Genomic DNA, 53600 nt, shown 5'->3' on the forward strand with positions numbered 1-53600 from the left:
GAATCCGAGGTCACCCGCCTGATCGACGCGGCGAAAGGCCATGGCCGAACCCCCGCCGAGCGCGCCCGCAACGCCTGCCTGATGGAACTGCTCTATGCCACCGGGATGCGGGTCAGCGAACTGGTCGGCCTGCCGGTGGCCGCGGCCCGGGGTGATCCGCGGATGCTGCTGGTGCGCGGCAAGGGTGGCAAGGAACGCCTCGTGCCGCTCTCCGCTCCGGCCCGCGCCGCGCTTGGCGATTGGTTGGAGATGCGCGACGACTTGCAGGACAAGGCGCGCGAAAAGGGCAAACGTCCCTCGGCGTTCCTGTTTCCCTCGACCGGCAAGGACGGCCACCTGACCCGGCATCGCTTCCACGGGCTGATCAAGGCCTTCGCGGTCGCGGCCGGGGTCTCGCCGGACGCGGTCACGCCGCACCGGCTGCGCCACGCCTTCGCCACCCACCTGCTCGCCCATGGTGCCGATCTGCGCGCGATCCAGACCCTGCTCGGCCATGCCGATGTCTCGACCACCGAGATCTACACCCATGTGCTCGACGAGCGCCTCAAGGCGCTGGTTCTGGAGCATCATCCGCTGGCGGAGAAAGACTGAAACGCGGAAGGCTCAGCCCGTCGCGCCGGCCCCGTAGAGCACCTTCGCGCGCGCCTCGAAGGCCCGCACGATGCGATGCATCGCCTCGTTGAACACCACCCCGATGATCTTTTGCAACACCGCGTTGCGGAACTCGAAATCGACGTGGAAATCGACCTCGCATCCACCCTCGATATCGCGAAAGCGCCAGCGGCTGCGCATGTGTTTGAACGGCCCGTCGAGATACTCGATATCAAGCCCGAGCCCCGGCTCGTCGAGCACCACCCGGCTGCCGAACTTCTCGCGGAACACCTTGAAGCTCACCACCAGATCGGCCTCCATCAACTGGGTGCCGTCATGGCGCGGCGTGACCGAGCGGATCCGTGCCGCCGCGATCCAGGGGATGAACTCGGGGTACCGCATCACGTCCGCCACCAGGTCATACATCTGGCGGGCGCTGTAGGGCATCCGGCGGATCTCGGAATGTGTCGGCATGTTGCCCTTCCCTCGCGGCTCTCGGCGCGCTAATCCCATATCCGGGAGCAGGGATGCAAGGGGGCGACCATGCCAACGCGGCCATATGTCATAGACGAGATGATCTCGGCCAAGACCATTGCCGCGCGGGTTGAAGCGCTGGCGCGGGAAATCCACGACACCTTCCAGGGCACCGACAAGCTGGTGGTGGTCGGGCTGTTGCGCGGCTCTTTCGTGTTCATCGCCGACATGGTGCGCGAACTGGACTTGCCGGTGGAGGTCGATTTCATCGAGGCCACGTCCTACGGCGATTCGACCGAGTCGAGCCGGGAGGTCCGTATTCTGAAGGACTTGCGCGGCGAAATTCATGATCGCGACGTGCTGGTCGTGGAGGATATCGTCGATACCGGCTACACCCTCAGGCATGTTGTCGGGCTGCTGCGGGCAAAGGAGCCGAAACGGCTGAAAACCGTCGCCCTGCTCGACAAGCCGACGCGCCGCGAGGTCGATATCAAGGCCGACTGGACCGGCTTCGAGATTCCGGATGAATTCGTCGTCGGCTACGGCATCGACTATGCGCAGCGCAACCGCAACCTGCCCTATATCGGTGCCGTGCGCTTCCTGGCCGAAGAATGAACATCATCCCCCGCCATTTCCTGCGCATGGCGAAATGGGCCCGCCACCCGCCGGGCGCGAAGCGGGTCAAGCTGGTGCTCGCGGTGATTGCCATCGCGCTGGCGATCTGGGGACTGGAGCGGGTGTTCGGCACGCCCGAGTGGATGCGGATCGACAGCACGCCCAAGGGCCGGATCAACCGCTGAGGGCCTCGGCAGCCCGGTGGCGGGGCTTTCACGTTTTGGTGCGCGATCCGCGCGGGGGTGTCATGGCGCGCCGACCGCGCTAGGCTCGCAGCAATGCCAGCGGCGTTCCCGTGCCGCCTGGTCTGCAACAACCCTGGAGTGCCCGATGCGTCGCTGGATTGTCCGCCTTGCCCTCTTCGTCCTTGTCGCCGTGGCCCTCGGGCTCTGGTTCACCCGCCCGCGCGCCGATGGTGCGGAGGCACTTGCAGGGCTGACCGGCGACGCCGCGCGCGGCGAGGTGGTGTTTACCGCCGCGGGCTGCGCCTCGTGCCACATGGCCCCCGAGGCCGAGGGTGACGCAAAGCTGTTGCTTGCGGGCGGCCAGAGCTTTCCCTCGCCCTTCGGCAGCTTCACCGCACCCAATATCAGCGCCGACCCGGACCAGGGTATCGGCGACTGGAGCGCGCTCGATCTGTGGAACGCGCTGCACCACGGCACCTCGCCCGAAGGGCAGCACTACTACCCGGCGTTTCCCTATGCCTCCTACGTGCGGATGACGGCGCAGGACGTGGTCGATCTGCACGCCTACCTGCAGACGCTGCCCGCCGATGCCACCCCGTCGCAGCCCCATGCGGTGCCCTTTCCGTTCAACATCCGCGCCAGCCTCGGCGGCTGGAAGCTGTTGTTCCTGCGGGAGGGCTGGGTGATGGACGGCGATCTCACCGAGGAGGAAACCCGCGGCCGGGTTCTGGTGGAAGCGATGGGGCACTGCGCCGAATGCCACAGCCCGCGCAACGCGCTCGGCGGCACCAAGACCGGGGCAGACTGGCTCACCGGCGCGCCCAATCCTGCCGGGCGCGGCAGCTTCCCCGACCTCACCCCGCCCGAGCTCGACTGGTCGCAGGACGAACTGGTGGAATACTTCAGCTCCGGCTTCACCCCCGACTACGACATGGCCGGCGGCCACATGGCCCTCGTGGTGGAAAACCTCGCGCAACTGCCCGAGCGCGATCGCGAAGCCATCGCCGCCTACCTCGCACGCCTGCCGCTCGACGGATGAAGTCCGGCAACATTGCCTTGGCCACATTGGCCCGGCTCGGATAGCCTCGGTGGATTGAACACCTGTCAGCCAGGGAGGGCGACATGGCGGATTTCGAACTCGTCGATGTGGAAGAGATGCCCTATCTCTATGTCGAACGCACCTGCAAGATGGACCCGAGCGAGATCGGGCCTGCCATGGGCTCCGGTCTCGGCGAGGTCTGGGGTTTCATGGAAAGCCACGGCATAGCGCCCGCCGGTGGCGCTCTGGCGGTCTACCACGCGTATGACCCGGACGTGATGACGTTCCGCTGCGGCTTCATCGTCAACCGCGCCGACATGGACGCGGCGACCGGCGCGGTGAAGGCCGATGTCACCCCGGGCGGGCACGTGGTGCACGGGCGTCACAAGGGCAGCTACAGCGGCATTCGTGGTGCCTACGGCGAAATGCACGGCTTCGTGACCGCCGCGGGCCTCGGGTTTGCCGCACCGACATGGGAAGTCTACCGCAACAGCCCCGACCAGGTGGCAGAGGACGCATTGCTGACCGACCTCTACCAAGCCTTGCAACCCTGAATCACCTCTCATCACGGCCAACCTTGACGCCGGTCAAGGCACCATCGCCACCGGCCGCATAGCGTTCCGGTATCAACCAGAGCGATGGGAGGTCACGATGCCGAAATTCGCACTCATCGAGGTCGGGCAAACCCCGTATCTCTACGTCGAGCGCAGCACCTCGATGGACCCGGGGGAGATTTCAGCGGCGATGGAGACGGCGCTCGGCGAAGTCTGGGCGTTCATGGAACGCCACGGTGTGTCACCCGCTGGCGGCGCGCTGTCGGTCTATCACGACTACAGCGAGGGCCAGATGGCCTTCCGCGCCGGTTTCACCATAGCACAAGACGACATGGCGGCCGCAGACGGCACGGTGAAGGCCGACACCACGCCGGGCGGCAAGGTGCTGCATTTCACCCATCTCGGCAGCTACGCCACGCTGCGCGATGACTACGACGCGATGATGAAGCACATGGAAGCCGAGGGGCTCGCCTTTGCCCCGCCGACCTGGGAAATCTACCTCAACAGCCCGGACGACGTGCACGACGAACAGCTCCTGACCGAGTGCTACCAGGCGCTGGCAGACTGACAGGCCACCGGGCAGGTTTCAGGCGGGGCGCGACTCGGCGCAAGGAGTGTGGTAGGATCGCTCTTTGCGCGGGGTTCCCCGCCCAGGGGAGCGCCCGCATGACAAAGATCGCCGTCGTCCAGCAACCGCCGGTCTATCTAGACCTGGAGAAATCCCTGGAGCGCGCCGCGGAACTCGTCGCCGAGGCCGCCGCGCAAGGGGCGCAGCTTCTCGTCTTTCCCGAAGTCTGGCTGCCCGGCTACCCCACCTTCGTCTGGCGCTTTGCGCCGGGCAAGGACATGGGCAAGACCGACGAGCTGTTCGCGATCTCGCAGGCCAACTCGGTCGATCTCTCGCGTGACGGTCTGGCGCCCCTTCGCGCGGCGGCCCGCGACCACGGCATGGTGGTGGTGATCGGTCACCAGGAGATCGACGGCGCCGTCTCCGGCTCCACGCTGTTCAACAGTTGCGCGATCATCGACGCCGATGGCCGGATCGTGAACAACCACCGCAAGCTGATGCCGACCAACCCGGAACGCATGGTCTGGGGCTTCGGCGACGGCGCCGGGCTCAACGTGGTCGACACCGCCGTGGGCCGGATCGGCAGCCTGATCTGCTGGGAGAACTACATGCCGCTCGCCCGCGCCGCGCTCTACGCCCAGAATATCGACATCTACGTCGCGCCGACCTGGGATTCCGGCGACACCTGGCTCGCGACGATGCAGCACATCGCCCGCGAGGGCGGCTGCTGGGTGATCGGCTGCGCCACCGCGCTGGAAGCGAGCGACATTCCCGAAAACCTGCCGCACCGCGACACGCTGTTTCCCGACCCCGAGGAATGGATCAACCCGGGCGACGCGGTGGTCTACAAACCCTTCGGCAGCACGTTCGCGGGCCCGATGCACCGGGAGAAGGGCCTGCTTTATGCCGAGATCGACCCGGCCGCAGCCCGGGCCTCGCGCCGCAAGTTCGACGCGACGGGCCATTACGCCCGGCCGGACGTGTTCACCCTCGAGGTGAACCGCGCACCGCAGCGGCCCGTGACCTATCGCTGACGGGCCCCGCGCCTAGCCCTGCCCGAGCTTCGCCAGCCGGTTTTCGCGCAGCCGGGAAAAGTCGTTGCCGGCGTGGTAGGAGGACCGGGTCAGCGGCGTGGCCGAGACCATCAGGAAACCCTTTCCCCAGGCCGCCTTCTCGTAGGCCTTGAATTCGTCGGGCGTGACGAAACGATCCACCGCGTGGTGTTTCGGCGTCGGCTGGAGGTATTGCCCGATGGTGAGAAAGTCGATGTCGGCGGCGCGCATGTCGTCCATCACCTGCATCACGCCCTGCCGGTCTTCGCCCAGGCCCACCATGATCCCCGACTTGGTGAACATCGCAGGGTCCAGTTCCTTGACCCGTTGCAACAGCCGCAGCGAGTGGAAATAGCGCGCGCCGGGGCGCACCTCGGGGTAGAGCCCGGGCACGGTTTCGAGGTTGTGGTTGAACACGTCCGGTTTTGCCTCGACCACCACCTCCAGCGCCTCCGGGCCGCAGCGGAGGAAATCGGGGGTGAGGATCTCGATCGTGGTCTCGGGGCTGCGCCTGCGGATCGCGCGGATCGTCATCGCGAAATGCTCTGCCCCGCCATCGTCGAGATCGTCGCGGTCGACGGAGGTGATCACGACATGGTTCAACCCCAGTTTCTGCACCGCGTCGGCCACCCGGCCCGGCTCGAAGGCATCGAGCGTTTGCGGACGGCCCGTCGCGATGTTGCAGAAGGTGCAGCCGCGCGTGCAGATCTCGCCCATGATCATCATCGTGGCGTGGCCGTGATTCCAGCACTCGCCAACGTTGGGGCAGCCCGCCTCCTCGCACACCGTGGCCAGCCCGTGCTCGCGCATGATCTTGTGGGTCTCGGCGTAGCCCGCGCCGCCCGGCGCGCGCACGCGGATCCAGTCGGGCTTTTTCGGCTGGGCATTGTCGGGCCGATGGGCCTTTTCCGGATGCCGGCCTTCGGGCGTTTTCAGATCACGCATGCAAGATACCTCCGTTCGCCCCCATATAACGGCTTGCGCGCGCTTGTCACAGCCAAAGGCACGAATGCGTGATATGCGCGGCGCGCAAGGCTTGCGCCCCGCTCACTCCGGGTTGGCGCGCGACACCAGCGCCGCCCCGGCCTCGGCAAGCACCTCGGCAAGATCGCGAAACCACCCGTCCGGCCCGCCGAGATCACGCCGCACCAACCCGATCACGCGCATCGGCTCGGGTTCGGCAAAGCGCATCACCGCCATCCCCGGCGTGCCCGGTGCCTCGGTGGCATGGGCAATCTCGGGTAGCAATGTCTGGCCAAACCCCGCGCCGACGAGGCCGCAGAGCGTGCGCAGCGAGGACGCGCCGAGATCGACCCGCGTGGCCGGACGCCGGGTGCCACAGATTTCGAGCGCCTGGTCGGCAAGGCAATGGCCCTCGTCAAGAAGCAGGAGCCGCGACGGGTTCAACTCGGTCGGGCGCGGCAGATCGCCCGCGCCGCGCATCTCGGCGACATGGTCGGCGCGCGCGGCAAGCAGGAAGCGATCCTCGAACAGCGGAAGTTCGACCAGCCCCTCACCGCCCGACGGCAGCGCGATCACCGCGGCATCAAGCAACCCATCGGCCAGTTCGTCGAGCAGGACCGCCGTTTGCGCCTCGCGCAGACGCAGATCGAGCGTCACGTCGCGCGCGCGCAGTCCCGGCAGGGCCTCGGGCAGGAGATAGGGCGCGACGGTGGGGATGATGCCGAGCTTGAGGCGTCCGTGCAGCCCGTCGCGCCAGCGCGCGCCCGCCTCCATGCGCTCGATCTCGGCCATGATCCGCCGCGCCGAGGCAAGCACCTCCTGCCCGCCGGGCGTCAGCCGGAAGGCACGGTCGCTGCGATCGACCAGGCTGGTGCCAAGGCGTTCCTCAAGCTCGCGGATCTGGGTCGATAGCGCGGGCTGGGTCACGTGGGCACGTGCGGCGGCACGGCCGAAATGCCGCGTTTCGGCGAGCGCGATGAAATAGGACAACTGCCTCAGGGTGATGTTCATACCGTCAGCCTAGGGCTTGTGCGCCGCGCGGCAAAGACCCGCGCAGGTGCAAAACAAAAAAGGCCGCCCCGGAAGGCGGCCGAATTTGCGCTTTTTCCGCGCCCGGGTCACGCCACGGTTATTCGGCCGCTTCCGGCGCGTCGCTTCGGGCGTTGCCGGTCGATCCGTCCGCCGGGCCGCCATCCGCGTCCGGTGCCGGCTTGGCCTTGGGCTTGCGGCTGCGGCTGGGTTTGCGCGGCTTGGCCTCGGGGGTTTCCACCAGCCCGCTGTCGGTCTGCGACCCGCTGTCGATCACCTCGGCGTCGGAAGCATCGGTATCGGGCTGGGACTTGGCCTCGCTCTCGTCGCGCCCGCGGTCGTCGCGTTCGCGCTGCTTTTGCTGCTGCTGCTGGCGGTCGCGGTTTTGCTGTTCGAGCTGCTGGCGCTTGTCTTCGGCGTCGCGCTGGGCCTCGGAGAGAAGCCGGATGTAGTGCTCGGCGTGCTGCTGGAAGTTCTCCGCTGCCACCCTGTCGTTGCCAAGAAAGGCATCGCGGGATAGCTGGGAATACTTGTCGATGATCTGTTGCGGCGTGCCGCGCACCTTGCCCTCGGGGCCGGAACTGTCGAACACCCGGTTGAGATTATTGGCAGGCGAGCGATTGTTGCTGCGCGCTTTGCCACGCGAACGTGATTTGGATGGTCTCATGAACTCTTGTTTCCAGCCTTTTGTTGGCTCTTGGCGGGACCGGCTGCACTTGGCGCCTCGCTGATGTCCCATCTTTCGGCTTGCCCGTGACAGGCAATCAAACGACTGCGCCCTGCCACTAACCCCGTTTATGCACGCCCGGGCCGCGCTGACAAGGGAAAAACGCAATTTTGGCAAGGCTGCGCCGATCCGTGGTGTCGCAGGGCCACAAAACACCACACGCCGCGCAAGCCTTCACGTGCGGATGGCCCGCATCCCTCTACTTGCGCACGCCCTGCACCTTTTTCAATCGCGTGCGCCTCGCACCATTTTCACTTGCGTGCGCCTCGCACCTTTCTTCACTTGCGTGCGCCCCGCACGACCCGGTCGCGCCCGTCGAGATCCGGCAACACCTCGACGTCAACAAGTCCGGCAGCGCGCAACAGCGCGGCAACCTGCGCGCCTTGCGTCGGACCGATCTCCACCAGCAGCCGCCCCCCCGGCGCGAGCCGCGCGCCGGCTCCGGCGGCAATGGCGCGGTAGGCGTCGAGCCCGTCGCCGCCCGGCGTCAGCGCGATCTCGGGATCGTGCTCGCGCACCTCAGGATCGAGCCCGTCCATCTCCCCCGCGGCAATGTAGGGCGGGTTCGACACGATCAGTTCAAACCGCGCGTCGATCCCGGAGAACCAGTCCGCCTCGATCAGCGTGAGCCGGTCGGCGACGCCGAGATCCTCGGCGTTCGAGCGCGCCACGATCAGCGCCTCGGGCGAAACATCGCTCGCCAGCGCCTCCGCCTGCGCCCATTCCGCCAACAGCGTGATCGCCAGAATCCCCGATCCTGTGCCCAGATCGAGCAGCCGCGCCGGGGCCGGTCCGGCCAGCGCCTCGGCCACCAGGGTTTCGGTTTCTGGCCTTGGATCAAGCACATGCGGGGTGATCCTGAAGTTACGCCCCCAGAACATCCGCCGCCCGATGATGCGGCTCACCGGCTCGTGCTCCAGCCTGCGATGCAACAGCGCCTCGTAGCGCGCCATCTCCTCCTCGCTCACCTCGCGGTCGGCGTGGAGGGTGAGCCGGTCGGCGGGTATGCCGAGCGCATGGGCGAGCAGCGCCCGGCTGTCGCGCCCCGACGTGCCCATGCCGCCGAAACCCAGAAGCCCGGTGCCCTTGCCCAATGCCTGTGTCAGCCTCATGCGTCCATCTCCGCCAGTTGTTGCGCCTGATCGGTCTCGGTCAGCGCGTCGATGATCTCGTCGAGGTCGCCCTGCATCACCTCGCCGAGCTTGTAGAGCGTCAGCCCGATGCGGTGATCGGTGAGCCGACCTTGCGGGAAATTGTAGGTGCGGATGCGCTCGGAGCGGTCGCCCGAGCCAACCTGCGCCTTGCGGTTGGCCGCGCGCGCATCGGCCGCCTTCTGGCGTTCCATGTCGAACAACCGCGACGCCAGAACCTGCATCGCGATCTCGCGGTTGCGGTGCTGGCTTTTCTCCGAACTTGTCACCACGATCCCGGACGGCAGGTGGGTGATCCGCACCGCCGAATCGGTGGTGTTGACGTGTTGCCCGCCCGCACCAGAGGCGCGCATGGTGTCGATCCGAAGGTCGTTCTGGTCGATCGCGATATCCACGTCCTCGGCCTCGGGCAACACTGCCACGGTGGCCGCGGAAGTGTGTATCCGCCCGCCTGATTCGGTCTCCGGCACGCGCTGCACCCGGTGCACCCCGCTTTCATACTTGAGACGGGCGTAGACATTCTCACCCGACACCCGCGCGACCAGTTCCTTCACCCCGCCCAGCTCGGTGAGCTGCTGCTCGATCACCTCGAAGCGCCAGCCCATGCGCTCGGCGTAGCGCTGATACATCCGCATCAGGTCGCCCGCGAACAGCGCCGCCTCCTCGCCGCCGGTGCCGGGCCGGATCTCGACGATCGCCGGGCGGGCATCGGCCTCGTCGCGCGGCAGCAGCGCCAGCCGCATCGCCTGCTCGGCCTCCGGCAGCCGGGCCTTCAGACGGGGCAATTCCTCCTCGGCGAGCGCTTGCATCTCCGGGTCGGCGAGCATCGCCTCGGCCTCGGCGATGTCCGCCAGAAGCTGGCGATAGGCGGCGATCTCGGCCACCACGGGCTTGAGCTGGGCGTATTCGCGCCCGACCCGGGCGTAATCCTCGCCCGAGAGCCCCTCGGCCATGCGCGCTTCGAGGTAGCCGAACCGCTCGGTGATCGCATCAAGTTTATCGAATGGAACCATGGCGATCAGGTGGCCTATCGGCGGGGTTTGGTCAAGTGGCGCGTCTGTAGTATGATTGCGGGATGCGCCTTTTGCCCTGCCTCCTCGCGGGCCTTGTCGCCCTGCCTGCCCTCGCCGATGTCACCACGCCCGGCGGCAAGGTGCTCGATTGCTACTGCACCGACAGCCAGGGCGCGCGGGTCGAGATGGACGCGGAAATCTGCCTCGTGGTTGGCGGCCGGGCCTTCATCGCGCGCTGCGAGATGAGCCTCAACAACCCGATCTGGCGCGACACCGGCCGCCCTTGCGTCAGCTCGTCACTGGCCCCCTTCGAGCCGCTCGAACCAGCGCGCGACCCGGGCGGCGTTCATGCCGAGATCGCTGCGGCCATAGACGAGGTGTGAATGCAGGTGCAGGTTTTCGCCATCCTGCCAGATCACCGCGATATCGGGAAAACCCCAGAGCCGCGAGCGGGTGACGAAGGCGGCAGGTTCCACCCCGGTGCCGACGCGCTCGGTGCGCGCGGTCTCGGCCGCGATGTCCAGCAGCCGGGCGAAGGCCCCCTCGGGCAGTTCGGACAGCGGGCGCACCACCTTGAGCCCGCCGGGCACCGGGTGAACCCCGGGCTCGAAAGGCCCGGGTTGCGCGCTCAGCCGGTGGCGCGGCAGCGGCGTGAACCGGATCGCGGCCTGCGCCAGGCCGATCAGGAGCACCGCGATCAGGATGGATTTGAGCATCGCGTCCTCGCAATTCTTGCTAACGTCTCTATGCAATACCCGCCCCGTGACCGAAAGGATCAATCCGATGCGTGCCGCCCTGTTTGTCCTCGCCATCGCGCCCGGCCTCGCGTTCGCCACACCCTATGACGGGCTTTACCGGCCGAACTACGATTTCGCCGCGACCTGGGATTGCACCGATGTCGGCATGGAAGGCGGCGCGCTGGCGATTGAAGGCGACCGGCTGTTCGGGGTGGAGAACATCTGCGAGCTTGCCGAGCCCGTCGAATTGCGCGGCATGAACGCAGTGCTCTACGATGCCACCTGCGACGGCGAAGGCACGCGCTACGAAGAGCGCGTGATGCTGATGGCGCATGATTTCGGCGTCTACGTCATCCGCGACGGACAGGTGGCCGACTGGCTCTCCTGCGACGCCACACCATGATGCGACATGGCTGTTGATGCCGTAGACTTCCGCCCGGTTCACACCGGAACGGGAGGCCCGCGATGCGCCCCATTTTCACCTTCGCCGCCGTGCTGCTGGCCAGCGGTGCCATCGCCACACCCTACGAGGGCAATTACCTGCCTTTGAACTATTATCCCGGCGCTTCGAGTTGCCGGGACGCGGGCGAACCGCAGGGGATCACCTCGATCAGGGGCGACACCCTGCGGATGATCGAGATGCCTTGCGTGCTCTCCGCCCCCGAGCCGGTGCGCGGCATGGAGGCCACCCTCTACGATGCGCTCTGCACCTATAGTGACGGGGTCAGCCAGACCGAGGGACGGGTGATGCTGATGCAGGCCCCCGGCGAGCTCTGGGTGATCTGGGACGGCTATATCGAGCACTGGATGCGCTGCGACTGAGCGCGCCCGCCCCGCGCCGCCCGCTACCGCCGGGTCCAGCCCCAGAGGCAGAGCAGTTCCACCGCCACATGCGCCGCCGCGACCGCGGTGATCCCGGCGTGATCATAGGGTGGGGAGACCTCCACCACGTCGCCGCCGACGAGGTTGATCCCCGCGATCCCGCGCAAGGTTGCCGCCGCCTGCGCCGTCGTCAGCCCGCCCCAGACCGGCGTGCCGGTGCCGGGGGCGAAGGCCGGGTCGAGCCCGTCGATATCGAATGTGAGATAGGCCGGATGATCGCCCACCACCTCGCGAATGCGGTCGGCCACGAGATCGGGGCCAATCCGGTGCACCTCGGGCGCATCGACCCCGGCGATGCCAAGCCGGTCGTCCACTTCGGTGCGGATGCCGATCTGGATCGAGCGCTCGGGCACGATCAGCCCCTCCTTCACCGCCTTGTAGACGAAGGTGCCGTGATCGACGCGGGCCGGGTCATCATCGGGCCAGCTGTCGGTGTGGGCGTCGAACTGGATCAGCGCCAGCGGGCCGTGCCTGGCGGCATGGGCGCGCAGGATCGGCAGGGTGACCGAGTGATCGCCCCCCAGCGTGATCGCGGCGCAGTCCTGCGCGAGGATGCCCGCGATATGGGCCTCCAGCCGGGCCGGGAAATCGGCGGGGGCAGCGTAGTCGAAGGCCAGATCGCCGTAATCGGCGATGGCGAAGGCGCTCATCACGTCATAGCCCCAGCCGAAGGGCGCATCGGGGCTTTGCAGGGCGCTCGCCTCGCGGATCGCGCGCGGCCCGAGGCGCGCGCCGGGCCGGTTGGTCACCGCCTGGTCGAAGGGCGCGCCGGTGATCGCGATATCGGCAACGCTCAGATCCTTGGTGAAGGTCCGCCGCAGGAAGCTGGGCAGGCCCGAGAAGGTGTTCTCGAAGCTCGGCCCCTTCATGCCTGGCCGGGTGATCGCGGTATCGACCTGTTTTTTCGCGTCTTCCAGTGCCATGTGTTTTCCTCCGGCGACGGCGCGGTCGCGCGCGCCGTCGCTCAGGTCAGGCGGGTTGCAGGGTTTCGACGAGGCGGGCGAAGAAGCTCGCGCCGATCGGGGCGATCTCGTCGTTGAAATCGTATTTCGGGTGGTGCACCGACGGGCCCTCGCCCTGGCCGAGGAACAGGAAGGCGCCGGGGCGGGCGTCGAGCATGTAGGAGAAATCCTCCGCCCCCATCTCGCGCGGCCGGTCGGTTTCGACGGCCTGTGCGCCCACGATCCCGCGCGCCACGGCCGCGGCCTTCTCCACCTCGGCCGCGTGGTTGACCGTGGGCGGATAGCCGCGCTCGTAGTCAAGCACCGCCTCGACTCCGTAAGCCGCCGCGCTGCCCGCCACGATCTCGCCCATCCGCCGCTCCACCATGTCGCGGATTTCCGGATTGAAGGTGCGCACCGTGCCGCCGACGAAAGCCTTCTCGGGGATCACGTTGTCGGCGCTGCCCGATTGCACCATGGTCACCGAGGCCACGAGATCTTCGCGCGGCGGGTTGTTGCGGCTCACGATGGTCTGGCACCCTTGCGCGATCGCCAGCGCCGCCGGGATCGGGTCGACCGCCTCGTGCGGATAGGCGCCGTGGCCGCCCTGCCCCCGGATGTGAATGCGGAAGGTATCGACCGCCGCCATGATCGGCCCCGGGGTGGTGGAAAAACTGCCGAAGGGCAGGCCCGGCTCGTTGTGCAGCGCATAGACCTCGTCGATGCCGAAGCGCTCCATCATCCCCTCTTCCACCATGATCCGGCCGCCGCCGATATCTTCCTCGGCGGGTTGGAAGATCAGCGCGACCCGGCCCGAGAAGGCGCGCGTCTCGGCCAGGTAGCGCGCGGCCCCGAGCAGCATCGTGGTATGGCCGTCATGGCCGCAGGCATGCATCCGCCCGGGCACGGTGGAGGCATGCTCCAGCCCGGTTTCCTCGTCCATCGGCAGCGCGTCCATGTCGGCGCGCAACCCGATGGTGCGCCCCGGCCCCCGCCCCTCGATGATCGCCACCACGCCCGAGCGCGCGATCCCTTCGTGGATCTCGTCGACCCCGAAATCGCGCAGCTTTTCCACCACGAAAGCGGCGGTCTCGTGGCAGTCGAGCTTGAGTTCGGGGTGGGCATGGAGCCACCGCCGCCAGGTTTTCATGTCATCGGCATAGGCCGCGATGCGGTTGATGACGGGCATGGGTTTCGGCCTCTCGCGCGCTTTGCTATGAACGGCCAGATTTCCCCGAAACGAGGGCCGACGCAATGGGCAAAACAGACGCCGACATCGTGCATGATCCCGAGGGCGGCATCGCTCGGCTCGTCGAGATCATGGCCCGCCTGCGCGATCCCGAAACCGGCTGCCCCTGGGACGTCGAGCAGAGCTTTGCCACCATCGCGCCCTACACGATCGAGGAGGCCTACGAGGTGGCCGACGCGATCGAGCGCGAGGCATGGGACGAGCTCAAGGGCGAATTGGGCGATCTGTTGTTCCAGTCGGTGTTTCATGCCCGCATGGCCGAGGAACAGGGGCTGTTCTCCTTCCACGACGTCGCCAACCACATGGCCGACAAGATGGTGGCGCGTCATCCGCATGTTTTCGGCGACCAGGCCGGGATCGACAGCGCCGAGGCCCAGACCGAGAACTGGGAGGCGATGAAGGCGGCCGAGCGCGCGGCCCGTGCCGAACATGGCGTGCTCGACGGGGTGGCGGTGGGCCTGCCCGCCCTGCTGCGCGCCTACAAGCTGCAAAAACGCGCGGCGCGGGTCGGGTTCGACTGGGGCGAGATCGACCCGGTGCTCGACAAGATCGCCGAGGAGGCGCGCGAAGTGGCCGAGGCGCGCGACGATCTCGGCCATGACGCGCTCAGCGAGGAAATCGGCGATCTGCTTTTTGTCGTTGCCAACCTGGCCCGTCATCTCGGCGTCGAGCCCGAGGCGGCGCTGCGCGGTGCCAACGCCAAGTTCATCCGCCGGTTCGAAGCCATCGAGGCCGCGCTGGCCGAGGTGGGCAAGTCGCCCGACACCGCCTCGCTCGAAGAGATGGACGCCTTGTGGAACGCGGCCAAGACCGCCGAGCGCAAGCCGCGCGGCTAGGGCCACGCAAAGACCACGGATCGGTCAGCTTCGCCGGTTGATCAGCATGATCCCGGCCGCCACCAGCACAAGCTGGGCAACCAGCGCGGTCGTGACCGTTTCACCGAGCCAGAGCCAGCCGAGGATCACCCCGAACACCGGCGAAAGGAACGCGAAGGCCGCGATCTGGCTGGTTTTGTAGTGCTGGAGCAACCAGAACCAGGCGAGGAAAACCCCCGAGGCCACAACGACGATCTGGAACAGCATCAGCCACCCCGTCATCACCGAAACATCGCGCAGGAGCGGGCCGAAGAACACCGAGGCGGCGAGCAGGACCGGGACCGAAACCGCGACCTGCCAGAACATCTGCATCTCGAACCCGGTTCGCGACAGACGGCTCAGGCGCGGCATCAGCGACACGCCCATCCATCCGAGCGCGGCCACCAGCGCCGCGAGATCCCCCGCCAGCGACGCCTCGCCGCCAAACCCCGACCGGTCGACGATCGCCCAGGCGACCCCGGCAAAGGCCAGCGTCAACCCGGCAAGGCGGATCGGCGTAAGCCGCTCCCCCGGCAACACGAAATGCGCGGTGAGCGCCATCCAGACCGGCATCGAGTAGAAGATCACGCTGACCCGGGTTACCGTGGTCAGGTCGAGGGCAAGGAACAGCGCGAGGAACTCGACCGAGAAGATCAGCCCGATCAGCACCCCCGGGCCGCGCGTTCCGGCGGAGAAATCGAGCCGCAACCCGCGGAACCGCATCCAGCCCCAGATCACCGCCACCGCCCCGAGCGAGCGCAAACCCGCGGCGAACACCGGCTGCAGCCCCTCGTTGGTCAGCTTGATGACAACCTGGTTGACCGCGAGGATCACCATCAGGAAGATCAGCAGGGCCCCGCCGCCGAGGTCGATGTCGCGCCTGTCTTGCATGCCGCGAAAGGAAGTGCCGCGGCGCGGGAAGTCAAGCCCCTTCGCCCGCGAGGCGTGTGAGCAAGGGAGCCGGGACTCCTTGCGCGCGACCTTGCCGAACCCGACCCGCCAAGCGGGCTTGCGAAACAGGCCGACATGCCTGAAGCTGGCAGGTGCGACAGGATCAACACCCGGCCCCCAGGGGCGCGGGGATTGAGGAGCGATGTGACCGGACTTTCATCCCGCGACAACCCTGCAAGCCCGCAGTGCTTCGGCATGGCGCGCGCGGGCATTGCGCGGTGCCTGAGGTGAATCCCTGGGTTCTTCTGCTCAATCCCGTCGCCGGCACCCCGCAAGGCACGCTCGCACCGACCGCCCTTCGCGGCTTGCTCAAGGGGCTGGGATTGCGGCAGGTCACCACCGCGCCGCCAACCGGTGACGCGGTGTTCTGCGGCGTGATCGACGGACGCACCTTCGGCGGCCACCTGAGCGACATGATCAAGACCGGTTTCGGGGTTCACCGCCGTGCCCTCATGCTGTCGGGTGACAGTTTCGCCGAGATCGCAAGCGGCTGGCCCTGGCCCGGGGTGCCGAACAACCCGGGTGCCGGGCATATCTGGTTTCTGGATCACCCGAGCCGCGCAAGCTCTGCCAACTTGCGCGCGGCGGCCGCGCCGGGCGACCACCTCGCCCTTACCCCGCAGGCGCTCTACCACCATGCCCCCGCGGGCCTTGCACATTCGCCCCACACCGCGCGGATCGAGCGCCTTCTCGGTGTGCCCGTCCACCGGCGCGACCTCGGCGGCATTGCCGGACTGACCGCGCTGCTTGCCCGGCTTCGCGACGATTGACCAGCCGCGCCGCTCGGTATGCAAAACCGCTTGCGCCCGATCCTCGCCTCGGGCAGCAAGCGGAAGGCAACAGCGAACCGGGAGACCTTGAGAATGGATGTGCGCGTGAAATGGGTGGAAGACCGCACCTTCGTGGGCGAAGCGGAAAGCGGACACAAGATCGTGTTCGGTGCCGCCTCCGAGGCGGGGCCGAAACCGGGGCCGAGCCCGATGGAACTGGTGCTGATCGGCACCGGCGGCTGCGCCGCCTATGACGTGGTGCATATCCTCGAAAAAGGCCGCGAGCCGGTGGAAAGCGTCGAGGTCGAACTCGACGCCGACCGCGCCGAGACCGACCCCAAGGTGTTCACCCGCATTCACATGCGCTTCATCGTCAAGGGCCGGGGCCTCACCGCCGCCAAGGCCGAGCGCGCGGTGGCCCTCTCGGTCGAGAAATACTGCTCGGCCTCGGCGATGATGGCCAAGAGCGCCGCGCTGAGCCACGACGTCGAGGTGATCGACACCGGCGACGAGGCGACGTCGACCCGCTGACGCGGGCCGACCCGTCCCGGGGCTCTGTCCCGCAGGCCGCAGGCACGCCTGCGGCGTGCGACCCCGCAGCATTTCACCCAGCAAGAAGGCGCGGCCGCGATGCCGCCCGCAACCGGAGCCCTGCCATGGACAATCTGCGCGGCGCGTTACTCATGGTTCTCGCGATGGCGGGCTTTGCCATCGAGGACGCTTTCATCAAGACGGTGACGGCGCGGGTGCCGATGGGCCAGGTGCTGATCTACCTCGGGGCGGGCGGCGGGCTGGCCTTTGCGATCCTCGCCACGCGTGCCGGCTATTGCTGGCGGTCGCGCATGTTCTTTCACCCGATGGTGATCCTGCGCAACGCCGGCGAGATCGTCGGCACTGCCGCCTTTGTCACCGCACTCACCCTGATCCCGCTTTCGCTCGCCTCGGCGCTGCTGCAGGCGATGCCGCTGTTCGTGATGCTGGGGGCGATCGTGTTCATGCGGGTGCAGGTAGGCTGGCGGCGCTGGGCGGCGCTGTCGGTCGGGCTTGCGGGCGTGCTGATCATCCTGCGCCCCGGGTTCGAGGGATTTCGCCCCGAAGCTCTGTTCGGCCTGCTCGCAGCCGTCGGGCTGGCGACGCGTGATCTCGCCACCCGCGCCTGCCCGCGCGAGGTTCATCCGCTCCAGCTTTCGACCTGGGGGTTTTTCATGCTGGTGCCGGTGGGGGCCGGGCTGCTCGCGCTGTCGGGCGGGGCGATCCGCCCCGGGGCCGCCGATGGCGGGCTGATCTTCGGCGCGCTCGCGCTCGGCATGGTCGGCTACTACGCGCTGACCCGGGCGATGCAGACCGGCGAGATAGCCTTCGTGACGCCGTTTCGCTACACCCGGCTCGTCTTTGGCCTCGTGATCGGCTGGACCCTGTTCGGCGAATCCCTCGATGCGCCGATGCTGATCGGGGCTGCCATCGTGGTGGGTGCCGGTCTCTACAGCCTGATCCGCGAACGCAGGCTGATGAAACGACCCGTGGTCGCGCCGCCGCCGAGTGCAATCTGACGCCGGTTTCGCCGCACCGCGGCGCGCGCCCCCTTCCCTCGCAGGCCCACGCGCGGTATGACCGCGATGAACCGCACCCCAGACAGGACCAGCGCCATGAGCACCATCATCGACCTTTTCGCCCGCGAAATTCTCGACAGCCGCGGCAACCCCACGGTGGAAGTCGACGTGATCCTCGAAGACGGCACCGAGGGCCGTGCCGCGGTGCCTTCCGGCGCCTCCACCGGCGTGCACGAAGCGCATGAAAAGCGCGACGGCGACAAGAGCCGGTATGGCGGCAAGGGCGTGCTCGAAGCCATCGCCTCGGTCAATGGCGAGATTGCCGAGGCGCTGGTGGGCATCGACGCCACCGAGCAGGAAGCGATCGACGCGGCAATGATCGAGCTCGACGGCACCGCCAACAAGGCCCGCCTCGGCGCCAATGCCATCCTCGGCGTGAGCCTTGCGGTGGCCAAGGCGGCGGCGGAGTTTTCCTCGTTGCCGCTCTACCGCTACGTCGGCGGTTCCTCGGCGCGGGTTCTGCCGGTGCCGATGATGAACATCATCAACGGCGGCGAACACGCCGACAACCCGATCGACATCCAGGAATTCATGATCATGCCGGTGAGCGCCGGCAATATCCGCGACGCGGTGCGGATGGGCGCGGAAGTGTTCCACACGCTGAAGAAAGAACTCTCGGCGGCGGGCTACAACACCGGCATCGGCGACGAAGGCGGCTTTGCGCCCAACCTCAGCTCGGCCCGTGAAGCGCTCGATTTCATCCTCAAGAGCATCGAGAAAGCGGGCTACAAGCCCGGCGAGGACATCTTCCTCGCGCTCGATGCGGCCTCGACGGAGTATTACCGTGACGGCAAATACGAGATGAAGGGCGAAGGCCTGTCGCTGTCATCCGACGAGAACGTCGCCTACCTGCAGGCGCTGGTGAACGACTACCCGATCTTCTCGATCGAAGACGGCATGGCCGAGGACGACTGGGACGGCTGGGCCACCCTCACCGAGGTTCTCGGCGACCAGGTGCAACTGGTGGGCGACGATCTTTTCGTCACCAACCCCGAGCGGCTGGCGCGCGGGATCGAGGCGGGCGTGGCCAACTCGATGCTGGTGAAGGTCAACCAGATCGGCACGCTTTCGGAAACCTTGCGCGCCGTGGATATGGCCCACCGCGCGCGCTACACCAACGTGATGAGCCACCGCTCTGGCGAGACCGAGGACGCCACCATCGCCGATCTCGCGGTGGCGACGAACTGCGGCCAGATCAAGACCGGCTCGCTTTCCCGCTCGGACCGGCTGGCGAAATACAACCAGCTCATCCGCATCGAGGAAATGCTCGGCGAGACCGCGCTCTATGCCGGGCATTCGATCCTGAAATAGGGCGGCCGCGCCTGCGGCGGGCGGGCAAAGGGGGGCTGTCTGCCCCCCTCTTGGCCGGACGGCCAATTCACCCCCCGAAGGTATTTTCGGACCCAAGAAGCATGCGGGGCGCGCGCGGATCGTCCCCGCCCACCCGCCGTTTTTCGCGCCCCGACCCCGCCGCTGCGCGTGAGCGGTTGCGCCGGGCGGGGCGCGGGCCTAAAACCCTCGCCATGACCAATGTTCTCGACCGGATCAAGGCCTACAAGCTCGAAGACGTGGCCGCGCGCAAAGCCGCCCGGCCCCTGAGTGCGGTCGAGGCCGATGCCCGCGCCGCGAGTCCGGTGCGCGGCTTCGCCCGCGCGCTGGAGGCGGCCACGAAAACCGGCTACGGCCTGATTGCCGAGATCAAGAAGGCGAGCCCCTCGAAGGGGCTGATCCGCCCCGATTTCGACCCGCCGGCGCTGGCGCGCGCCTACGCGGCGGGGGGGGCCACCTGCCTTTCCGTGCTCACCGACACGCCCAGCTTCCAGGGCACCGACGCCTATCTCGTCGCCGCCCGCGACGCGACCGCGCTGCCGGCCCTGCGCAAGGATTTTCTCTACGATCCATGGCAGGTGGCGGAGAGCCGCAGCCTCGGCGCGGATTGCATCCTGATCATCATGGCCAGCGTTTCCGACGCCCAGGCCGCCGAGCTTGAGGATGCGGCCTTCGGCTGGGGCATGGACGTGCTCGTGGAGGTGCATGACGCGGCGGAACTCGAGCGCGCCACCCGGCTGCGCTCGCCGCTTCTCGGCATCAACAACCGCAACCTCAAGACCTTCGAGGTGAGCCTCGACACCACCCGCGACCTCGCCGCACGCGCGCCGAGCGACCGGCTGCTGGTGTGCGAATCGGGGCTTTTCGCCCCCGCCGACCTCGCCGACATGGCCGCCGTCGGCGCGCGCGCCTTCCTGATCGGCGAAAGCCTGATGCGGCAGGACGACGTCGAGGCCGCCACCCGCGCGATCCTTGCCGACCCGGTGCTGACATGACCGACAAGCTCACCCATTTCGACGCCGCCGGGCAGGCGCACATGGTCGATGTCTCGCAAAAGCCGGTGACCGCGCGCGAGGCCGTGGCCGAGGGCCTGGTGATCATGACGCCAGAGACGCTGGCGCTGGTCGAGGCGGGCAGCGCAAAGAAGGGCGACGTGCTCGGCGTGGCCCGGCTCGCGGGCATCATGGGTGCGAAGAAGACCGCCGATCTGATCCCGCTGTGCCACCCGCTGCCGATCACCCGGGTCGCGCTCGATCTCGAACCCGACGCCGCCCTCCCCGGCGTGCGGATCACCGCCACGGTCAGCACTGCGGGCCAGACCGGCGTCGAGATGGAGGCGCTCACCGCCGTCACCACCGCCGCGCTCACCGTCTACGACATGCTCAAGGCGGCCGAGAAGGGCATGCGCATCGAGGGCGTGCGGCTGCTGGCGAAATCCGGCGGCAAATCGGGAGAGTTTCGCGCCGAATGATCACCGTTTCCGAAGCCCTCGACCATCTCTTTGCGCTGGCGGCCCCGCTTGGCACCGAGCGCGTGGCGCTGGCGGACGCGGCGGGCCGGGTGCTGGCCGAGCCGGTGGTTGCGGCGCGCAACCAGCCGCCCTTTGCCGCCTCGGCGATGGACGGCTACGCCCTGAAAGGCGTCGAGGCCGATCCCGAAGCGATGTTCAAGGTGATCGGCGAGAGCCGCGCGGGCGTGCGCTTCGAGGGCAGTGTCGGCCCCGGTCAGGCGGTGCGGATCTTCACCGGCGCGCCGGTGCCGGTGGGCGCCGACCGGGTAATCATCCAGGAAGACGTGACCCGCGACGGCAATCTGATCACCCTCGCGCGCAAGCTCGACCGGGGCCCCTACGTGCGCCCCGCGGGCACCGATTTCACCATTGGCGACCGGGTCGAGGCCCCGCGCGTGCTCGGTCCGCGCGACCTCGCGCTGATCGCGGCGATGAACGCGGGCGCGGTCACCGTGACGCGCCAGCCGAGCGTCGCCCTGATCGCCACTGGCGACGAACTGGTGATGCCCGGCGAGGAGCCGGGGCCGGACCAGATCATCGCCTCCAACGCCTTCGGGCTGAAGGCGATGTTCGAAGCCGCCGGCGCGCGGGCCAGGCTCTTGCCGATCGCGCGCGACACTGCCGAGAGCCTGCGCGCGGCCTTCGAACTGGCGCAAGGTGCCGACCTCGTGGTGACCATCGGCGGCGCCTCGGTGGGCGATCATGATATCGTCGGGCCGGTGGCCGCCGAGCTTGGCATGGAACAGAGTTTCTACAAGGTTGCGATGCGCCCCGGCAAGCCGTTGATGGCCGGCCGGATGGGCGATGCCACCTTGATCGGCCTGCCCGGAAATCCAGTTTCTTCCTTGGTTTGCGGCGTGATCTTCATCCTTCCGATGATCCGCGCCATGCTTGGTCTCGGCGCCGCGCCCGCGCCGCGCCTGAGCGCCCTGCTCGCCGAAGACCTGCCGGAGAACGGCCCGCGAGAACACTACATGCGCGCGGCACTCGACGCGGGCACGATCCGCCCGCTGCCCCGGCAGGACAGCTCGCTGCTCACCATCCTGCACCGGGCCGACGCGCTGCTTGTGCGGCCTGCGAACGATGGCCCCCGCAAGACCGGCGAAAGCGTGGACTTCGTCGAGATCTGATCCAAGCCGTTGACACGAAACGGGAACGTGGGTAGAACATTACCTGAACCGTTCCACCGTGGAGCGATATCCCGCAAAGCGGCCAGGGCGCACCGTCACAGGCAGACCCCGGGCCGCAACAGCAAAGAGGCGAGCACATGCTGACGCGCAAGCAACTGGATCTTCTCGATTTCATCAACAAGCGGCTGTCGCGCGACGGCGTGCCGCCCTCCTTCGACGAGATGAAGGAGGCGCTCGATCTGCGCTCGAAATCGGGCATCCACCGGCTGATCACGGCACTGGAGGAACGCGGGTTCATCCGCCGCCTGCCGCACCGCGCCCGCGCGATCGAGATCGTGAAATTGCCCGATGCGCTCGATCCCTCCGGCAAGGCCGGGTTCGAGCCGCGGGTGATTGCCGGGGACCGGCCGAGCCGCACCCCGGCCGGCGCGATGCCCCTGGGCGAAGCGCAGGCGATGGAACTGCCGCTTCTGGGCCGGATCGCCGCGGGCACACCGATCGAGGCGATCACCGATGGTGCCGAGCATGTGGCGGTGCCGGGCGCGATGGTGGCAGGCGCGGGCAAGCACTACGCGCTTGAGGTCAAGGGCGAGTCGATGATCGACGCCGGGATCAACTCCGGCGACGTGGTGATCATCCGCGAAACCTCGGTGGCCGAGAACGGCGATATCGTGGTGGCGCAGGTCGAGGGCTACGAGGCCACGCTGAAACGCTACCGCAAGTCGGGCGACATGGTGATGCTGGAAGCCGCCAACCCGGCGTTCGAGACGCGCCTGCTCAGGTCCGACCAGGTCGAGGTGCAGGGCAAGCTGGTGGGGCTGATCCGCACCTATTGAGGCGCGGCGATTGCGGAACGGGGCGGGGTTCGCCGCCTCGCTCATCGCCCGGTCCATGACCGCGCCCCGCTGCGCTCGGTAGCGCTCACCACGCGAAATCCTGTCCCGTCCGGATAAAGCGCCAGCGCCCCGGTTGCCTCCAGCGCGGCTTCGTCGAAAAGGCGGCAGCCTGTCGGCACCGCGTCCGCCGTCATCGACAGCACTACCAGATCGGCGTGCAGGCAGGCCCCGGCAACACGCTCACGCGCGCCGCGGCCGGTCAGATGGACAACCCGCAGACCACCTATCTCGATCTCCCGCGCCCCGGCCTCGCCGCGGAACCCGCGCCGTGCATGGGCCACATCCTGCGCGACCGGGTCGCCATCGTTCTCGAGCCAGACCCGGGCGGCGAAGCCATCGCCGCGCGGCTTCGACAGCACCCGCCCCTCCGGGGTCAACACCCCGACCAGACCGCCGCCCGGGCTGATCAGCGCCGCCGGACGCTCGGCCCCGGCCCAGAGCCCCAGCGCCAGCACCACCGGGGCGATCCCGGCAAGCCGCCAGCGCCCGGCGAGCAGCACCAGCGCCAGCCCCCCGATCGTGATCAGTGGCAGCGCCTCGGGCCCGGGGCTCGGCACGTGGCCGACCGCACCATCGAGCCCGGTCACGAAGCGCGCCACCGTCAGGATCCACAGGATCGGGTATTGCATGAACTCGAGCGCGAGCCAGCCCAGCCCCAGCGGTGCCAGCACCGCCGCCAGCACCGCGAGCGGCATCACCAGCGTGCCCATCACCGGCACCGCGGCGAGGTTGGCGAGCAACCCGTAATGCGAGACGATGTTGAAATGCGCCGCCGCGAAGGGCGCGGTGGCGATCCCCGCGACGCTGGAGGCGATCACGAGCGAGACCGGACCGCGCAGGATGCGCGGCGGGTTCCAGGCCGGCCAGTCGCGCAAATACCCGAACACCGCCACCAGCGCCGTGGTCGCGGCGAACGACATCTGGAACCCCGGCGAAGTCAGCGATTCCGGCTGCACCAGCAGGATCGCCAGCGCCGCCAGCGCCACCGCCCGCAGGGTGAGCGCGCGCCGGTCCATCAGCACCGCGCCGAACATCACCGCGACCATGATGAAGGCGCGTTCGGTGGCGACGTTGCCGCCCGAGAGCGCGAGGTAGAACGCCCCCGCCTGCAGCGCCACCACCGCAGCGACCTTGCGGATCGCGAGGCGGTCGGCCAGCCCGGGCACCAGCGCCAGCGCATAGCGCAGGGCAGTGAAGACGAAGCCGGTGAGCAACCCCATGTGCAGCCCGGAGATCGCCAGCAGATGCGCGAGGTTCGATCCCCTGAGCGCCTCGACCGTCTCGCGGTTCATCGCCGAGCGGTCGCCGGTGGTGATCGCGGTCGCAAAGGTGCCCGCCTCGTTTGGCAGCACCTCCAGAACCCAGGCCGAGATCCGCGCCCGCAGCCGCGAGACCAGCACCTCGCCGCGCCCCTCGGGGGGCGCGAGCAGCAAGGCCGGGGCGCGGGTGTAGCCGACCGCGCCGATCCGCTCGAACCACGCCATGCGGCGAAAATCGAAGCCGCCGGGTTCCACCGGGCCTTCGGGGCCGGAGAGAAAGGCCGTCATCGCCACCCGCTGACCCGGCTCGGGGTCCAGGTAGCCCTGCACCCCGTGCAGCGAGACCCGCACCCGTTCGGGAATGCGCCGGGGCGCGACGCGGTCGAGCCGGACCCGGTCGAGGGTGAGGCGGACGGCCTCGGAGGCGGAACGGTCGATCTTCACCACCCGGCCCTCGACCGGGCCGTAGTAGCGGAATTCGAGCACCGGGGCGCGCACGGTCTCGTTGCGCAGCCCGGCCACCAGCAGCCCCGCGAGCACCACCGCCGCACCCGCGGCAAGGAACGAAAGCCCGGCGAAGCGGCTGCGCCGGAAGTGCCAGGCGAGCGCCGCGAGACCGGCGGCGGCGAGGGTGATGAGCGTCCAGGCCAGCGGGCCCGGCTCTTCGGGCAGGCTGAAGTAGCTGCCGACCCCCGCCCCGAGGCAGACGGGCGCAAACAGCAGGAGCCGCCCCGAAAGCCGCTCCAGCCGCCCGGACAGGCGGGCCAGCGGGGTCACCCTTGTTCTCTCCCTCGTGAGCGATTAGACCTCGCCAAGCTAGCTCAAACATGGTTTCCAAAAGGTTAACGCGCGCATGGCCGATACCCCAGTCGTCACCCGGTTTGCTCCGTCGCCCACCGGCTATCTTCACATCGGCGGCGCGCGCACCGCGCTGTTCAACTGGCTCTATGCCCGCGGCCGGGGCGGAAGGTTCCTGCTGCGCATCGAGGATACCGACCTTGCGCGCTCCACCCCGGAGGCGACCGCGGCGATCCTGCGCGGGTTGGAATGGCTCGGACTCGACCACGATGGCCCCGCCGTCAGCCAGGCCGAACGCGCCGAACGCCATGCCGAGGTGGCCCGCGAGATGCTAGCCAAAGGCCATGCCTACAAGTGTTTCGCCACGCAAGGCGAGATCGCCGCCTTCCGCGACGAGGCGAAGGCCGCCGGGCGCTCGACGCTCTATGCAAGCCCCTGGCGCGATGCCGATCCGGCAAGCCACCCCGACGCGCCCTTCGTGATCCGCCTCAAGGCACCGGATGCGGGCGAAACCGTGATCGACGACAAGGTGCAGGGCCGGGTGACGTTCCGCAACGACCAACTCGACGACATGGTGCTGTTACGTTCCGACGCTACGCCGACCTACATGCTGGCGGTGGTGGTGGACGATCACGACATGGGGGTGACGCATATCATCCGTGGCGACGACCACCTCAACAACGCCGCGCGCCAGATGCAGATCTACACCGCGATGGGCTGGGACGCGCCGGTTTTCGCCCATATTCCGCTGATCCATGGCCCCGACGGCAAGAAGCTCTCCAAGCGCCACGGCGCGCTCGGGGTGGAGGAGTACCGAGCGATGGGCTACCCCGCGAGCGCGATGCGCAATTATCTCGCCCGGCTCGGCTGGAGCCACGGCGACGACGAGGTGTTCACCGACGCCCAGGCGATCGCCTGGTTCGATCTCGGCGGCATCGGCAAGGGCGCGGCCCGGTTCGACTTCAAGAAGCTCGATCACATCTCGGGCCAGCACATCGCCATGACGCCACCCGCGGAGCTGGTTTCGCAACTGCAGGATTACCTCGACGCGGTGGGCGGGCGGCCACTCTCAGCGCCGGAGGCACGGGCGCTTGTCAGGGCCATGCCCATGCTCAGCCAGGGCGCGAAGACCTTGCCGCAAATTCTTGAAAAGGCGCGATTTATGCTCACGTCGCGCCCCATCGAACGGGACGAGAAGGCAGCGGCGGCGCTGGATGATGTATCCCGTAGTATACTGAAGCAATTGACGCCGCAGTTGCAAACTGCTAGCTGGGAACGCGACACGCTGGAAACCGTTCTGAACGGCTTTGCCGAGGCGCATGGCACCAAATTCGGCAAGCTCGCCGCACCGCTGCGCGCTGCCCTCGCTGGTCGGGCCGTCACTCCCAGCGTCTTCGACATGATGCTGCTTCTCGGCCGCGATGAATCCATCGCCCGGCTGGAGGAAGCCGCCGAATAATCTGCCTGCCAATCGGGACGGGCTCAAGAGAAAGGGACGCGCATGCCAGACCAGACGGGAACCGCGAAGCTCAGTTTCGCCGGCAAGGAGCTTGAACTGCCGATGTATTCGCCCAGCGTCGGCCCCGACGTGATCGACATCGGCAAACTCTACGCCCAGGCCGGGGTTTTCACCCATGATCCGGGCTTTACCTCCACCTCGTCCTGCGAAAGCGCGATCACCTTCATCGACGGCGAGGAAGGCGAACTGCTCTATCGCGGCTACCCGATCGAGCAACTGGCGGAAAAGTCGCATTACCTCGAGGTCTGCTTCCTGCTGCTCTACGGCCACCTGCCGACGGCCGAGGAAGCCGAGGCCTTCGAGTTTCGCGTAACCCGTCACACCATGGTGCACGAACAACTGTTGAAGTTCTTCTCGGGCTACCGGCGTGACGCCCACCCGATGGCGACGATGGTCGGCGTGGTCGGCGCGCTTTCGGCTTTCTACCATGACTCGCTCGACATCAACGACCCCTGGCAGCGCGAAGTCGCCGCGATCCGGATGATCGCCAAGGTGCCGACGATCACCGCGATGGCTTACAAGTATTCCATCGGCCAGCCCTTCGTTTACCCCAAGAACAGCCTCGATTACGCGGCCAACTTCCTGCACATGTGCTTTGCGGTGCCGGCCGAGGATTACGAGGTCAACCCGATCCTCGCCCGGGCGATGGACCGGATCTTCACCCTCCACGCCGATCACGAGCAGAATGCCTCGACCTCGACGGTGCGCCTTGCCGGCTCCTCGGGGGCCAACCCCTTTGCCTGCGTTGCCGCCGGGATCGCCTGCCTCTGGGGTCCGGCACATGGCGGCGCCAACCAGGCCTGCCTCGAAATGCTCAAGGAGATCGGCACCGTCGACCGCATCCCCGAATTCATCGCCCGCGCCAAGGACAAGGACGATCCGTTCCGGCTGATGGGCTTCGGCCACCGGGTCTACAAGAACTTCGACCCGCGCGCCAAGGTGATGAAGGAATCGGCCGACGAGGTGCTCGGCCTGCTCGGCATCGAGAACAACCCGACGCTCCAGGTTGCCAAGGAGCTTGAGCGGATCGCGCTGGAAGATTCCTACTTCGTCGACAAGAAGCTTTACCCCAACGTCGATTTCTATTCCGGCATCATCCTCGAGGCGATGGGCTTCCCGACCTCGATGTTCACCCCGATCTTCGCGCTGTCGCGCACCGTGGGCTGGATCTCGCAGTGGAAGGAAATGCTGAGCGACCCGAACCAGAAGATCGGCCGCCCGCGCCAGCTCTACACCGGCGAAACCCGCCGCGATTATATCGACGTCGAGGATCGCTGAACCCGACCACGTCAAAGCTCACATGCGCGCGAGCCGTCCCCGCCGGGGCGGCTCGCTGGCGTTTGACCCCTTCCCCGTGCCCTGCCCGTGCCCCATATTGGGAGCATGTTGAAGTTCACGCCCATATTGCTCGCGGTGCTTTACGCGCTGGTGATGTATCGGTTCTCGGCCTGGCGGCTGGGCCACGAGCTGGATTCGAAATCGACCGAACTGGCCGATCCGCGTCTCAAGACGCTCACCGACCGGATGGCGCGTGCGCTCGATCTCGACCGTATCCGCGTGCACATCTACGAGGTCGAGCCGGTCAACGGCCTTGCAGCGCCGGACGGGCGGATCTTCATCACCCGCGGCTTCTACCAGCAATACCGCGAAGGCCGGGTAAGCGCAGAGGAGATGGCGAGCGTGATCGCCCACGAACTCGGCCACGTCGCCCTCGGCCATGCCCGGCGGCGGATGATCGACTTTTCCGGCCAGAACGCGCTGCGCACCGCGCTCGGCATGGTGCTGTCGCGTTTCCTGCCGGGGATTGGCGTCTATATCGCCGGTCTCGTGGCCAGCCTGCTCGCCGCCCGGCTCTCGCGCGGCGACGAATACGAGGCCGACGCCTATGCCTCGGCGCTGCTGACCAAGGCAGGGATCGGCACCGGCCCGCAGAAATCGCTTTTCCTCAAGCTCGACCAGCTCACCGCCGCGCGCGCGGGCGCAATGCCCGCGTGGTTCCTGAGCCACCCCAAGGCCGAGGACCGGATCGCCGCGATCGAGGCCGCCGAGGCGGGGTGGCAGGTCGAATAGGCGCATCGCGCCGGTCCCGGAGCTATCCTTCCAGCGCCTTGCCCAGCCTCGGCAACCGCGCCTTCTTCATCAGCCGCCGGATCGGCCAGGGCTCGCCCGAAAGCCGCTCGGCCTCGGCCTGCACCGCGCGCGCGACCTTCGCCACCGCGTCGGGGCTCTGACCAAACAAGTCGCGCAGAAACAGGTCGGGCACCTCGCGCGTCACGCCTTCCTCGGCCAGCGTGTGGCGCGGAAAATCGCTGGTGTTGAGGGTGAGCAGCAGATCCGCCGACCCGGCGATGGCGGCGGCGAGCACGTGCACGTCGTTGGGGTCGGGCAGCCAGAGCCGGGCCTCGTCGCCCGCCTTCGGATGCACCGAGGCCTGCGGCCAGCGCGCCTCGACCGCCGCGATCTCGCCGCGCGCCAGCGCCTCCTGCCCTGGCCCCAGTTTCGCCGCCGCGCGCGCCCATTCCTCGAGGATGCGCGGGCTCCAGAGCGGCTCGAACAACCCCTCCGCCGCCACCCCGAGCAGCACTTCACGCATCACCGTGGGGTAGAGCACGCAGGCGTCGAGCAGAACCTTCACGGGATCAGGCGGTAGAACAGCGCCTTGAGATAGCCGCTCTCGGCAAGCTGCGGGTGCTGCGGATGGTCGGGTCCGGCAAAGCCGGTGTGGATCAGTTGGGCCGACCGCCCGGCGCGCCCGATCCCCCGGTTGCACGCGGTGCGGAACCGCGCCAGATCGACGGCGTGGGAGCAGGAGCAGAGGCCGAGATAGCCGCCCTCGACCACCAGACCCGCCGCCGCCCGCGCGACGCGCTCATAGGCCCGAAGCCCGGCCTCCAGCGCCGGTTTCGCGGGCGCGAAGGCGGGCGGATCGCAGATCACCATGTCGAACCGCGCGCCCTCCTCGGCCAGAGCCTCTAGCACCGCGAAGGCATCGCCGGCGCGGGTGGCGAAGCGGTCGGCGACACCGGACAGCGCCGCCCCCTCCTCGGCCAGCGCCAGCGCCGGGGCCGAGCCATCGACCGCCAGCGCGCTCGCGGCACCGCCTGCCAGCGCGGCGAGCGAAAAGCCGCCAACATGGGAGAACACGTCGAGCACCCGCGCACCCTGCGCGAGCCCCGCCGCGAAGGCATGGTTCGGGCGCTGGTCGTAGTAAAGCCCGGTCTTCTGCCCGCCGAGAATGTCGGCCACGTAGGTCGCGCCGTTCATCGGCACCGCCACCGCCTGCGGGTCTTGCCCGATCAGCACCAGGCTCACGTCGTCGAGCCCTTCGAGCGCGCGGGCGCGTCCGGCGGCGTTCTTGACCACCACGCTCACCCCCGTCACCGACACCAAGGCCGCAGCCAGATCGTCGATCAGCCGGTCGGCCCAGGCCGCGTTGGGCTGGATCACCGCGACCTCGCCGAAGCGGTCGATCACCACGCCCGGCAACCCGTCGGCCTCGGCGTGAATGAGCCGGTAGAAGGGCGCGGCGTAGAGCCGTTCGCGCAGAGCCAGCGCGATCGCGATCCGGTCGCGCAGCCAGTCGGGGCCGATCTCGGCGGCGGGGTCGCGGTCGAGCACGCGGGCGAAGATACGCGAGGCCGGCGTGACGGCGACGGTGGCGAGGGGGATGCGGCCCTCGTCCTCCAGCACCGCGATGGTGCCCGGGGCGAGCGCCTTGGTGCGTCGGTCGGTGACGATCTCGTTGTCATAGACCCAAGGCGCGCCATGGCGGATTGCGCGGGCGTTGGCCTTGGGCTTGAGGCGGATGGTGGGGCGAATATCGGTCATGCCGCTCCCCTACCCCAGCGCGCGCCCGACGCAAAGCGCAAACGAAAGGGGCACACCCTGCGGCGCGCCCCGGCTCGTCGGTTTTGCCTGCCTCAGCCTTGAAGAAAGTCGCGCGGGCGAGTGAGTTCCTGGCGGATCATGTCCTTGACCAGCGCGGTGATCTCCAGCCTCTGGTTCAGCCCCTGCGCCTCGTTCTCCAGCGCCTGCTCGGCGCTGACCCGGTGATCGAAGCCGATCCGGCGCGCAGGCTCCAGCAATTCGCCGGTCCTGGCGTCGCGCACCGCGACAAACATCCAGACCTCGTGCTCACCGCCGATCGAGTAGCGGGTGCGCTTGGTGAGCGCGTGGAACCGCGTCATCACGACTTCGAGCACCACGTCGCGGCTGCCGGTGATGTCCGACACGCCCTCTTCAAGCGCCTCCGTCATCAACGCGCGCACCTGGGCGTGGCGGTCGCCCGCCGGGTCTTCCTGCCACAGGATATCGCTGCGCGGCTTGATGCCGTTCTGTTCCGACGAGGTAAGCACGTCCGGCACCTCGACCTTCACATCCACCACCCGGTAGGACGGGTTGAGCGGCACCGGGGCGTGGCCCTCGACCTGCTTGGTACTCAGAAGGCCCGAGCTTTCCAGTGCATTTCGGCTGACGATATCGCCCCCCGCACAGGCAGAGAGCAGGGCGGCGGCGGTCAGCACCAGGGCTGCGCGGATCATTGTCATGGTTTCCTCCAGCTTCTTTCACGCGTCTCGTTGCTCGCGAGATTGTTGACCAAATGCGGCGGAACTGCGGAAAACTGGCGGTATTATCGCGAATATTGGCCGATGCCGGCCGGCGTCGGGTATTGTTAGCGCTAAATCCCTGTGCTACCTCCCCGGCAAGTTCCCGTGCCCGGTTGCATAGCCCCGCAGACGACGAAGGACCGCCCCGATGACCCTCCACCCCGAGCTTGACCGGATCACCCAGCGCATCATTGCCCGTTCCGAAGCCCGCCGTGCCGCCTATCTCGAGCGCGTCGCGCGCGCCGCCGACAACGGCCCGCGCCGGGCGCACCTGAGCTGTTCCAACCAGGCCCACGCCTATGCCGGGGCCGGTGCCGACCAAGGCGCGCTGGCCAAGGGTCGTGCCCCCAACATTGGCATCGTCACCGCCTATAACGACATGCTCTCGGCCCATGCGCCCTACAAGGACTACCCCGACCTGATCAAGGCCACCGCCCGCGCCGAGGGCGCCACGGCGCAGGTCGCCGGCGGGGTTCCGGCGATGTGCGACGGGGTCACGCAAGGCGAGACCGGCATGGAACTCAGCCTGTTCTCGCGTGACGTGATCGCGCTCGCCGCCGGCGTCGCGCTCAGCCACAACACCTTTGATGCAGCGCTCTATCTCGGCATCTGCGACAAGATCGTGCCCGGCCTCGTGATCGCCGCCGCCACCTTCGGGCATATCCCCGCCGTCTTCGTGCCCGCCGGGCCGATGACCTCCGGCATCTCGAACGACGACAAGGCCAAGGTGCGCCAGCGCTTCGCCACCGGCGAGGCCAGCCGCGAGGAGTTGATGGCCTCCGAGATGGCGGCCTATCATGGCCCCGGTACCTGCACCTTCTACGGCACCGCCAATTCCAACCAGATGCTGATGGAATTCATGGGGTTGCACCTGCCCGGTGCGAGCTTTGTCAATCCCGGCACGCCGTTGCGCGAGGCGCTCACTGCCGAGGCCGCGCGCCGGGTGCTGGCGATCACCGCGCTCGGCAACGAATTCACCCCGGTGGCGGACGTGCTCGACGAGAAGGCCTTCGCCAACGGCATCGTCGGGCTGATGGCGACCGGCGGCTCGACAAACCTCGTGCTCCACCTCGTCGCCATGGCGCGCGCCGCCGGGGTCGAGCTGACGCTGGAGGATTTCGCCGAGATCTCCGCGATCACGCCGCTGCTGGCGCGGGTCTATCCCAACGGGCTGGCGGACGTGAACCATTTCCACGCCGCCGGCGGGCTTGGCTACATGATCGGCAACCTGCTCGACGCGGGGCTTCTGCATCCCGATACCAGGACCGTGGCGGGCGGCGGGCTCAAGGCCTATGCCAGCGAGGCAAAACTGGACGGCGACAGGGTGACATGGGAACCCGCCCCGCGCGACAGCCTGAACGACAAGATCCTGCGCCCCGCCGCCGATCCGTTCCAGCCCTCGGGTGGCCTTGTCCAGCTTGCGGGCAACATCGGGCAAGGCGTGATCAAGGTGTCTGCCGTCGCGCCCGAGCGGCAGGTGATCGAGGCCCCGGCACGGGTGTTCCACGACCAGGAGAGCGTGAAGGCCGCGTTCAAGGCGGGCGAGTTCACCGGCGACGTGGTGGTGGTGGTGCGCTTCCAGGGCCCCAGCGCCAACGGCATGCCCGAGTTGCACGGGCTGACGCCCACCCTCGCGGTCTTGCAGGACCGCGGCCACAAGGTTGCCCTCGTCACCGATGGCCGGATGTCGGGCGCGTCGGGCAAGGTGCCTGCGGCGATCCATGTCTCGCCCGAGGCGGCAAACGGCGGGCCGATTGCCAAGGTGCGTGACGGCGACCGGGTGCGGCTCGATGCGCAGGCCGGAACACTGGAGGTTCTCGAAGACGATTTCGACGACCGCACCCCGATCAGGGCCGATCTGAGCGCCAACCGCGCGGGCATCGGGCGCGAATTGTTCGACGTATTCCGCCAGAATGTCGGCCTCGCCACCGATGGCGCCGCCGTCGTCGTCTAGGGAGAACCGCATGACACCACAGGACGCCAGCCGAAAAACCGAAGAGATCTGCCGCCTCGCCCCGATCGTGCCGGTGCTCGTGGTCGATGACGTGGCCCATGCCGCACCGCTCGCGCGCGCCCTCGTGGCGGGCGGGTTGCCCGCACTGGAAGTCACCTTGCGCACCGCCTCGGCGCTCGACGTGATCGCCGCCATGGCCGAAGTTCCGGGCGGCGTGGTCGGCGCGGGCACCCTGCTGACCGCCGACGACGTGAAGCGGGCCAAGGACGCGGGCGCACGCTTCGGGGTGTCGCCCGGTGCCACGGATGCATTGCTCGATGCGGCCGAGGCGCATGACCTGCCGCTGCTGCCCGGCGCGGCCACCGCCTCCGAGGCGATGCGGCTGTTCGAGCGCGGCTATTCGGTTTTGAAGTTTTTCCCTGCCGAGGCGGCGGGCGGCGCGGCGTTCCTCAGATCGCTCGCCTCGCCCCTGCCCGCGATCCGGTTCTGCCCGACCGGCGGCGTGACCCCGGCCAATGCCGAGGATTACCTTTCGCTCCCCAACGTGCTCTGCGCGGGCGGGAGCTGGGTGGCCCCGAAAGCGGCGATGGCGGCGGGAGACTGGGCCGGGATCGAGACGCTGGCGCGCGAAGCGGCCCGGCTCGGCCGGGGCTGAGCGCGGCCCTGCCCCGTCACGATCTCACCGCTGGAAATGGCGGCGCGCACCCCGCGCCGCGCGCCCGCTCTCAGATGTAGTCCGAGCGCTGCAGCCCGTATTTGGCCATCTTCTCGTTGAGGGTTCGGCGCGGCAGGCACAACTCGTCCATGACCCCCACGATCGAGCCCTTGTGGCGGCGCATCGTATTGTCGATCAGCATCCGCTCGAAGGCTTCGACGTATTCCTTGAGCGGTTTGCCCTCGGTCGTCATCGTCGCGCCCTCGACGTCGTCATGATCGTTCATCAGCAGCGACGAGATCGTGCCCGAGCCACGGCGCGATTGCAGCACCGCCCGCTCGGCGATGTTGATCAACTGGCGGATGTTGCCGGGCCACGGTGCCTGCAGCAACTGGGCCGCCTCCTGCGCGCTCACCGCGGGCGCGGCACAGCCGTATTCCTCCGCGAACTGGTCGCCGAACCGGGTGAACAGCATCAGGATGTCTTCGCCGCGCGCACGCAGCGGCGGCAGGGTGATCTTCATCTGCGCCAGGCGATAGAACAGGTCGGGCCTGAGGCAATCCTCGCAGGTGCGCCCGCCTTCCTGCAAGTTGCAGATCGCCACCACGCGGGTTTCGGGCGGGGTGCCCTGGTCGTTCATCCAAGCCAGGAGCCGTGCCTGAAGGCTCATCGGCAGCGCCTCGATATCTTCGAGCACCAGGGTGCCGCCACGGGCCTGCTCGACGAAGGGCTGCTGGCCGCCCTCCTCGATCGGGCCGAAGAGCTTTGCCCCCAGCGCCTCTTCATCCTGCCCGGCCAGACGAACCACAACGAACTTGCGCCCTGCCTTCGCCCCCACCGCGTGCAGCGCATGGGCCACGAGGGTCTTGCCGGTGCCGGTCTCGCCGTCGATCAGCACATGGCCGTCGGCCTGGCCGAGATCGAGGATATCCTCGCGCAGCCGTTCCATCACCGGGCTGGCCCCGACGAGCTTTTTCATGATCGTGCCGCCGTCGCCCAGTTCGCGGCGCAGCGCGCGGGCGTCGAGCGTCATCCGCCGGACCTGGGTGGCCTTCTTGGCAAGCTCGGTCATCCGGTCGGGGTTGAAAGGCTTTTCGAGGAAGTCGTAGGCTCCGACCCGCATCGCCTCGACCGCCATCGGCACGTCGCCATGGCCGGTGATCATGATCACCGGGAGCGACGAGTCGACGCTCATGAGTTTTTTCAGAAACTGCATCCCGTCCATGCCGGGCATGCGGATATCGGAGATGATCACGCCGGGGTAGTCCTGGCCGACCGATTTGAGCGCCTCCTCGGCGGAGGGAAAGGTTTCGGTATCGAATCCCGAGAGCGCCAGCCACTGGCTGATGGATTGGCGCATGTCCTGTTCGTCATCGACGATCGCGATTTTCATAGCCTGTGCCATGGTCTTTACCCTCTGGCCCCCTTCGGGCCGCATTACCCCGGGCTATCCCCCCGGTCGGACATTCGCGGCTCACTCGGCCGCTTCGACGCCCGTCACATCGTTTTTCGCTTCTTCCTTGAAGATAGGCAATTCCACTTCGAATACAGCCCCCCCTGTTGTCGCATTTCGCGCGGTCAGGCGGCCACCGAGATCGGCGACGATGCCCGAGGAGATCGCCAGCCCGAGTCCGACGCCATCGCCGGGCTGCTTGGTGGTGTAGAACGGCTCGAACAATTGCTCCAGATCCTCCACCCCGGGGCCGTTGTCGCGCACCGAGATCCGCGCGCTTTTCTCGTCGGCGGTGAGCAGGATGTCGACCTGCGGCGCATCGACGGCCTTGGTTGCGTCGATCGCGTTGCGCATCAGGTTGATCAGAACCTGTTCGAGCCGGAGCCGGTCGCCCATCACCATCACCGGCGCGCGCGGCACGTTGCGGGTGATGCGCACCTGCCGGCGCTTGAGCTGTGGTTCCATCATGCCAAGCGCGGCCGATACGCTTTCGCGGATGTCGAGCGGGGTGCAGGCATCGCCGCCCTTGCGGGCGTAGGACTTGAGCTGCCGGGTGATCGCCCCCATCCGCTCGATCAGATCGTCGATCCGCTGGAAGCTCGACAGCGCCTCCTCCGGCCGCTTGCGCTGTAACAGGAGCTTGGCCCCGGCGAGGTAGGTCTTCATCGCCGCGAGCGGCTGGTTCAATTCGTGGCTGACGGCGGCCGACATTTCGCCCAGCACCGCGAGCTTGGAGCTTTGGGCCAGCGTCTGCTCGGCCACCTGCAGGTTCGCCTCCGCCTTCTGGCGCTCGGCCACCTCGCGGCTCAGCGCCGCGTTGAGCTGGCGCAACTCGGCCGATTCGAGCTGGAACAAAAGCGAGCGCGACGTGGCGCGCCGGCTGATCAGGTAGAAGGTGAAGGCGAGCAGGATCGCAAACCCCATGATTTCGAGCGCCAGCACGCCATTGACCCGCTCGCGCACCGAGGAATAGGTGGTGAAAGAGGTGATCCGCCAGCCCTGGAACGGGATCCGCGCATCCTGCCGCAGCACATCGTCGCCGCTGAACAGGGCTTCCGCCGGCAGCGAGGCCCAGGAGGCGGTGGCCTGCACCGCGCGGGCGATGGCGGTTTGGGGCTCGACAGTGGAAAAGGCCTCTGCCTCGGAGAGCCCGCGCCACCTTGGTTCGGTGGACAGGATGATGTTGCCTTCCGAATTGCTCACCAGCACCGCGTCGGAAATCCCCGCCCAGCTCTGCTCGAACTTCGCCAGATCGACCTCCACCACGATCACCCCGAGGTTGAGGCCGCCGCTGGCGATCTTGCGGGCATAGGCGAAGCCATAGGCCCCGGTTTCGGTCCGGGTGGTGGTGAACACCGTGTCGGAGGAGCGCAGCGCCTCGATGTAATAGGGCGCAAGGCGGCTGGAGCCGCCGAGGCTCTCGCGCGTGGTCGCGGCCACGATCCGCCCGTCGGTATCGAGCAGCATCAGCGAGGCGGCACCGATCTCGTCGCGAAACGAGATCAGACGCTGGGACGAGGTGGCATAGTCGCTCGAACTGAGGGCACCGATCAGCGCCGGGTCGCGCGAGAGCAGCAGCGGCACCACCGAATTGCGCTGAAGCTCGCTGATCAGGTTGCCGGAATACAGCGCGAGCCTGAGTTCGGCGCGCGACCGGGTGGTTTCGGTGTAGCGCGCGGTGAGCCACTCGTTCGAGATCCAGACCGTCGCCACCGCGAGCGATATCAGCACGACGAGCGCCAGCCGCGCGCGCAGCGAAAGCCGCTGCGGCGGCGGGATCGCGGCGTCAGATTGGTCGCTTCGCACTGGCGGGTTGGTCAGGGCCATGGCGCGAGGATACACTCGGCGCGCCGCGCCTCACAAGTCAGGCCGAGACAAGCGCCTCGGCCAACGAGCGGAACATTGCCACCCCGTCGGTGCCACCATGGGCCGGGTCGATCGCCCGTTCGGGGTGCGGCATCATCCCCAGCACCCGCCGGTTGGCCGAGAGCACCCCGGCGATATCGGCGGTGGAACCGTTGGGATTGTCGACATAGCGAAAGGCGATGCGGTCTTCCGCCTCAAGCTGGGCAAGCGTGGCCTCGTCGAGCTGGTAATTGCCATCATGATGCGCGACCGGCACCGTGACATTCTGCCCCTGCCGATACGCCGAGGTGAAGGCGCTGGAGGCCGTTGCCACAGTCAGATCAACGGGTTTGCAGATGAACTTGAGATTTGAATTGCGCATCAATGCCCCCGGCAGAAGCCCGGTCTCGGTCAGCACCTGGAAGCCGTTGCACACGCCCAGAACGTAGCCGCCCCGCCCGGCATGGGCCACAATCGAGCGGCTGATCGGCGACTTCGCGGCAATCGCGCCGCAGCGCAGATAATCGCCGAACGAAAACCCGCCCGGAACGCCGACGATGTCGGTGCCCTCGGGCAGATGATCATCCTTGTGCCAGACCATGCGGACATCGGCGCCCGCCCGCTCGAAAGCCACCGCCATGTCGCGGTCGCAGTTGGAGCCGGGAAAAACAATGACAGCCGCGCGCATCAGCCCAGCACCTTCACGGCGTAGCTTTCGATCACGGTGTTGGCGAGCAGCTTCTCGGCCATCTCGGTGGCCTCGGCCTCGGCGGCGGCGGCGTCCTCGGTATCAAGGTCGAGCTCGATCACCTTGCCCTGTCGGACAGCGTTCACGTTGCCAAACCCGAGCGAGCCGAGCGCATGGCGCACCGCCTCGCCCTGCGGGTCGAGCACCCCGGTCTTCAGCATGACATCGACACGGACTTTCATGGGCGCGGCTCCTTCGATTCCCCGGGCGATATGGCTTTTCGGGGCCGTCATACATGCAAGTGACGACAGGCGCCAGAATTTGAAGCGAATCGTATCCGCGACTCATTTTCTGCCGGTCCGTGGATCGGACGTTTTTCGCGAATGCGGAAATGTCCCCATATGTCCCCATTTCGCCATAGCGATATGCACTTCTATGCGGAGTAATACCCTTTTGACCTCTTATGTCCCCTTTATATGTTCCTCATTTAGGTCCACTCTTCTAGCACACGCGAATTGCATCGGAGCCGGAGACAATGAAAATCGACGCACAAAGACTGAAAGCCCTGATCACGCGAAGGGGCTACACAAACGCCAAGCTTGCACGGAACCTGAAGGTTTCCGCGAAATCCGTCGGGCGTTGGACAAAGGGCAAGTCCAAGCCTTCGATAACAACCATTCACCAAATCGCAAAAGAGTTGAATGTCTCCGTCGAAGTGCTGACCGGTGAGGCACCGATGGAAGACACCAAGCGGGTCACCACCAGCCCACGTTCGCGTGTCGGTGCGGATGTCTCGGCGCGCACCCGAAATGCGTTCCTCATCGCAAACCGTAGGTATGGTGTGACCCAAACGCAAATCATCGAACTCGCGCCTCTGTTGTTCACGCTCATTGCGGAGGGAAGCCTGGACTACAGGCGCCGCATCATTCGAGAGGCCGAACACCACATTGACGCACTTAACGAGATGGCAAATGGCTTTTCATCGTACTTGCGCTCCGACAGGGCGGAAGAAGGCCTGATCGACGAGGAAAGTTCGATCAAACGCCGAGACATCTTCGGGGAGTGCGTTGGCAACGACGCTTTCGAATTTGGCTATGACCAGCCAACACAGAATCCATTTTTCAAGTATCTTCACTGGCTCGCGGGCGCGCTAACGGACAAAGACGCCGTACATCTAGAAGTTGAGGAAGATATTCACATCGAGAATGTCCCGGCGTTCTCGATGTTTCATGAGGAGGCCCGAAAGATCGCAAAAGGCGATGAGAAACTAGCTGCCTGCGTTGCCCAAGGAATCGTCGATCTAGGAAAATTGCCAAAAGAACTGCGGCCCGCCGAAGCCGATGAGGCAAGAGCCCAGTGGCTCAGGCAGGAAGCGCAGCGGGTACAGGATGAGGCAAGCAAGTTCTTGGCACAATTTCTTTCCACGATTGGAGGTGAACAAGATGACCGACCTTGAATTGACCCAACACGCCAGAACCCGCTTTTCGCAGCGATCATTCCGTGAGTGCGACACGTCTTTGCTGCTTATGATCGGTAGCGAAACACACGAAGGGTTCATGGTTCTGGAGCGCGACTATCTGGCATTCGAAGCGGAGATGAAAAAACTTCTTGAGCGCGTCAGGCACCTTGTCGGCAAGCGTATCGTTGTGGAGAGCGGCCAGATCATCACCGGCTATCATTGCCGCAGACGAGCAACAAAACAGCTTCTTCGCAAATCGAAAGAAAAGGGAGTTTGGACATGCTGAACATCGCGTATCCTCAGACGTCTCCGCTTCGCGGGAACCTCTATCTGAACATCGAGTTCGACAACGGCTTGCCGCAAGTTGTGAGTTCTGAGTTCAGGCAGGAGACCCCCGAGGCGCCCCCGGACGAACAGGCCATTCCTCGATACTTCAACTCGCGCCTATTGGCGGCGGTGCGTGGTACAGACAGGAGCACAAGCGCCATCGACGCGCTTGTTTTGGATCTTCGTTCACTCGCAGGCCGTTCACCGGACTTGTTCTTTTCGGCTTTGGCACCGAAACTAATGGGGCGGGAAAGGTGCCATCTGGCGCGACAACGGATCGATGTTTATCCATTGCGTCCGGATCTCGCATTGAATCACTCAGTGAAGCTTGTCGACGGGTGGTACTTGGGAACAAACATCAAGAACGACCAGAAAATTCATTTCCTGAAGATCGCATGCGAAATCCGAGGGGTGAAACCGGCCCCGGCCCAGAAATCCGCGGGAGGCTGCTAACATGCCCGGCATAGGAAGCAACGCTGATTGCCCCTGCGGGTATCATGCCGATTGCCTGAATCACGGTGTGATCTTGTCTCCTGCTTTGGAAAGAATTGTCCTTGCATACTCGAACGATCGACCAGAGCTTATTTCCATGACGATGACTGAAGTCACGCGGCAAGGATTGGCGTTCATCGACGAGTATCCCCAAGGCAGCGGTTATCGTTGCCCCGCGTGTGGGAAACACACTCTCAAGATCGCCTCCTGCGGCTTGCGTTGGGACTGAACACCGATCTCATTGCCCCGGTCAGTTGATCACGTGCGGCTTTGCGGCATGGGTCACGTTCGACGGCAGAACGCCGAGCCGGCGGGCCACTTCGGTATAGGCGTCGGTCAGGTTGCCGAGATCGCGGCGGAACACGTCCTTGTCGAGCTTCTGGCCGGTCTCGATATCCCACAAGCGGCACGAGTCGGGGCTGATCTCGTCGGCGACGATCAGGCGCATGTAGTCGTTGTCCCAGATCCGGCCGATCTCGATCTTGAAATCGACGAGCTTGATGCCGACGCCGAACATCACCCCGGTGAGGAAATCGTTCACCCTGAGCGCCAGCGCGACGATATCGTCCATGTCCTGCTGCGAGGCCCAGCCGAAGGCGATGATGTATTCCTCCGGCACCAGCGGATCACCGAGCGCGTCGTCCTTGTAGGAGAACTCGACGATCGGGCGCGGCAGCGGCGTGCCCTCTTCCAGACCGAGGCGCTTGGCCATGCTGCCCGCGGCAAAATTGCGCACGATAACCTCGAGCGGGATGATCTCGACCTGCCGGATCAACTGCTCGCGCATGTTGAGCCGCTTGATGAAATGGTTCGGCACGCCGATGTTGGACAGCCCGGTCATGAAGAACTCGGAGAGCCGGTTGTTGAGCACCCCCTTGCCCTCGATCGTGGCCCGCTTCTCGGCATTGAAAGCGGTGGCATCATCCTTGAAATACTGAACAAGCGTGCCCGGCTCGGGGCCTTCGTACAGGATCTTTGCCTTGCCTTCGTAGATCTTCTTGCGTCGTGCCATGGGGTGCCTTCCGTCGCGCCGGGCCCGAGGCCGGGCCCTGATGCCGCGCGTATAGTGCAATGCCCCGTTCCCCGCAAGCGGCGCCCGCGCCGCAAGCCCTGCCGTCGCTTCGCCCCGGCGAATTGGATGCACTTGGGGTTGCCTGAAAGCCGTGGCGAGGGCATATGGTGGCCAAGAACGGAATCTGAGGGCTGCATCCATGACCACCTTCGACGATCGCGAAAATGCCTACGAGAACAAGTTCGCGCATGATCAGGAATTGAACTTCAAGGCCGAGGCACGTTGCAACAAGCTGCTCGGGCTCTGGGCCGCCGAAAAACTGGGCAAGTCCGGCGACGCCGCCGCTGCCTATGCCGCCGAGGTGATCAAGGCCGATTTCGAGGAAGCCGGCCACGAGGACGTCGTGCGCAAGGTCGCGGGCGATCTTGGCGACAAGACCTCCGCCGAGGAGATCCGGGCCAAGCGCGCCGAATTTCTTGCCCTCGCGCGCGAGCAGGTTCTGAGCGAGATCTGAGCCAACCGCGAGGCCGGCAACGGATCGACAGGCGCGCGGGCTTTCTCCGCGCGCTTTTGCCATTTTCGCACCCCTTTTCCAGACCTGCCTTCGCCTCATGATCATCATGCAGCTTTGCGATTTGCGCCGCGCGCGCTTTCATGGCACCTAGGCGCGCGAGGCAAGCCAGAGGAGACCCCGGCATGACACAGGATGCGCTGAGCCGCCTGCTCGAGGAAAATGACTGGCTGATGGCCGACGGTGCCACCGGCACCACCCTGTTCAACATGGGGCTGACCTCGGGCGACGCGCCGGAGATGTGGAACGTCGAGGAACCCGACAAGATCCGCGCGCTCTACAAGGGCGCGGTCGATGCCGGGTCGGATATCTTCCTGACCAATTCCTTCGGCGGCACCGCCGCCCGGCTCAAGCTGCACAATGCCCAGGACCGCGTGCACGAATTGAACCGGATCGCTGCCGAGCTTGGCCGCGAGGTGGCCGACAAGGCCGGGCGCACCGTGGTGGTGGCGGGCTCGATGGGCCCCACCGGCGAGATCATGGAGCCGATGGGTCCGCTCACCTTCGAGCGCGCCGTGGAAATGTTCCACGAACAGGCCGAGGGGCTGAAGGCGGGCGGGGCCGACGTGCTCTGGGTCGAGACGATCTCGGCTGGCGACGAATACCGCGCCGCCGCACGCGCCGCCGAACTGGCGGGGATGCCGTGGTGCGGCACCATGAGTTTCGACACCGCGGGGCGCACGATGATGGGCCTGACCTCCGCCGAACTCGCCGCCCTCGTTGAAACCCTGCCCAACCCGCCGATCGGCTACGGCGCCAATTGCGGTGTCGGGGCCTCGGACCTGTTGCGCACCGTGCTCGGCTTCGTTGCCTCCGGCAGCGAACGGCCGATCATCGCCAAGGGCAACGCCGGCATTCCGAAATACGTTCATGGCCACATCCACTATGACGGCACGCCCGAGCTGATGGCCGATTATGCCGTGCTCGCGCGCGACTGCGGCGCGCGGATCATCGGCGGCTGCTGCGGCACCACGCCCGACCATCTGGTGGCGATGCGCGCGGCACTGGAAACCCGCCCGAGATCCGACGCCAAGCCGACACTCGACGAGATCGTTGCCCGTCTCGGGGCGTTCTCCTCCGCCTCGGATGGCACCGGCGACGACGGGGCCGGCGCGGTGCGCGAGCGGCGCGGGCGACGGCGGCGCGACTGAACCCACACACAACTGGTTGCGAAGTCGCCAAAGGCGCGTTCGAAGTCGCAAACCGCCAATACCGTCAGCGCACCGCACCGCATGTAGGGACAGAAGACCGCGCATGACGCCGAACGGGAGATCAAACCCATGGCCGACGAAGAAGACGAAATCATCCTCTCCGAACTCGACGACGAAGATCTCGTCGCACAGATGCACGACGATCTCTACGACGGGCTCAAGGAAGAGATCGAGGAGGCGACCAACATCCTGCTCGAACGCGGCTGGGAACCTTACCGGGTGCTCACCGAGGCGCTGGTTTCGGGGATGAAGGTGGTCGGTGACGACTTCCGCGACGGCATCCTGTTCGTGCCCGAAGTTCTGCTCGCGGCCAACGCGATGAAGGCGGGGATGGCGATCCTCAAGCCGCTGCTGGCCGAAACCGGCGCGCCCAAGGTCGGCAAGATGGTGATCGGCACGGTGAAGGGCGATATCCACGATATCGGCAAGAACCTCGTCAGCATGATGATGGAGGGGGCCGGCTTCGAAGTGGTCGATCTCGGGATCAACAACCCGGTCGAGAACTACATAGAGACGGCCGAGAAGGAAGACGCCGACATCATCGGCATGTCGGCCCTGCTCACCACCACGATGCCCTACATGAAGATCGTGATCGACACGCTGATCGCGGAAGGCAAGCGCGACAAGTATATCGTGCTGGTCGGCGGCGCGCCGCTCAACGAGGAGTTCGGGCGCGCGATCGGCGCCGATGCCTATTGCCGCGACGCCGCCGTGGCGGTGGAAACCGCCAAGGAATTCATGGCCCGCAAGCACAACCAGATGGCGGTCTGAGCCGTGACGTCCGGGCGGCGGCTGTTTTTCCTCGCGCTTGCGGGGGGATCGGCGCTGGCCGCGATCTGGGTTCTGGTCGCGGCGATCCGCGCCGATGCGCTCTCGGGCGAGGTGTTTTTCGCACTGATGCCGCTGTTGATGCTGTTCGGCATCGCCTGGCAAAAACTCACGGACCGGCCCGACTGAACCCGCGCCTTGCCAGCCGCCCGCCCCGGCCCCATCTTTGGATGCAAAAGGAGGCCGCCATGCCGCTCGACAAGTTCGTTCTCATACTCGTGATCGTGATCGCCGCTGCCGGGATCACCGTCTGGGTGGCCACCATGGTCGCCGCCGTGGTCCAGTTTCCGCTGGGCTGGTTTGCCGTCATCCCCGCGATGCTGGTGGCCTATGTCGTCTGGCGGGTGATCGCCGACCGGCTCGGCAGCGCCGAAGATGACCGTTATGACAGGATGGACAAGTGATGCTGGTTCTCACCACCGAAACCGTTCCGGGCCGCGAACTCGTGGTCCTTGGCCTCGTGCGCGGCTCCACTGTGCGCGCCAAGCACATCGGCTCCGATATCGTCGCCGGATTGCGCAACATCGTCGGTGGCGAAATCCGCGAATATGCCTCGCTGATGGCCGGGGCGCGCGAACAGGCGCTCGACCGGATGATCGCCGAGGCCGAGGCGCTTGGGGCCGACGCGGTGATCGGCACGCGGTTCGAGACCTCGCAGATCGCCCAGTCCGCCGCGGAAATCCTCGCCTACGGCACGGCGGTGAAATACGCATGAAACCCGGCACCGAAACCGACGACGCGCGCCTGACCGCCGAAGGCCTCGCCGCGCGTGGCAACGGCCGGGTTCTGGTCATCGGGTGCGGTGCGCTGGCGCGCGAGATTCTCGCGGTGCTGGAGGCAAACGGGTTGTCCCACGTCGACCTGGCCTGCCTCCCCGCGATCCTGCACAACCGGCCGGAAAAAATTCACGTGATGCTTGAAGAAGCCATCTTAAAGCACCGTGATACATATGAAACGATCTTCGTTGCCTATGCCGATTGCGGCTCGGGGGGCAAGATCGCAGAGGTCTGCGCCCGCCACGGCGTGGCGATGCTCGAAGGCCCGCATTGCTACAGCTTCTTCGAGGGCAACGCCGCCTTCGCCGCGCGCGACGAGGTCACCGCCTTCTACCTGACCGATTTTCTCACCCGCCAGTTCGAGGCCTTCGTGATCAAGCCGCTCGGGCTCGACCGGCACCCGGAGTTGCGCGACGCCTATTTCGGCAATTACGAAAAGCTCGTCTACCTCGCCCAGGCAGACGATCCGGCCCTCGACGTACAGGCCCGCGCCGCCGCCGAGCGTCTCGGCCTCGCCTATGAGCGCCGCTTCACCGGCTACGGCGATCTCGCCCCGGCGCTCAAAGGGCTCTGACGGTTTTTCCCGACCGGATACGCCGCTCAGATCACCGCCCGCCGCCCGGCCACCGTCGCCTTGCCCGCGATCTCGACATCGGCCCGCGCCCGCAGCGCCGCAATCTCGGCCCGCGCCGCATCGTCGGGCAGGCCCGAAGGCGGGTCGGCGGCGATCAGCGCGCGGGCCTTGTCGCGCGCCGCCTCCCATGCCCCGAGCCGCCCCGCCTTGTCGTAATCGTCGCGCCGGTCGCGGCGAAACACCCCGGGGCGATACTGCGACCGGCACAGCGCAAGGGTTTGCTCGGATGACAGGAAATGCCCGCCGATGCCGATCTCGCTGACCTCGTCCCAGTTGAACGCCGCCTCGCCCAGATCGGGCAGAGCCACCAGCGCGCGCAGGTAGCCGCCAAGCTCGTTGTCGAGCACCGCCTGCACCGGGTCGAACACCGTCGCGGTCTGCAACTGGCCGACGCCACCGAGAATATCGCACCCCGCCATCGCCACCATCTGCCCCAGCATCGCCCGTTCCGCCATCGACTGGCGGTCGGCGGCGGGGGTGTCGGAGCCCATGCCGTAGGTATGGGTCACCAGCCCCAGACCGTGCAGCACCTCCACCGCCAGCGCCTTGGCCTGCAGGCTCTCGGGGCAGGCATGCAGCGCCTGCCCGGTGGCCATGTCGAGAGTGAACATCAAGGGCGTGGCGATGATCGGCGTCCCCGGCGCGAGGACGTGGCCCATCGTTACCATCGCGAGGATTTCGGCCAGCGCCATCAGCACGTTGCCCGCCACCGAGAGCGGCGCGGTGCCACCCGCCGAGGGCAAGGAGCAGGCATGCACCGGCAGCCCGGCCCTGCCGCACTGGATCAGCGCCTCCACGTCCATCACCTTGAACTCCAGAGGGGTGAAAGAGCACATGATCATCGAGGCGATCGGCCGCGCCGGGGTCGAGCCTGCCACCTCGACGATCTTGACCAGGAACTCGACGTTCTCGACGTTGTAGGGCTGGAGCCAGATGTGCTTGTCGGTGTTCACCACCAGCTCGCCGACGCCGTGGATGTCGCTGGTCAACTCGTGCACACCGTAGGAAAACGGATGCGCGATGAACCCCACCTCGTCGAGCCCGGTGGCGAGCCGGGCGATGGTGGCGACGTCGGAAATCTCCATGTTGCGAAAATCGCCCGAACCGATCTCGATGAAGCCATGCGCCCCGGTGCCGGTGCGCATCACGAAGCCATGGTCGCCGCGCGGCAGGGTCACGTCGCGGTCGGGCCGCTTGCCGGCAAGGCGCACCTCTTTCGGCGTGGCCGCCAGCGCCTCCTCGACCAGGCCGAGCGGCAGGCGCAGCCGGGCAGGCTCGCGCCCGGGCCGCGCGCCGGACGCCAGAAGCGCGGCGTGGGCTGCCTCATGCACCACCGCCACGCCGTGGTCCTCCAGCAACCGCAGCGCGCGCGCCAGCAGCGCCGCGCGCCCCGCCTCGCCCGCCAGTTCGAAACGCGGGCGCGGTGCGGGCAGCGCCGCCGCGCGAAAGGCGTTGGCGGCGGGCGGGCTTTCGGCAGCGCGATCCTTGCGCGGGCGGCGGGCCATCGGTGGTGTCTCCTCGCGGTGGCCCCGTCGGGGCCGCTTCGGGCGGCGCGAGCATGGCGCGGGGGTCCGTCACATGCAAGCACCCCTTGCCTTCGCCGCCGCGCCGGGGTTTCGTGCCGCCATGACTGATGCAAGGCCCACCCCCGGCGTGATGCAGACCCTCGCCCCCGGTATCCGGCGATTGCTCGCGCCCAACCCGTCGCCGATGACGCATTGGGGCACCAATACCCATATCCTCGGCGAAGGTGCGGTGACGGTGCTCGATCCCGGCCCGGCGATCCGGGCGCATTACGCGGCGATCCTCGCGGGCCTCGCCCCCGGCGAGCGGGTGGCGCGGGTGCTGGTGAGCCACCCCCACCTCGACCATTCCCCGCTCGCCCGCCCGCTGGCCGAAGCCAGCGACGCCCGGGTGTCTGGCTTCGGCCCGCCCGAGGCCGGACGCAGCGCGGTGATGACCGATCTCGCCGCGCGCGGTCTGGCCTCAGGCGGCGAAGGGGTCGACCACGGCTTTGCCCCCGATCAGCGGATCGAAGACGGCGAGCGGATCGAGATCGGCAACGGGGCCACGCTGGAGGCGGTCTGGACCCCGGGCCATTTCGCCGGCCATCTCAGCTTCGCGCTCGGCGACGTCGTGTTCACCGGCGATCACGTGATGGGCTGGGCCTCGACGCTGATCTCGCCGCCCGACGGCGACCTCACCGCCTTCCTGGCCTCCTGCCACCGCCTTGCCGCGCGCAAGGCCCGGCTGTTCCTGCCTGCGCACGGTGCCCCGGTCACCGACCCCGCGGCCCGCCTCGACTGGCTGCTGGCCCATCGCAGGAACCGCGAGGCGGAAATCCTTGCGGCCCTCGCGCAGGGCCCCGCCACCCCGGAGGCCCTCGCCCGCGCGATCTATACCGATACGCCGGCAGCCCTCCTGCCCGCCGCCGCGCGCAATGTTTTCGCCCATCTCATCGACCTCACGACCCGCGACATCACCCGCGCCAGCCCGCAGATCGCCGCAGACGCGACCTTCGAACGTATCGGCACCTGAGGCCAATCGACCGCGCCCGAAAAAAACACCCACGCCCCCTTGCCAGCCCCCCCGCATGTTGCTAAATCGCGAGCCGTGTTCCGGCGTAGCTCAGCGGTAGAGCAGTTGACTGTTAATCAATTGGTCGTAGGTTCGATCCCTACCGCCGGAGCCAAAATAAGCCCTTTAAGGTCAACGCCTTAGAGGGCTTTTTTATTCCCGAAAATTCTCGCGTAAGGCGGAAAAGTAAGGCGCGCGTAAGGCTCGACACATATTTTCAGAACCGCCCGCCCCAACCGAACCCCGCGAGCAAACCCCTAGAAGCAAACACAAAATCCCAGAACTGCCCACGGCAGCGAGAAAAACAGGCCCGGTCGAGCCTGTCCAGAGGTCAGTCGTCGTCACCTTCATCATCTTCGCCCGCCTCATCGTCGTCCGCGAACATATCCAACTGGTCCCCAGCCACCACAGCCTTACCCGGAGCCTTACGTTGCTCCGGCGTCGGCATCGGCAGATCGGCGGCGGCGAAGCAGGAACCGGCAACGACCTTGTCGAGCATCTTTTCAAGCTCCGGCTCCATCGCAAGGGTCGCTTCCAGAACCCAGAGCAGTTCCAGCAGTTCGTCGCTCATCCGCGCGGTCCAGCGTTCCGGGCGGATTTCATCGAGGGGAGAGGATTTCTTGCCCGCCCGCTTCTTCATCCGGTAGCCCAGCCACGACTGCACGACCTTCAAGCCCGATACCTCGAACTCCCAGACCTGCGGCGACACGGGGCCGAACCGTCCATCCCCCACGACGATCTCGCGTTTGGCCTCGTCATAGGCGTATTCGACCGGGTAATGCGTCGGATCGGCGGACACGCCCTTTATCGTGGTGGCCTTGCCCTGCGGCACCTCATCGCCGCGATCCTTGCCCCGGAACCGTTCGGCATAGGTGTGCAGCCAGATCAGCTTGCGCCCTAGCGCCGCCGCCTCGGCAAAGGTCTTGCCGTTCTTGGTCAGGGGCACGCGTGGGCCGGGGGTTTCAAGCTCATTCCAGAAGCGCCGGGTATAGGACTGCCCGCCCAGCAGGGCATAGACATAGGCCGCGAGGTCCTCGGCATCCGGCGTGGTGCCGTATTCCGCGCCAAGCGCACCGAGCAGACCGGCGGTCACGTTCGGGTCGGTTCCGGCGGCGTCCCGGTAGAGGGGGATCACGTCTTTGCCGCCGAAAGAGCCCCGGAAATAGTGTTGGTCGGGAATGTCCGCAGAGACCGAGCAGATCGCACCGTGACCGCAAATCAACGTGTCGGGGCAAACCAAGAAGGTCTGTTTCTCCCCATCGAGCCGACCGAGGGATGGGCGGATAAAGTCACCCACCCGGAAATCATAGAACGCGAAGTGTCGGTCAAACGAGCGATAGCCGTAGCGGACCGTATTGGGCTGCGGGGTCGCTGGTGTCAGGTCGCGGATGGGCGGTTCGCCGTGCCCGGAAAGATCGGGTTGCGCCACGGTGTGGCCGATCTTTCTGTCGCGGGATTCCTTAAAGAGGGCCTTGCGGTCCTTCGCCGTCGCGTTGCGCAATCGTTCCCAACGGGCACCAAGAACGGATTCCGTTTCGCCTATGGGCCAGCTTCGATAGAACACAGCCCCCGCTGTGTGGTAGGGGAAAAGGTCGATAGCGCGCGGCCAATCGAAATATGCACCTTTTCCGAGCGGCATAAACGGGGCTTGCCATTCGTCGGAGCAGTCACGCCACTCGAATTTGCTCAGGTCAGCCTTCCCAGCGAGAATGGCTAGTTTAGCGTCTCGGCTATCCGCTTCGATTTTGGCATATCGCACCTTGGCAGGTTTATCCGGGTTATGCTTGGTTCCCCGAACGCCCATCGCAATCGCAACCGGAATCTGAATGGCGAATACATTTGGCGTTTTGCGCGCACCGAGATTGTCGCCGCCAAGATCGAGAATCCACAGCTCATCGAAGCTGCGGCGCATCATTTCTCGAACGCCGACAAACCCCGGCCCGACAAGGTAGCTCGACGCTGTGATAAAGCTGATAATGCCGCCGCACTTCTGTGTCTCAAACATTCGCCAAAGCGCCCAGCGCCAGAAATAGACATAGTCGTTAAAGATCACTTGCAGGTTCAAACCCTTGCCCGCGTCTCGGGCAGGCTTCAAGAAATCCTCAAAGATTGGGCGTTCAATCGTGTCCTGCTCTTTCGTGTCATCCGCGCGGGTTACACGCCCCTGTCCTTTATCCCCGAAGCGGACCCAGCCACCCTTGTTTGCTTTGCTGCCGTCCTCATTGCGTCGCTCGCGGTCATAGGGCGGATTTCCAAGGCATACGAGAATATCCCCGCCCTGCTTCACCTTGCGAGCGGCTTCGTGTTCCTGCGTCAGAGCCTTATGCGTCAGATCGAAACCGCCCGGTGGCGCGAAGTTTGGCGTTCCCAGAGTGTCGGCCAGATAGATGCTCAGCCGCTTGCCCAGCTTCTCCTCGGGTTCGCCAGCCGCCGCCTTGGCGTCGTTCATCGCGCCTTCCAGCGCCTGCGTCAGGCGCAGATGCGCAACGGCATAGGGGCCAACCAGCACCTCAAAGCCGTGCATGTTCTCGGCCATCTGGCGCGCGCGGGCGGGGACCGCGCCGGGGCCGGACCGTTTGCGCACCTTTTCCAGCCCGTGCTTAACCGCCGCAACGGGATAGGTGCCGGTGCCCACCGCCGGGTCAAGGAACACCACGCCATCGTCGGCAAAGCCCAGCTTCTTGCCGAACCGCTTTTCCAGCAGTTCCGAGGCCAGCCGGACCTGCAATTCCACCACCTCACGCGGGGTATAGTAGACGCCATAATCCTTGCGCAGCTTGGGGTCGTAGGCGGCAAGGAAGTCCTCATAGAAATACAACCAGAGGTCGGGCTTCGATTTCAGGAAGTCGTGCGGGTCCAGCGCTTCCAGCGACCGGCGCAGCATCTCGAACCCGACCACCAGTTCATCGCGCGCGGCCTTCTGGCCCAGCAATTCGAGGGTCCGGGCAAGCAAGCCGTTGTTCTTGTCGAGCGTCTTGGCGGCCTCGGTCGGGTCGAGCTTGGGCGCACCGGACAGCCGCGCCAGAAGCATCGCATAGGTCACGGTCTGGGCGTAGGCATCCGCGAATTTGGCATCGTCGGAATCGGGGAAAAAGAACTGCCGCCACTCCCCCGCCAGAAGCCCAACGGCAGAGCCGGGCAGGCTCAGCGCATTCTCGACCTCGGACCGCAGGAAGCGTGTCAGCGGGGCGAGGTATTGCGCAAGGGGCGTCGGCTGATGCGGGACCGCCGGTTCCCAGCCCAGAAAGTCGCGGAACAGGCGCTCCAATGCCTCGGCATCCGCCTTGCTCGTCGCGGCCTTCCCTTTGTCGGTCGGATCGTCGGTCAGGCGCACGATGGGCTGGCCGTCCCGCCGTTCACCGGATTCATACAACGCCCATTCGCGGCCATCGGTATAGATCAGGTTCGGCAGGCTTTTCAGCTTGGCCCATTGCTTCTTGTTATGGTCGCCTTTCAGTTTCGGCGCATCGGCCCCGAGGCCGGGAGCTTTCAATTCGATATATCCGCAGATCAGGCCTCCGACATAGATCGCAATGTCGGGCCGGACCTTGTGTTCCGACAAATGCGTTTCGGTCCGGGTTTCGACAGTCAGCCCGTATTTCGCGCCAGTGGCGACAAAGAGCGCCGCGACCTCGGGCTTCAACTGGTCTTCGGGCGAAGCGGCCCCGGGCAGCGCGAATTTCGCCTTCAACGCATCCGCGAAAGATTCAAGATCACCAATGTCCAACCGACCGCCCCTGCCCAAATACCTGTTTGCCAAGGAATAGCAGACAGTTGCGCCCAAGGGAATCACAGATCGCCCTATGCGGGCACCCACGAGCGAACGTGCTTTACGGGACCCGCGAAGGCCGCGCACGTCGCTCGAAAGGGATTCTTCGCCGTTGACAGGTTCACGCCGAACCACCACCTTCGGTGTGTCGAGCGAAAAGCGGGCCTGTGGGCTCCACCTGTGCCGGAAAGTCCCGGGAGCATCGACCGGCGGGAGGACACCCCTCCACCAAACCTTAAGGCAGGCTGCCCAACGGGCAGACCGGGACCGAATATGGCGCCGACCACCAGAACATCATCACCCCTTCGGGTGCTGGCGTCGGTGTGTCGGCCTCGCAATCCACGCAACCGCCCGCCAGCGCCCTCCATCACAGGAGGACGCAATGTCCGATTCAAACACGTTCGATGCCGCCACTGCGCGGATGTTCAACCGCCGCCCGGGCGGCAGCCGCCACTTCGCATATGAGGACGCGACCGGCGCGGTGTGCCTTTGGTGCCACAGCAAGCTCGCGCGCGGCGGCGTTGCGATCAGCGCAAGCGCCGTCGATTGGCTTGCGACGGCTCAGGGAGAACGCTTCATCCGGCTCACCAACCCTAAGGGCGACCTCGACATTGTCCTGCCGCTCGATCAGGTGCCCTTGGGGCCGGTGCGCGAAGGCGATTTCGGAACCTACTACATCGTAGACCCAAAGGACCTTCGCGGCCCGGATTTCGGGACGGTCGGGGAAGACGCGCCGTTCTAGGTGTCACCCCGAAAAGCCCGCGCCGGTCATCATCGGCGCGGGCCTGTTTCCCTGGGGTCGGGCGCGGCGCATCTGCGCCACCCCGCCGCCGTTCCCTCAGAGGGTCAATGCAGGATCGGCGCGCGCAGTTTCAGCCAGCCCAGATCGGTCGTGGCGCAGAACCATCCGAAGGCCCGGACCACCTTGTGGTCGTGCTGGCGGATCAGGTGCGGCGTGGCGGCGTCGGGATCGCGCACAGCATCGACCCAAACGACCACCCGACGGTCATTCACCGGCTGGCGCGACAACAGTCCGACCAAGGCCCCGAGGGGGCCGCGCGGCACACCGTAGAGACGCGCGAAGCGTTCCACATCCGAGGGTGTGGGCCAGCCGTCCGGGTTGGCCTCCTCGGCCCAGGAGATCAGCGCCATATGGGCCTGCCGAAGGCGGCGCGGGAACAGGGTCGGATATGCTTCTGCGATCCGCTGCGACCAGATCAGATCCATCAGCCTGCCTCCACCGCCGCGCCTGCGTTCTGCGCCGCGTCCCGGTCGGCCAGCGCCGATGCGATCCGGGCGGTGGCGTTGCGGCGGCCAGATGCGAACTCGCGGTCAGCGTTCAGGGCGCGCTGGTGCGCCTGCTTCACCGCCGCGATGGCCGCGCGGGCCTGCCGCACATCGTCACCGATCAGCCGGTCGGCCAGTTCCTGCGGCGACACGATCCGCTGCTTTGCGGGCATCCGGTCGAGCAGGGCCGCGACACTGGCCCCCAGAACCCGGTCCAGCGTGGCGGCGGCCAGCGCTGCCGCCGTGCGCAACTCCGCCGGGCCAGCGCCCGAAAGCTGCGCCATATGGTTCGTGCGCTTGTCGCTGCCCATACCGGCGCGGGCCAGCGCGACCACGGGCGAAGCCCAGAGAACATCCGAGGCGGACAGGCCCGAGGCCAGCGCGTCGAGCTGGCGCAGGATCGCCCAGCGGTCATCATCGGACGCGGCGCGCAGATCGTTGCGGGCCTTCGCGGCCATCTTGGTTCCGGCGTTCTGGGCGTCGAGCTTGCCGAACCCCGCGCGGCGCGCACTGTCGGCGGCATCCTGCGCCTGCTTCAGGATCGCGGCCTCAAGCCGGTCGATCATCGCCCGGTGCCTCTCTTCAAGACGGATCGCGGCGGCGACCGCCTCGGCCAGTTCGGGCAGGCCATAGAGCGTCCCGGCGGCGGGCAAGGTCGGGGGTGTGTCGTCGGGGGAAAGCGTTGCGGTCATCTGTCGGTCCTCTCAGGTTTGGGGGCCGACGCGCTGCCACTGCGCTGTCAGGGTCGCCATCGCCCCGGATGCGCAACTATAGCGCGAGCCGTGGGGGCGGCAGAGCGGTTTTCGTTGTTGCCAGCGGAACCTCAAAACACTAACTTTTGGGGCGAAAAGCAAGAAACCTAGGGGCTCGAACAAACTCCACCAATCGGCAAAGGTTTGCGCAGCGCCTTTACGGCTGGATCAGTAGTTGCGAGTTTCATGGCAAGTAGAGGACCAGAATTTTGAGCCCGAGTACCAAAGATGATCAATCAATTCTTAAAGAAATTTCGCGTTGGAAACTTGAGGCGGCTGATGAGGATTCAGCCCGGTATTTCTACCA

The 53600-nt window shown here is 66.7% G+C and carries 61 protein-coding genes and 1 tRNA gene (2 of these 62 cut by a window edge); 39 read left to right on the top strand and 23 right to left on the bottom strand.

Annotation, left to right across the window (positions count from 1 at the left end):
- Window positions 1–591, top strand: the 3' portion of a protein-coding gene (locus tag B9Y97_RS17235; protein WP_085527908.1) for a site-specific tyrosine recombinase XerD. The gene continues 351 nt to the left of window position 1, outside the view; 591 of the gene's 942 nt are visible here — the last part of the coding sequence; its start codon lies beyond the left edge, outside the window; its stop codon occupies window positions 589–591.
- A 12-nt stretch (window positions 592–603) separates the two neighbouring features.
- Here the strand turns inward: B9Y97_RS17235 and B9Y97_RS17240 are convergent, their stop codons facing one another.
- Window positions 604–1065 (bottom strand): type II toxin-antitoxin system RatA family toxin, encoded by a 462-nt coding sequence (locus B9Y97_RS17240; protein WP_085527909.1) that lies wholly within the window; start codon window positions 1063–1065, stop codon window positions 604–606.
- Between the two features lie 69 nt (window positions 1066–1134).
- Here B9Y97_RS17240 and hpt point away from each other — a divergent pair, with 69 nt between their 5' ends.
- From hpt to B9Y97_RS17270, 6 genes are all read left to right on the top strand, one after another.
- A complete protein-coding gene (hpt, locus tag B9Y97_RS17245) occupies window positions 1135–1680 on the top strand; it encodes a hypoxanthine phosphoribosyltransferase (RefSeq protein ID WP_085527910.1) in 546 nt (181 codons plus the stop codon).
- Complete coding sequence (locus B9Y97_RS17250) at window positions 1677–1865, top strand: hypothetical protein (protein ID WP_085527911.1); 189 nt, start codon at window positions 1677–1679, stop codon at window positions 1863–1865. Before hpt ends, B9Y97_RS17250 begins: the two co-directional genes overlap by 4 nt.
- A gap of 145 nt (window positions 1866–2010) precedes the next feature.
- Window positions 2011–2904 carry a cytochrome c gene (locus B9Y97_RS17255; protein WP_085527912.1) on the top strand — a complete coding sequence of 298 codons (894 nt, stop codon included), beginning with the start codon at window positions 2011–2013 and terminating at the stop codon, window positions 2902–2904.
- A gap of 83 nt (window positions 2905–2987) precedes the next feature.
- Window positions 2988–3458 (top strand): GyrI-like domain-containing protein, encoded by a 471-nt coding sequence (locus tag B9Y97_RS17260; protein WP_085527913.1) that lies wholly within the window; start codon window positions 2988–2990, stop codon window positions 3456–3458.
- A 97-nt stretch (window positions 3459–3555) separates the two neighbouring features.
- On the top strand, window positions 3556–4026 hold the full coding sequence (locus B9Y97_RS17265) for a GyrI-like domain-containing protein (protein WP_085527914.1): 471 nt from the start codon (window positions 3556–3558) through the stop codon (window positions 4024–4026).
- A 98-nt stretch (window positions 4027–4124) separates the two neighbouring features.
- A complete protein-coding gene (locus B9Y97_RS17270) occupies window positions 4125–5060 on the top strand; it encodes a carbon-nitrogen hydrolase family protein (RefSeq protein ID WP_085527915.1) in 936 nt (311 codons plus the stop codon).
- Between the two features lie 12 nt (window positions 5061–5072).
- Here the strand turns inward: B9Y97_RS17270 and lipA are convergent, their stop codons facing one another.
- The 5 genes from lipA to prfA form a co-directional block, all read right to left on the bottom strand.
- Window positions 5073–6023: a lipoyl synthase gene (lipA, locus tag B9Y97_RS17275; protein WP_085527916.1), complete on the bottom strand. Its 951-nt coding sequence runs from the start codon at window positions 6021–6023 to the stop codon at window positions 5073–5075.
- Between the two features lie 102 nt (window positions 6024–6125).
- On the bottom strand, window positions 6126–7052 hold the full coding sequence (locus B9Y97_RS17280) for a LysR substrate-binding domain-containing protein (protein ID WP_085527917.1): 927 nt from the start codon (window positions 7050–7052) through the stop codon (window positions 6126–6128).
- Between the two features lie 118 nt (window positions 7053–7170).
- On the bottom strand, window positions 7171–7737 hold the full coding sequence (locus B9Y97_RS17285; protein ID WP_085527918.1) for a DUF4167 domain-containing protein: 567 nt from the start codon (window positions 7735–7737) through the stop codon (window positions 7171–7173).
- Window positions 7738–8075: 338 nt separating this feature from the next.
- The gene (gene prmC / locus B9Y97_RS17290; protein WP_085527919.1) at window positions 8076–8909 is read right to left on the bottom strand and encodes a peptide chain release factor N(5)-glutamine methyltransferase; all 834 of its coding nucleotides are present in this window, start codon (window positions 8907–8909) and stop codon (window positions 8076–8078) included.
- Complete coding sequence (gene prfA / locus B9Y97_RS17295) at window positions 8906–9961, bottom strand: peptide chain release factor 1 (RefSeq protein WP_085527920.1); 1056 nt, start codon at window positions 9959–9961, stop codon at window positions 8906–8908. Before prfA ends, prmC begins: the two co-directional genes overlap by 4 nt.
- A 62-nt stretch (window positions 9962–10023) precedes the next feature.
- Here prfA and B9Y97_RS17300 point away from each other — a divergent pair, with 62 nt between their 5' ends.
- Window positions 10024–10344 carry a hypothetical protein gene (locus B9Y97_RS17300; protein ID WP_085527921.1) on the top strand — a complete coding sequence of 107 codons (321 nt, stop codon included), beginning with the start codon at window positions 10024–10026 and terminating at the stop codon, window positions 10342–10344.
- Here the strand turns inward: B9Y97_RS17300 and B9Y97_RS17305 are convergent.
- On the bottom strand, window positions 10258–10677 hold the full coding sequence (locus B9Y97_RS17305) for a DUF1499 domain-containing protein (protein ID WP_176224406.1): 420 nt from the start codon (window positions 10675–10677) through the stop codon (window positions 10258–10260). The two genes, B9Y97_RS17300 and B9Y97_RS17305, sit on opposite strands and share 87 nt — an antisense overlap.
- 67 nt (window positions 10678–10744) lie before the next feature.
- On the opposite strand from B9Y97_RS17305, the gene B9Y97_RS17310 reads away from it, so the two are divergent.
- Both B9Y97_RS17310 and B9Y97_RS17315 read left to right on the top strand, forming a co-directional pair.
- Window positions 10745–11101 (top strand): hypothetical protein, encoded by a 357-nt coding sequence (locus tag B9Y97_RS17310; RefSeq protein WP_139828362.1) that lies wholly within the window; start codon window positions 10745–10747, stop codon window positions 11099–11101.
- A gap of 62 nt (window positions 11102–11163) precedes the next feature.
- The gene (locus tag B9Y97_RS17315; RefSeq protein WP_085527924.1) at window positions 11164–11520 is read left to right on the top strand and encodes a hypothetical protein; all 357 of its coding nucleotides are present in this window, start codon (window positions 11164–11166) and stop codon (window positions 11518–11520) included.
- 23 nt (window positions 11521–11543) lie between these two features.
- Here the strand turns inward: B9Y97_RS17315 and speB are convergent, their stop codons facing one another.
- Entirely contained in the window at window positions 11544–12503 is a 960-nt protein-coding gene (gene speB / locus B9Y97_RS17320) for an agmatinase (RefSeq protein ID WP_085527925.1), read from the bottom strand.
- 46 nt (window positions 12504–12549) lie between these two features.
- Window positions 12550–13710 (bottom strand): M20 aminoacylase family protein, encoded by a 1161-nt coding sequence (locus B9Y97_RS17325; protein WP_085527926.1) that lies wholly within the window; start codon window positions 13708–13710, stop codon window positions 12550–12552.
- 65 nt (window positions 13711–13775) lie between these two features.
- Between B9Y97_RS17325 and mazG the strand changes: the two genes are divergently transcribed.
- The gene (gene mazG, locus B9Y97_RS17330) at window positions 13776–14606 is read left to right on the top strand and encodes a nucleoside triphosphate pyrophosphohydrolase (protein WP_085527927.1); all 831 of its coding nucleotides are present in this window, start codon (window positions 13776–13778) and stop codon (window positions 14604–14606) included.
- Between the two features lie 24 nt (window positions 14607–14630).
- Here mazG and B9Y97_RS17335 read toward each other — a convergent pair whose 3' ends face one another.
- Entirely contained in the window at window positions 14631–15515 is an 885-nt protein-coding gene (locus B9Y97_RS17335; protein WP_085527928.1) for a DMT family transporter, read from the bottom strand.
- 287 nt (window positions 15516–15802) lie between these two features.
- Between B9Y97_RS17335 and B9Y97_RS17340 the strand changes: the two genes are divergently transcribed.
- The 8 genes from B9Y97_RS17340 (at window position 15803) to lexA (ending at window position 22760) form a co-directional block, all read left to right on the top strand.
- Entirely contained in the window at window positions 15803–16345 is a 543-nt protein-coding gene (locus B9Y97_RS17340; protein WP_176224407.1) for a DUF1697 domain-containing protein, read from the top strand.
- 93 nt (window positions 16346–16438) lie between these two features.
- Complete coding sequence (locus B9Y97_RS17345; RefSeq protein WP_085528329.1) at window positions 16439–16876, top strand: OsmC family protein; 438 nt, start codon at window positions 16439–16441, stop codon at window positions 16874–16876.
- Between the two features lie 125 nt (window positions 16877–17001).
- Complete coding sequence (locus tag B9Y97_RS17350; RefSeq protein WP_085527930.1) at window positions 17002–17895, top strand: DMT family transporter; 894 nt, start codon at window positions 17002–17004, stop codon at window positions 17893–17895.
- A 96-nt stretch (window positions 17896–17991) separates the two neighbouring features.
- Complete coding sequence (gene eno, locus B9Y97_RS17355; RefSeq protein WP_085528330.1) at window positions 17992–19266, top strand: phosphopyruvate hydratase; 1275 nt, start codon at window positions 17992–17994, stop codon at window positions 19264–19266.
- 212 nt (window positions 19267–19478) lie between these two features.
- Window positions 19479–20279, top strand: a complete 801-nt coding sequence (trpC, locus tag B9Y97_RS17360; protein WP_085527931.1) for an indole-3-glycerol phosphate synthase TrpC — start codon at window positions 19479–19481, stop codon at window positions 20277–20279.
- The gene (moaC, locus tag B9Y97_RS17365; protein ID WP_085527932.1) at window positions 20276–20755 is read left to right on the top strand and encodes a cyclic pyranopterin monophosphate synthase MoaC; all 480 of its coding nucleotides are present in this window, start codon (window positions 20276–20278) and stop codon (window positions 20753–20755) included. The genes trpC and moaC overlap by 4 nt, the downstream gene beginning before the upstream one ends.
- The gene (glp, locus tag B9Y97_RS17370) at window positions 20752–21924 is read left to right on the top strand and encodes a molybdopterin molybdotransferase MoeA (RefSeq protein WP_085527933.1); all 1173 of its coding nucleotides are present in this window, start codon (window positions 20752–20754) and stop codon (window positions 21922–21924) included. Before moaC ends, glp begins: the two co-directional genes overlap by 4 nt.
- A gap of 137 nt (window positions 21925–22061) precedes the next feature.
- A complete protein-coding gene (lexA, locus tag B9Y97_RS17375; protein ID WP_085527934.1) occupies window positions 22062–22760 on the top strand; it encodes a transcriptional repressor LexA in 699 nt (232 codons plus the stop codon).
- 41 nt (window positions 22761–22801) lie between these two features.
- Here the strand turns inward: lexA and B9Y97_RS17380 are convergent, their stop codons facing one another.
- Complete coding sequence (locus B9Y97_RS17380) at window positions 22802–24856, bottom strand: ComEC/Rec2 family competence protein (protein ID WP_085527935.1); 2055 nt, start codon at window positions 24854–24856, stop codon at window positions 22802–22804.
- A gap of 76 nt (window positions 24857–24932) precedes the next feature.
- Between B9Y97_RS17380 and gltX the strand changes: the two genes are divergently transcribed.
- The 3 genes from gltX (at window position 24933) to B9Y97_RS17395 (ending at window position 28466) form a co-directional block, all read left to right on the top strand.
- Window positions 24933–26336, top strand: a complete 1404-nt coding sequence (gene gltX, locus B9Y97_RS17385; RefSeq protein WP_085527936.1) for a glutamate--tRNA ligase — start codon at window positions 24933–24935, stop codon at window positions 26334–26336.
- Between the two features lie 42 nt (window positions 26337–26378).
- Window positions 26379–27674, top strand: coding sequence for a citrate synthase (gene gltA / locus B9Y97_RS17390; RefSeq protein ID WP_085527937.1), 1296 nt, complete (start codon window positions 26379–26381; stop codon window positions 27672–27674).
- A gap of 105 nt (window positions 27675–27779) precedes the next feature.
- A complete protein-coding gene (locus B9Y97_RS17395; protein ID WP_085527938.1) occupies window positions 27780–28466 on the top strand; it encodes a M48 family metallopeptidase in 687 nt (228 codons plus the stop codon).
- 22 nt (window positions 28467–28488) lie between these two features.
- Here the strand turns inward: B9Y97_RS17395 and B9Y97_RS17400 are convergent, their stop codons facing one another.
- From B9Y97_RS17400 to B9Y97_RS17410, 3 genes are all read right to left on the bottom strand, one after another.
- Entirely contained in the window at window positions 28489–29031 is a 543-nt protein-coding gene (locus tag B9Y97_RS17400; RefSeq protein ID WP_085527939.1) for an RSP_2648 family PIN domain-containing protein, read from the bottom strand.
- Window positions 29028–30224, bottom strand: a complete 1197-nt coding sequence (locus B9Y97_RS17405) for an RSP_2647 family RNA methyltransferase (protein ID WP_085527940.1) — start codon at window positions 30222–30224, stop codon at window positions 29028–29030. The genes B9Y97_RS17400 and B9Y97_RS17405 overlap by 4 nt, the downstream gene beginning before the upstream one ends.
- Window positions 30225–30316: 92 nt before the next feature.
- Window positions 30317–30943, bottom strand: a complete 627-nt coding sequence (locus B9Y97_RS17410) for a DUF6778 family protein (RefSeq protein ID WP_139828363.1) — start codon at window positions 30941–30943, stop codon at window positions 30317–30319.
- A 208-nt stretch (window positions 30944–31151) separates the two neighbouring features.
- Between B9Y97_RS17410 and edd the strand changes: the two genes are divergently transcribed.
- Together edd and eda are read left to right on the top strand one after the other, a co-directional pair.
- Window positions 31152–32957, top strand: a complete 1806-nt coding sequence (gene edd, locus B9Y97_RS17415) for a phosphogluconate dehydratase (RefSeq protein ID WP_085527942.1) — start codon at window positions 31152–31154, stop codon at window positions 32955–32957.
- Between the two features lie 10 nt (window positions 32958–32967).
- Window positions 32968–33612: a bifunctional 4-hydroxy-2-oxoglutarate aldolase/2-dehydro-3-deoxy-phosphogluconate aldolase gene (gene eda / locus B9Y97_RS17420; protein WP_085527943.1), complete on the top strand. Its 645-nt coding sequence runs from the start codon at window positions 32968–32970 to the stop codon at window positions 33610–33612.
- Window positions 33613–33682: 70 nt separating this feature from the next.
- On the opposite strand, the gene B9Y97_RS17425 is transcribed toward eda, so the two are convergent.
- The 4 genes from B9Y97_RS17425 to purS all read right to left on the bottom strand — a co-directional run bounded on the left by B9Y97_RS17425 (window position 33683) and on the right by purS (window position 37840).
- A complete protein-coding gene (locus tag B9Y97_RS17425; RefSeq protein ID WP_085527944.1) occupies window positions 33683–35017 on the bottom strand; it encodes a sigma-54-dependent transcriptional regulator in 1335 nt (444 codons plus the stop codon).
- A 69-nt stretch (window positions 35018–35086) separates the two neighbouring features.
- A complete protein-coding gene (locus tag B9Y97_RS17430) occupies window positions 35087–36892 on the bottom strand; it encodes a sensor histidine kinase (protein ID WP_085527945.1) in 1806 nt (601 codons plus the stop codon).
- Between the two features lie 37 nt (window positions 36893–36929).
- On the bottom strand, window positions 36930–37598 hold the full coding sequence (gene purQ, locus B9Y97_RS17435) for a phosphoribosylformylglycinamidine synthase subunit PurQ (RefSeq protein ID WP_085527946.1): 669 nt from the start codon (window positions 37596–37598) through the stop codon (window positions 36930–36932).
- On the bottom strand, window positions 37598–37840 hold the full coding sequence (purS, locus tag B9Y97_RS17440) for a phosphoribosylformylglycinamidine synthase subunit PurS (protein WP_085528331.1): 243 nt from the start codon (window positions 37838–37840) through the stop codon (window positions 37598–37600). The genes purQ and purS overlap by 1 nt, the downstream gene beginning before the upstream one ends.
- Window positions 37841–38133: 293 nt before the next feature.
- Here purS and B9Y97_RS17445 point away from each other — a divergent pair, with 293 nt between their 5' ends.
- The 4 genes from B9Y97_RS17445 to B9Y97_RS18405 all read left to right on the top strand — a co-directional run bounded on the left by B9Y97_RS17445 (window position 38134) and on the right by B9Y97_RS18405 (window position 40105).
- Window positions 38134–39054, top strand: a complete 921-nt coding sequence (locus B9Y97_RS17445; RefSeq protein ID WP_085527947.1) for a helix-turn-helix domain-containing protein — start codon at window positions 38134–38136, stop codon at window positions 39052–39054.
- The gene (locus B9Y97_RS18030) at window positions 39041–39343 is read left to right on the top strand and encodes a hypothetical protein (protein ID WP_139828364.1); all 303 of its coding nucleotides are present in this window, start codon (window positions 39041–39043) and stop codon (window positions 39341–39343) included. The genes B9Y97_RS17445 and B9Y97_RS18030 overlap by 14 nt, the downstream gene beginning before the upstream one ends.
- The gene (locus B9Y97_RS17455; RefSeq protein WP_085527949.1) at window positions 39337–39837 is read left to right on the top strand and encodes a hypothetical protein; all 501 of its coding nucleotides are present in this window, start codon (window positions 39337–39339) and stop codon (window positions 39835–39837) included. The genes B9Y97_RS18030 and B9Y97_RS17455 overlap by 7 nt, the downstream gene beginning before the upstream one ends.
- 136 nt (window positions 39838–39973) lie before the next feature.
- Window positions 39974–40105 carry a hypothetical protein gene (locus B9Y97_RS18405; protein ID WP_254900955.1) on the top strand — a complete coding sequence of 44 codons (132 nt, stop codon included), beginning with the start codon at window positions 39974–39976 and terminating at the stop codon, window positions 40103–40105.
- A gap of 21 nt (window positions 40106–40126) precedes the next feature.
- On the opposite strand, the gene purC is transcribed toward B9Y97_RS18405, so the two are convergent.
- Window positions 40127–40888 (bottom strand): phosphoribosylaminoimidazolesuccinocarboxamide synthase, encoded by a 762-nt coding sequence (gene purC, locus B9Y97_RS17460; RefSeq protein WP_085527950.1) that lies wholly within the window; start codon window positions 40886–40888, stop codon window positions 40127–40129.
- 199 nt (window positions 40889–41087) lie between these two features.
- Here purC and B9Y97_RS17465 point away from each other — a divergent pair, with 199 nt between their 5' ends.
- The 7 genes from B9Y97_RS17465 (at window position 41088) to B9Y97_RS17495 (ending at window position 44848) form a co-directional block, all read left to right on the top strand.
- Window positions 41088–41402 (top strand): DUF1476 domain-containing protein, encoded by a 315-nt coding sequence (locus B9Y97_RS17465; RefSeq protein WP_085527951.1) that lies wholly within the window; start codon window positions 41088–41090, stop codon window positions 41400–41402.
- Window positions 41403–41584: 182 nt separating this feature from the next.
- Window positions 41585–42610 (top strand): betaine--homocysteine S-methyltransferase, encoded by a 1026-nt coding sequence (gene bmt, locus B9Y97_RS17470; RefSeq protein WP_085527952.1) that lies wholly within the window; start codon window positions 41585–41587, stop codon window positions 42608–42610.
- 129 nt (window positions 42611–42739) lie between these two features.
- Window positions 42740–43441 carry a corrinoid protein gene (locus B9Y97_RS17475; protein WP_085527953.1) on the top strand — a complete coding sequence of 234 codons (702 nt, stop codon included), beginning with the start codon at window positions 42740–42742 and terminating at the stop codon, window positions 43439–43441.
- A 3-nt stretch (window positions 43442–43444) separates the two neighbouring features.
- Window positions 43445–43627: a hypothetical protein gene (locus B9Y97_RS17480; RefSeq protein WP_085527954.1), complete on the top strand. Its 183-nt coding sequence runs from the start codon at window positions 43445–43447 to the stop codon at window positions 43625–43627.
- 59 nt (window positions 43628–43686) lie between these two features.
- Window positions 43687–43902 carry a hypothetical protein gene (locus tag B9Y97_RS17485; RefSeq protein ID WP_085528332.1) on the top strand — a complete coding sequence of 72 codons (216 nt, stop codon included), beginning with the start codon at window positions 43687–43689 and terminating at the stop codon, window positions 43900–43902.
- Window positions 43902–44213 carry a YbjQ family protein gene (locus B9Y97_RS17490; protein ID WP_085527955.1) on the top strand — a complete coding sequence of 104 codons (312 nt, stop codon included), beginning with the start codon at window positions 43902–43904 and terminating at the stop codon, window positions 44211–44213. Before B9Y97_RS17485 ends, B9Y97_RS17490 begins: the two co-directional genes overlap by 1 nt.
- Entirely contained in the window at window positions 44210–44848 is a 639-nt protein-coding gene (locus B9Y97_RS17495; RefSeq protein ID WP_085527956.1) for a DUF1638 domain-containing protein, read from the top strand. The genes B9Y97_RS17490 and B9Y97_RS17495 overlap by 4 nt, the downstream gene beginning before the upstream one ends.
- Before the next feature lie 26 nt (window positions 44849–44874).
- Here the strand turns inward: B9Y97_RS17495 and B9Y97_RS17500 are convergent, their stop codons facing one another.
- Window positions 44875–46413, bottom strand: coding sequence for a trimethylamine methyltransferase family protein (locus B9Y97_RS17500; RefSeq protein ID WP_085527957.1), 1539 nt, complete (start codon window positions 46411–46413; stop codon window positions 44875–44877).
- 121 nt (window positions 46414–46534) lie between these two features.
- On the opposite strand from B9Y97_RS17500, the gene B9Y97_RS17505 reads away from it, so the two are divergent.
- The gene (locus B9Y97_RS17505) at window positions 46535–47446 is read left to right on the top strand and encodes an MBL fold metallo-hydrolase (protein ID WP_085528333.1); all 912 of its coding nucleotides are present in this window, start codon (window positions 46535–46537) and stop codon (window positions 47444–47446) included.
- A gap of 79 nt (window positions 47447–47525) precedes the next feature.
- Window positions 47526–47600 (top strand) — tRNA-Asn (locus B9Y97_RS17510).
- 216 nt (window positions 47601–47816) lie between these two features.
- Here the strand turns inward: B9Y97_RS17510 and B9Y97_RS17515 are convergent.
- A complete protein-coding gene (locus tag B9Y97_RS17515) occupies window positions 47817–51212 on the bottom strand; it encodes a type ISP restriction/modification enzyme (RefSeq protein WP_217809468.1) in 3396 nt (1131 codons plus the stop codon).
- A 424-nt stretch (window positions 51213–51636) separates the two neighbouring features.
- Here B9Y97_RS17515 and B9Y97_RS17520 point away from each other — a divergent pair, with 424 nt between their 5' ends.
- The gene (locus B9Y97_RS17520; RefSeq protein WP_085527958.1) at window positions 51637–51996 is read left to right on the top strand and encodes a hypothetical protein; all 360 of its coding nucleotides are present in this window, start codon (window positions 51637–51639) and stop codon (window positions 51994–51996) included.
- Window positions 51997–52100: 104 nt separating this feature from the next.
- On the opposite strand, the gene B9Y97_RS17525 is transcribed toward B9Y97_RS17520, so the two are convergent.
- Both B9Y97_RS17525 and B9Y97_RS17530 read right to left on the bottom strand, forming a co-directional pair.
- Entirely contained in the window at window positions 52101–52481 is a 381-nt protein-coding gene (locus tag B9Y97_RS17525; protein WP_085527959.1) for a hypothetical protein, read from the bottom strand.
- Window positions 52481–53233, bottom strand: a complete 753-nt coding sequence (locus tag B9Y97_RS17530) for a hypothetical protein (protein WP_139828365.1) — start codon at window positions 53231–53233, stop codon at window positions 52481–52483. The genes B9Y97_RS17525 and B9Y97_RS17530 overlap by 1 nt, the downstream gene beginning before the upstream one ends.
- Before the next feature lie 269 nt (window positions 53234–53502).
- Between B9Y97_RS17530 and B9Y97_RS18035 the strand changes: the two genes are divergently transcribed.
- Window positions 53503–53600 carry the start of a P-loop ATPase, Sll1717 family gene (locus B9Y97_RS18035; RefSeq protein WP_139828366.1) on the top strand. It continues 1369 nt past the right edge of the window, so 98 of the gene's 1467 nt are visible here — the first part of the coding sequence; it begins with the start codon at window positions 53503–53505; its stop codon lies off the right edge, out of view.

The sequence above is a fragment of the Maritimibacter sp. HL-12 genome, assembly GCF_900177545.1.
Lineage (GTDB): Bacteria > Pseudomonadota > Alphaproteobacteria > Rhodobacterales > Rhodobacteraceae > Sinisalibacter.

What these genes read in the sequence shown, in the direction of transcription:
- B9Y97_RS17495 (WP_085527956.1), top strand. Translation starts at nt 44,210, where the DNA reads ATGAAACCCGGCACCGAAACCGACGACGCGCGCCTGACCGCCGAAGGC.
- B9Y97_RS17345 (WP_085528329.1), top strand. Translation starts at nt 16,439, where the DNA reads ATGGATGTGCGCGTGAAATGGGTGGAAGACCGCACCTTCGTGGGCGAA.
- B9Y97_RS18030 (WP_139828364.1), top strand. Translation starts at nt 39,041, where the DNA reads ATGACCGACCTTGAATTGACCCAACACGCCAGAACCCGCTTTTCGCAG.
- B9Y97_RS17455 (WP_085527949.1), top strand. Translation starts at nt 39,337, where the DNA reads ATGCTGAACATCGCGTATCCTCAGACGTCTCCGCTTCGCGGGAACCTC.
- glp (WP_085527933.1), top strand. Translation starts at nt 20,752, where the DNA reads ATGATCACCGTTTCCGAAGCCCTCGACCATCTCTTTGCGCTGGCGGCC.
- B9Y97_RS17285 (WP_085527918.1), bottom strand. Translation starts at nt 7,737, where the DNA reads ATGAGACCATCCAAATCACGTTCGCGTGGCAAAGCGCGCAGCAACAAT.
- speB (WP_085527925.1), bottom strand. Translation starts at nt 12,503, where the DNA reads ATGGCACTGGAAGACGCGAAAAAACAGGTCGATACCGCGATCACCCGG.
- trpC (WP_085527931.1), top strand. Translation starts at nt 19,479, where the DNA reads ATGACCAATGTTCTCGACCGGATCAAGGCCTACAAGCTCGAAGACGTG.
- gltX (WP_085527936.1), top strand. Translation starts at nt 24,933, where the DNA reads ATGGCCGATACCCCAGTCGTCACCCGGTTTGCTCCGTCGCCCACCGGC.
- purS (WP_085528331.1), bottom strand. Translation starts at nt 37,840, where the DNA reads ATGAAAGTCCGTGTCGATGTCATGCTGAAGACCGGGGTGCTCGACCCG.
- B9Y97_RS17475 (WP_085527953.1), top strand. Translation starts at nt 42,740, where the DNA reads ATGGCCGACGAAGAAGACGAAATCATCCTCTCCGAACTCGACGACGAA.
- B9Y97_RS17485 (WP_085528332.1), top strand. Translation starts at nt 43,687, where the DNA reads ATGCCGCTCGACAAGTTCGTTCTCATACTCGTGATCGTGATCGCCGCT.
- lipA (WP_085527916.1), bottom strand. Translation starts at nt 6,023, where the DNA reads ATGCGTGATCTGAAAACGCCCGAAGGCCGGCATCCGGAAAAGGCCCAT.
- B9Y97_RS17490 (WP_085527955.1), top strand. Translation starts at nt 43,902, where the DNA reads ATGCTGGTTCTCACCACCGAAACCGTTCCGGGCCGCGAACTCGTGGTC.
- moaC (WP_085527932.1), top strand. Translation starts at nt 20,276, where the DNA reads ATGACCGACAAGCTCACCCATTTCGACGCCGCCGGGCAGGCGCACATG.
- B9Y97_RS17315 (WP_085527924.1), top strand. Translation starts at nt 11,164, where the DNA reads ATGCGCCCCATTTTCACCTTCGCCGCCGTGCTGCTGGCCAGCGGTGCC.
- B9Y97_RS17500 (WP_085527957.1), bottom strand. Translation starts at nt 46,413, where the DNA reads ATGGCCCGCCGCCCGCGCAAGGATCGCGCTGCCGAAAGCCCGCCCGCC.
- B9Y97_RS17280 (WP_085527917.1), bottom strand. Translation starts at nt 7,052, where the DNA reads ATGAACATCACCCTGAGGCAGTTGTCCTATTTCATCGCGCTCGCCGAA.
- B9Y97_RS17430 (WP_085527945.1), bottom strand. Translation starts at nt 36,892, where the DNA reads ATGGCCCTGACCAACCCGCCAGTGCGAAGCGACCAATCTGACGCCGCG.
- eno (WP_085528330.1), top strand. Translation starts at nt 17,992, where the DNA reads ATGAGCACCATCATCGACCTTTTCGCCCGCGAAATTCTCGACAGCCGC.
- B9Y97_RS17325 (WP_085527926.1), bottom strand. Translation starts at nt 13,710, where the DNA reads ATGCCCGTCATCAACCGCATCGCGGCCTATGCCGATGACATGAAAACC.
- B9Y97_RS17350 (WP_085527930.1), top strand. Translation starts at nt 17,002, where the DNA reads ATGGACAATCTGCGCGGCGCGTTACTCATGGTTCTCGCGATGGCGGGC.
- B9Y97_RS17445 (WP_085527947.1), top strand. Translation starts at nt 38,134, where the DNA reads ATGAAAATCGACGCACAAAGACTGAAAGCCCTGATCACGCGAAGGGGC.
- mazG (WP_085527927.1), top strand. Translation starts at nt 13,776, where the DNA reads ATGGGCAAAACAGACGCCGACATCGTGCATGATCCCGAGGGCGGCATC.
- B9Y97_RS17410 (WP_139828363.1), bottom strand. Translation starts at nt 30,943, where the DNA reads ATGACAATGATCCGCGCAGCCCTGGTGCTGACCGCCGCCGCCCTGCTC.
- B9Y97_RS17525 (WP_085527959.1), bottom strand. Translation starts at nt 52,481, where the DNA reads ATGGATCTGATCTGGTCGCAGCGGATCGCAGAAGCATATCCGACCCTG.
- edd (WP_085527942.1), top strand. Translation starts at nt 31,152, where the DNA reads ATGACCCTCCACCCCGAGCTTGACCGGATCACCCAGCGCATCATTGCC.
- B9Y97_RS17310 (WP_139828362.1), top strand. Translation starts at nt 10,745, where the DNA reads ATGCGTGCCGCCCTGTTTGTCCTCGCCATCGCGCCCGGCCTCGCGTTC.
- B9Y97_RS17300 (WP_085527921.1), top strand. Translation starts at nt 10,024, where the DNA reads ATGCGCCTTTTGCCCTGCCTCCTCGCGGGCCTTGTCGCCCTGCCTGCC.
- B9Y97_RS17335 (WP_085527928.1), bottom strand. Translation starts at nt 15,515, where the DNA reads ATGCAAGACAGGCGCGACATCGACCTCGGCGGCGGGGCCCTGCTGATC.
- purC (WP_085527950.1), bottom strand. Translation starts at nt 40,888, where the DNA reads ATGGCACGACGCAAGAAGATCTACGAAGGCAAGGCAAAGATCCTGTAC.
- prmC (WP_085527919.1), bottom strand. Translation starts at nt 8,909, where the DNA reads ATGAGGCTGACACAGGCATTGGGCAAGGGCACCGGGCTTCTGGGTTTC.
- B9Y97_RS17395 (WP_085527938.1), top strand. Translation starts at nt 27,780, where the DNA reads ATGTTGAAGTTCACGCCCATATTGCTCGCGGTGCTTTACGCGCTGGTG.
- B9Y97_RS17520 (WP_085527958.1), top strand. Translation starts at nt 51,637, where the DNA reads ATGTCCGATTCAAACACGTTCGATGCCGCCACTGCGCGGATGTTCAAC.
- hpt (WP_085527910.1), top strand. Translation starts at nt 1,135, where the DNA reads ATGCCAACGCGGCCATATGTCATAGACGAGATGATCTCGGCCAAGACC.
- B9Y97_RS17305 (WP_176224406.1), bottom strand. Translation starts at nt 10,677, where the DNA reads ATGCTCAAATCCATCCTGATCGCGGTGCTCCTGATCGGCCTGGCGCAG.
- B9Y97_RS17240 (WP_085527909.1), bottom strand. Translation starts at nt 1,065, where the DNA reads ATGCCGACACATTCCGAGATCCGCCGGATGCCCTACAGCGCCCGCCAG.
- B9Y97_RS17270 (WP_085527915.1), top strand. Translation starts at nt 4,125, where the DNA reads ATGACAAAGATCGCCGTCGTCCAGCAACCGCCGGTCTATCTAGACCTG.
- B9Y97_RS17255 (WP_085527912.1), top strand. Translation starts at nt 2,011, where the DNA reads ATGCGTCGCTGGATTGTCCGCCTTGCCCTCTTCGTCCTTGTCGCCGTG.
- lexA (WP_085527934.1), top strand. Translation starts at nt 22,062, where the DNA reads ATGCTGACGCGCAAGCAACTGGATCTTCTCGATTTCATCAACAAGCGG.
- bmt (WP_085527952.1), top strand. Translation starts at nt 41,585, where the DNA reads ATGACACAGGATGCGCTGAGCCGCCTGCTCGAGGAAAATGACTGGCTG.
- eda (WP_085527943.1), top strand. Translation starts at nt 32,968, where the DNA reads ATGACACCACAGGACGCCAGCCGAAAAACCGAAGAGATCTGCCGCCTC.
- prfA (WP_085527920.1), bottom strand. Translation starts at nt 9,961, where the DNA reads ATGGTTCCATTCGATAAACTTGATGCGATCACCGAGCGGTTCGGCTAC.
- B9Y97_RS17465 (WP_085527951.1), top strand. Translation starts at nt 41,088, where the DNA reads ATGACCACCTTCGACGATCGCGAAAATGCCTACGAGAACAAGTTCGCG.
- B9Y97_RS17265 (WP_085527914.1), top strand. Translation starts at nt 3,556, where the DNA reads ATGCCGAAATTCGCACTCATCGAGGTCGGGCAAACCCCGTATCTCTAC.
- B9Y97_RS17260 (WP_085527913.1), top strand. Translation starts at nt 2,988, where the DNA reads ATGGCGGATTTCGAACTCGTCGATGTGGAAGAGATGCCCTATCTCTAT.
- purQ (WP_085527946.1), bottom strand. Translation starts at nt 37,598, where the DNA reads ATGCGCGCGGCTGTCATTGTTTTTCCCGGCTCCAACTGCGACCGCGAC.
- B9Y97_RS17505 (WP_085528333.1), top strand. Translation starts at nt 46,535, where the DNA reads ATGACTGATGCAAGGCCCACCCCCGGCGTGATGCAGACCCTCGCCCCC.
- B9Y97_RS17425 (WP_085527944.1), bottom strand. Translation starts at nt 35,017, where the DNA reads ATGGCACAGGCTATGAAAATCGCGATCGTCGATGACGAACAGGACATG.
- B9Y97_RS17530 (WP_139828365.1), bottom strand. Translation starts at nt 53,233, where the DNA reads ATGACCGCAACGCTTTCCCCCGACGACACACCCCCGACCTTGCCCGCC.
- B9Y97_RS17405 (WP_085527940.1), bottom strand. Translation starts at nt 30,224, where the DNA reads ATGACCGATATTCGCCCCACCATCCGCCTCAAGCCCAAGGCCAACGCC.
- gltA (WP_085527937.1), top strand. Translation starts at nt 26,379, where the DNA reads ATGCCAGACCAGACGGGAACCGCGAAGCTCAGTTTCGCCGGCAAGGAG.
- B9Y97_RS17250 (WP_085527911.1), top strand. Translation starts at nt 1,677, where the DNA reads ATGAACATCATCCCCCGCCATTTCCTGCGCATGGCGAAATGGGCCCGC.
- B9Y97_RS18405 (WP_254900955.1), top strand. Translation starts at nt 39,974, where the DNA reads ATGACGATGACTGAAGTCACGCGGCAAGGATTGGCGTTCATCGACGAG.